35 protein-coding genes and 11 pseudogenes are annotated in these 44,166 nt (G+C 59.1%); 20 read left to right on the top strand and 26 right to left on the bottom strand.

What is annotated here, in order from left to right; all coding sequences use genetic code 11:
* Positions 1-295 precede the first annotated feature (295 nt).
* The 5 genes and pseudogenes from J6525_RS37815 to tnpB (J6525_RS37805) all read right to left on the bottom strand — a co-directional run.
* Positions 296-985: pseudogene (locus J6525_RS37815) on the bottom strand (group II intron reverse transcriptase/maturase); the annotation flags it as partial.
* Positions 986-1,199: 214 nt separating this feature from the next.
* Positions 1,200-1,334, bottom strand: coding sequence for a hypothetical protein (locus J6525_RS47080; RefSeq protein ID WP_256436599.1), 135 nt, complete (start codon positions 1,332-1,334; stop codon positions 1,200-1,202).
* Positions 1,335-1,499: 165 nt separating this feature from the next.
* A complete protein-coding gene (locus J6525_RS47655) occupies positions 1,500-1,838 on the bottom strand; it encodes an IS66 family transposase (RefSeq protein WP_376708615.1) in 339 nt (112 codons plus the stop codon).
* A 172-nt stretch (positions 1,839-2,010) separates the two neighbouring features.
* Positions 2,011-2,292 (bottom strand): annotated as a pseudogene (locus J6525_RS47650) (transposase domain-containing protein); the annotation flags it as partial.
* A 61-nt stretch (positions 2,293-2,353) separates the two neighbouring features.
* Entirely contained in the window at positions 2,354-2,569 is a 216-nt protein-coding gene (tnpB, locus tag J6525_RS37805; RefSeq protein WP_225648437.1) for an IS66 family insertion sequence element accessory protein TnpB, read from the bottom strand.
* On the opposite strand from tnpB (J6525_RS37805), the pseudogene J6525_RS47645 reads away from it, so the two are divergent.
* The 3 genes and pseudogenes from J6525_RS47645 to J6525_RS37790 form a co-directional block, all read left to right on the top strand.
* Positions 2,560-2,778, top strand: a pseudogene (locus J6525_RS47645) (DUF5372 family protein); the annotation flags it as partial. The gene tnpB (J6525_RS37805) and the pseudogene J6525_RS47645 overlap by 10 nt on opposite strands.
* 226 nt (positions 2,779-3,004) lie before the next feature.
* On the top strand, positions 3,005-3,466 hold the full coding sequence (locus J6525_RS37795) for a helix-turn-helix domain-containing protein (RefSeq protein ID WP_225648436.1): 462 nt from the start codon (positions 3,005-3,007) through the stop codon (positions 3,464-3,466).
* A gap of 285 nt (positions 3,467-3,751) precedes the next feature.
* A pseudogene (locus tag J6525_RS37790) lies at positions 3,752-4,834 on the top strand (recombinase family protein); the annotation flags it as partial.
* An 893-nt stretch (positions 4,835-5,727) separates the two neighbouring features.
* On the opposite strand, the gene tnpB (J6525_RS37785) reads toward J6525_RS37790, so the two are convergent.
* From tnpB (J6525_RS37785) to J6525_RS37770, 4 genes are all read right to left on the bottom strand, one after another.
* Positions 5,728-5,997: an IS66 family insertion sequence element accessory protein TnpB gene (tnpB, locus tag J6525_RS37785; protein ID WP_249796299.1), complete on the bottom strand. Its 270-nt coding sequence runs from the start codon at positions 5,995-5,997 to the stop codon at positions 5,728-5,730.
* A gap of 62 nt (positions 5,998-6,059) precedes the next feature.
* Positions 6,060-6,449, bottom strand: coding sequence for an IS66-like element accessory protein TnpA (gene tnpA, locus J6525_RS37780; RefSeq protein WP_038381216.1), 390 nt, complete (start codon positions 6,447-6,449; stop codon positions 6,060-6,062).
* Positions 6,450-6,565: 116 nt separating this feature from the next.
* Positions 6,566-7,603, bottom strand: coding sequence for an IS4 family transposase (locus tag J6525_RS37775; RefSeq protein WP_225648435.1), 1,038 nt, complete (start codon positions 7,601-7,603; stop codon positions 6,566-6,568).
* A gap of 34 nt (positions 7,604-7,637) precedes the next feature.
* On the bottom strand, positions 7,638-7,997 hold the full coding sequence (locus J6525_RS37770) for an IS4/Tn5 family transposase DNA-binding protein (RefSeq protein ID WP_225648434.1): 360 nt from the start codon (positions 7,995-7,997) through the stop codon (positions 7,638-7,640).
* A 139-nt stretch (positions 7,998-8,136) separates the two neighbouring features.
* On the opposite strand from J6525_RS37770, the gene J6525_RS37765 reads away from it, so the two are divergent.
* The 8 genes and pseudogenes from J6525_RS37765 to J6525_RS47640 all read left to right on the top strand — a co-directional run bounded on the left by J6525_RS37765 (position 8,137) and on the right by J6525_RS47640 (position 20,132).
* On the top strand, positions 8,137-8,613 hold the full coding sequence (locus J6525_RS37765) for a transposase (RefSeq protein WP_225648433.1): 477 nt from the start codon (positions 8,137-8,139) through the stop codon (positions 8,611-8,613).
* A 387-nt stretch (positions 8,614-9,000) separates the two neighbouring features.
* Positions 9,001-9,285, top strand: a pseudogene (locus J6525_RS37760) (transposase); the annotation flags it as partial.
* Positions 9,286-10,096: 811 nt separating this feature from the next.
* Positions 10,097-10,312 (top strand): hypothetical protein, encoded by a 216-nt coding sequence (locus J6525_RS37755; protein ID WP_225648432.1) that lies wholly within the window; start codon positions 10,097-10,099, stop codon positions 10,310-10,312.
* Positions 10,309-10,896 carry a GNAT family N-acetyltransferase gene (locus J6525_RS37750; protein ID WP_225648431.1) on the top strand — a complete coding sequence of 196 codons (588 nt, stop codon included), beginning with the start codon at positions 10,309-10,311 and terminating at the stop codon, positions 10,894-10,896. Before J6525_RS37755 ends, J6525_RS37750 begins: the two co-directional genes overlap by 4 nt.
* Before the next feature lie 1,016 nt (positions 10,897-11,912).
* Complete coding sequence (locus J6525_RS37745) at positions 11,913-13,478, top strand: amino acid adenylation domain-containing protein (protein WP_225648430.1); 1,566 nt, start codon at positions 11,913-11,915, stop codon at positions 13,476-13,478.
* A complete protein-coding gene (locus J6525_RS37740; RefSeq protein WP_225648429.1) occupies positions 13,367-18,292 on the top strand; it encodes a non-ribosomal peptide synthetase in 4,926 nt (1,641 codons plus the stop codon). The genes J6525_RS37745 and J6525_RS37740 overlap by 112 nt, the downstream gene beginning before the upstream one ends.
* Positions 18,289-19,710: an MATE family efflux transporter gene (locus J6525_RS37735; protein ID WP_225648428.1), complete on the top strand. Its 1,422-nt coding sequence runs from the start codon at positions 18,289-18,291 to the stop codon at positions 19,708-19,710. Before J6525_RS37740 ends, J6525_RS37735 begins: the two co-directional genes overlap by 4 nt.
* Before the next feature lie 125 nt (positions 19,711-19,835).
* A complete protein-coding gene (locus J6525_RS47640; RefSeq protein WP_225648427.1) occupies positions 19,836-20,132 on the top strand; it encodes a hypothetical protein in 297 nt (98 codons plus the stop codon).
* Positions 20,133-20,227: 95 nt separating this feature from the next.
* Here J6525_RS47640 and J6525_RS37725 read toward each other — a convergent pair.
* Positions 20,228-20,476 (bottom strand): annotated as a pseudogene (locus J6525_RS37725) (integrase core domain-containing protein); the annotation flags it as partial.
* Between the two features lie 117 nt (positions 20,477-20,593).
* On the bottom strand, positions 20,594-21,010 hold the full coding sequence (locus J6525_RS47075; protein ID WP_283848668.1) for an integrase core domain-containing protein: 417 nt from the start codon (positions 21,008-21,010) through the stop codon (positions 20,594-20,596).
* Positions 21,011-21,046: 36 nt separating this feature from the next.
* Between J6525_RS47075 and J6525_RS37715 the strand changes: the two genes are divergently transcribed.
* Both J6525_RS37715 and J6525_RS47635 read left to right on the top strand, forming a co-directional pair.
* Complete coding sequence (locus tag J6525_RS37715) at positions 21,047-21,283, top strand: hypothetical protein (RefSeq protein WP_225648426.1); 237 nt, start codon at positions 21,047-21,049, stop codon at positions 21,281-21,283.
* Positions 21,273-23,384 (top strand): annotated as a pseudogene (locus J6525_RS47635) (recombinase family protein). Before J6525_RS37715 ends, J6525_RS47635 begins: the two are co-directional and overlap by 11 nt.
* Here the strand turns inward: J6525_RS47635 and J6525_RS37695 are convergent.
* From J6525_RS37695 to J6525_RS37680, 4 genes and pseudogenes are all read right to left on the bottom strand, one after another.
* A pseudogene (locus tag J6525_RS37695) lies at positions 23,354-23,924 on the bottom strand (DDE-type integrase/transposase/recombinase); the annotation flags it as partial. The pseudogenes J6525_RS47635 and J6525_RS37695 overlap by 31 nt on opposite strands.
* Before the next feature lie 70 nt (positions 23,925-23,994).
* Entirely contained in the window at positions 23,995-24,633 is a 639-nt protein-coding gene (locus J6525_RS37690) for a hypothetical protein (RefSeq protein ID WP_225648439.1), read from the bottom strand.
* Positions 24,634-25,128: 495 nt separating this feature from the next.
* A pseudogene (locus J6525_RS37685) lies at positions 25,129-25,255 on the bottom strand (IS630 family transposase); the annotation flags it as partial.
* Positions 25,256-26,138: 883 nt separating this feature from the next.
* Complete coding sequence (locus J6525_RS37680) at positions 26,139-26,546, bottom strand: hypothetical protein (protein ID WP_225648422.1); 408 nt, start codon at positions 26,544-26,546, stop codon at positions 26,139-26,141.
* Positions 26,547-26,950: 404 nt separating this feature from the next.
* Between J6525_RS37680 and J6525_RS37675 the strand changes: the two genes are divergently transcribed.
* Positions 26,951-27,388 (top strand): hypothetical protein, encoded by a 438-nt coding sequence (locus J6525_RS37675; protein ID WP_225648421.1) that lies wholly within the window; start codon positions 26,951-26,953, stop codon positions 27,386-27,388.
* Positions 27,389-27,421: 33 nt separating this feature from the next.
* On the opposite strand, the gene tnpC (J6525_RS37670) is transcribed toward J6525_RS37675, so the two are convergent.
* The 4 genes and pseudogenes from tnpC (J6525_RS37670) to J6525_RS37655 all read right to left on the bottom strand — a co-directional run.
* Entirely contained in the window at positions 27,422-28,804 is a 1,383-nt protein-coding gene (tnpC, locus tag J6525_RS37670; RefSeq protein WP_376708616.1) for an IS66 family transposase, read from the bottom strand.
* A gap of 204 nt (positions 28,805-29,008) precedes the next feature.
* A complete protein-coding gene (gene tnpB / locus J6525_RS37665; RefSeq protein ID WP_376708614.1) occupies positions 29,009-29,419 on the bottom strand; it encodes an IS66 family insertion sequence element accessory protein TnpB in 411 nt (136 codons plus the stop codon).
* Positions 29,416-29,820, bottom strand: a complete 405-nt coding sequence (locus J6525_RS37660) for a transposase (RefSeq protein ID WP_225648420.1) — start codon at positions 29,818-29,820, stop codon at positions 29,416-29,418. The genes tnpB (J6525_RS37665) and J6525_RS37660 overlap by 4 nt, the downstream gene beginning before the upstream one ends.
* Before the next feature lie 69 nt (positions 29,821-29,889).
* Positions 29,890-30,374, bottom strand: a pseudogene (locus J6525_RS37655) (transposase); the annotation flags it as partial.
* Between the two features lie 497 nt (positions 30,375-30,871).
* Between J6525_RS37655 and J6525_RS37650 the strand changes: the two are divergent.
* A complete protein-coding gene (locus J6525_RS37650) occupies positions 30,872-31,453 on the top strand; it encodes a YecA/YgfB family protein (RefSeq protein WP_225648419.1) in 582 nt (193 codons plus the stop codon).
* Between the two features lie 37 nt (positions 31,454-31,490).
* Here J6525_RS37650 and J6525_RS37645 read toward each other — a convergent pair.
* The 3 genes and pseudogenes from J6525_RS37645 to J6525_RS37635 form a co-directional block, all read right to left on the bottom strand.
* Positions 31,491-32,270: pseudogene (locus tag J6525_RS37645) on the bottom strand (ABC transporter ATP-binding protein); the annotation flags it as partial.
* The gene (locus J6525_RS37640; RefSeq protein ID WP_225648441.1) at positions 32,260-32,862 is read right to left on the bottom strand and encodes a condensation domain-containing protein; all 603 of its coding nucleotides are present in this window, start codon (positions 32,860-32,862) and stop codon (positions 32,260-32,262) included. The gene J6525_RS37640 and the pseudogene J6525_RS37645, both read right to left, overlap by 11 nt.
* A gap of 631 nt (positions 32,863-33,493) precedes the next feature.
* On the bottom strand, positions 33,494-34,042 hold the full coding sequence (locus J6525_RS37635) for a VOC family protein (protein WP_225648418.1): 549 nt from the start codon (positions 34,040-34,042) through the stop codon (positions 33,494-33,496).
* Between the two features lie 1,005 nt (positions 34,043-35,047).
* On the opposite strand from J6525_RS37635, the gene J6525_RS37630 reads away from it, so the two are divergent.
* Entirely contained in the window at positions 35,048-35,278 is a 231-nt protein-coding gene (locus tag J6525_RS37630; protein WP_225648417.1) for a hypothetical protein, read from the top strand.
* Positions 35,279-35,725: 447 nt separating this feature from the next.
* Complete coding sequence (locus J6525_RS37625) at positions 35,726-36,109, top strand: hypothetical protein (RefSeq protein ID WP_225648416.1); 384 nt, start codon at positions 35,726-35,728, stop codon at positions 36,107-36,109.
* Positions 36,110-37,316: 1,207 nt separating this feature from the next.
* On the opposite strand, the gene J6525_RS37620 is transcribed toward J6525_RS37625, so the two are convergent.
* The 4 genes from J6525_RS37620 to J6525_RS37605 form a co-directional block, all read right to left on the bottom strand.
* The gene (locus J6525_RS37620; protein WP_225648415.1) at positions 37,317-37,835 is read right to left on the bottom strand and encodes a hypothetical protein; all 519 of its coding nucleotides are present in this window, start codon (positions 37,833-37,835) and stop codon (positions 37,317-37,319) included.
* Positions 37,836-38,124: 289 nt separating this feature from the next.
* Positions 38,125-38,418, bottom strand: a complete 294-nt coding sequence (locus tag J6525_RS37615; RefSeq protein ID WP_225648414.1) for a hypothetical protein — start codon at positions 38,416-38,418, stop codon at positions 38,125-38,127.
* Positions 38,419-38,728: 310 nt separating this feature from the next.
* Complete coding sequence (locus tag J6525_RS37610) at positions 38,729-39,397, bottom strand: hypothetical protein (protein WP_225648413.1); 669 nt, start codon at positions 39,395-39,397, stop codon at positions 38,729-38,731.
* Positions 39,398-39,601: 204 nt separating this feature from the next.
* On the bottom strand, positions 39,602-40,825 hold the full coding sequence (locus tag J6525_RS37605) for a hypothetical protein (RefSeq protein WP_225648412.1): 1,224 nt from the start codon (positions 40,823-40,825) through the stop codon (positions 39,602-39,604).
* A gap of 98 nt (positions 40,826-40,923) precedes the next feature.
* Here J6525_RS37605 and J6525_RS37600 point away from each other — a divergent pair, with 98 nt between their 5' ends.
* The 3 genes from J6525_RS37600 to tnpC (J6525_RS37590) form a co-directional block, all read left to right on the top strand.
* The gene (locus J6525_RS37600; RefSeq protein ID WP_225648411.1) at positions 40,924-41,610 is read left to right on the top strand and encodes a 4'-phosphopantetheinyl transferase family protein; all 687 of its coding nucleotides are present in this window, start codon (positions 40,924-40,926) and stop codon (positions 41,608-41,610) included.
* Positions 41,611-42,394: 784 nt separating this feature from the next.
* Positions 42,395-42,904, top strand: a complete 510-nt coding sequence (locus tag J6525_RS37595) for an avidin/streptavidin family protein (RefSeq protein WP_225648410.1) — start codon at positions 42,395-42,397, stop codon at positions 42,902-42,904.
* On the top strand, positions 42,840-44,166 hold a 1,327-nt coding region (tnpC, locus tag J6525_RS37590), incomplete at its 3' end, for an IS66 family transposase (protein WP_446471736.1). The genes J6525_RS37595 and tnpC (J6525_RS37590), both read left to right, overlap by 65 nt.

Here is a 44,166-nt window from a genome sequence, read left to right as displayed (position 1 = left end):
GTATCGCTCAGACTGATCCCAAGATAACGACTACCCCTTGGTTTTGACGTCTTCCCTACGCTTTCGACAGTTCATCGGTGGTTCGCTTGCGCTCGTCTCCTCGATCCTTACCTGACAGAGTCTTGCTCTGCCTTTTCCGGTCTCGCTCACCACCTCGACCATTGGGCCGAAGCAGCAGCCGGTGGTTTGAACCCTGATCCTGCAACCCGAGTTCGAGGGGCCAACCCCCATCTTCTGTGCAGCAAGGCTGCTCAAAGGTGCTCTACATCACACCTCCTTCGCGCCGTCGTGGCGCACCGTCATCCGCATACCGACACCACCTGAGATCGGGGAACATCCGTGCCATCCAGAGATCAAATGCATAGTGCATGAAGAGGTTGGCGAGGATCGGGCTCACCACGCCCCCTTGTGGGGTACCGCGGCTTCGCTCGATTATCATTCCATCCTCTTGCACCATCGGCGCTGTCAGCCATCTTTCAATGTAGAGCAGCGCCCATGCGCACGTCACATGTTTCCGGACGGCCCGCAGCAAAAGCTCGTGGTCGATATTGTCAAACAGTCCCTTGATGTCGAACTCCAGAACCCAATCGTACTTCCAGCACCGCTGTCGCGTCACGCCTACGGCATCGAGAGCCGATTTACCGGGTCTGTAGCCGTAAGAATCTGCCAGAAAGATTGCATCGAGAGCCGGCTCAATCAGTTGTTTGACAACCGTCTGTGCCACGCGGTCTGCCACAGTGGGCACCCCGAGGATCCTTTGGCCCCCACTCTTCTTTGGAATGGAGACGGCGCGAGCAGGCGGCGGGAAGTAAGCGCCTGAGCTCATTCGATTCCAAATCTTGTAGAGATTGCTCTTCAAGTCAGACTCGAACTGCTCAATCGTCACTCCGTCGACACCGGCTGCGCCACCATTGGATCGCACCTGCAGATATGCTTCGTACACTTCTCTCTTGTCGATGTTGAACGGTTTGCCCGGCTGGTTCACCGTCGTCCTCCTGTTGTCAGTTGCGACGATGGCCAGCCCACCTGATCCGATCCCTTCGCTCCGGCCCCGTTACGAGCCTTCGTCGCTAATACGGATCGGTCCGTCCCAGTGCTCCGCGTCGGTAATCTCGCCTCGCGGTCTTCTCCGCTTGTGCTTCTCCCTTTCCATAGGAGCGACTGGTTCCTGCAGTTCCGTGGCAGCGCCTGCATCCGATTCACGCCCCCTCAACGCCGGTCGCCGCCCGCCCGGTCATCAGGCTCCCGGCGGGCTCATCCCAGAGGGACGACACACCTCTGGTTTTGACGACGATTTCCACGTTACGACGGTTCATCGGCGGGTTCATTTTCATTCGTCTCTCGGACGCCTATCCGTTCGGGTATTCCCGACCGTTAGCTTCAACGCTCACGACCGCGCCTCTTAAGCGAAGCCGCTTGAAGTGATTTGAGACCTACTCCTGAAAGTCGATCCCGAGGGGCCTACCCTCATCGCTGCCACAGCTTGCGCACACAGATTTTCAGATCATCTCGATCATCCTTTCTGTGTGCTTCTGCAGCACACTGTCGTCGGCATGGATGGTCGGGCCGGCGCGAGCGTAGTCGCCGATGCGCTCAGCTACCGGCGCCATCAGCCATGCGGCCCGTCCGACCCAATCGGCCAGGGTCGATCGATCCAGGTCGACGCCCTCGCGCGCGTAGATTCCGGACTGTCGGTTCAAAGGCAGGTGGTCGCAATATTTGGAGACCAGCACATGGGCGATCAACTTTTGGCCGGGCCTGCCGCGCTCGATAGGCAGGCTTGGCATCGTCGGCTGCGTAATGGCCTCGCGGTCCCGGCAGCTCAGTTTCGGCCGCACATGCACGATGACCTTGAAGTGTGATGGTACACAGCACCTCCCGCTCATCGTCGCTGATCCTGCGCAACCGCTCGGAGCCGCAGGCCGGGCAGGCGCAAACCCCGCCGTGGGTGATGATCTCGCGCGGCAGGTGATCGGGCAGTGGCCGGCGATTGCCCACACGCCGGGGCCCGGTCAACACCGGCATCGCGCCTGGCGTCGCCGCAGTCGCATCCCGGCGGGCTTCGCTGGCGGCCTCGGCTTCCTCCAGATCGCCGATGATCAGCTCGAGCAGATCGATCTGCCGATCGAGCTTCTCAGACGACTGGCCGAAGCGCGCGCGCCGCAGCGTCGCCAACTGGGCTTTCAACTTCTCGATATGCAGCGTCTTGGCGTAGAGCTCGGCCTGCAAAGCTGCCGCGAACGCGCGCAGGGCGTCCGGATCCGACGGCAATTCCGCAGTGGCGAGAGACATGCCGGCTTATAGCAAGGTCATGACTCAGGAGCGAGAATAGATCTTCGGAATCGGGAGCTTATTAGACAGCTTCAGGACGTATGACCGGTTCAGGCGCGACCGTCCGCCGCCAATCGATGCCTTCGACGAGTAAGGCCAGCTGGGCTGGTGTCAGCTGAAGCCGACCCGCCACGATCGGCGGCCAGACGAACTTTCCTTGCTCCAACCGCTTGTACCTCAACTGAGAATGCAGACTTTTCGGATGCAGCGCGGCAGTTTGTGCGGGTGATGCATCCATTCCACCCATTGTTCGGGCGGCAGCTTCTCTGCGTCGGCAAACGATACAACCGATATGGCGAACGCCTCTTGCTGCAGGGCGACGGCGCGACCGTATGGTCGGTTCCTCCGCAATGGACGGACCTTGTGAGCCCGGACGCAGAGATCGTCATGGGTCATGGACGGGCACTTTTGCGTACTTTCGACCTGATGGAGCTGGCCAGCCTGGTGAAGCGCCTTTCCGACGGGGCAGCGTTGCGATCGCGCGCAAACCGTAAGGATGATTATGCCGCACATGTAAGGCGATTAATGCCGCATCAGCTCTCTTTTGTCCGCACCTGTCCATCAAATCTAAGTTGTAAATGCGCTATAGGCTGCTTTCGCGACCTTGACAGCGATTCATTTTGCGGCGTAAATATACTTACGTTAACGTCTTCTTGTACGCTCGGAGCCGACGGTGCCGGCGAAGCACGACAGCAAGCGCTCAAAGATCGACGCCCTCCTCGAGGAGGGCACGCTCAATCCGACGCCCGAGAAGGTGCGCGATCCAAAGTTTCAGGGAAGCGAGTTCTTCGATCCGCACGACGCCGTGCAGGTCAAGTACGAGATGCTGCGCCGTGTCTCGATCGACAACGCTTCGGTGACGGAGGCTTCCGACGAGTATGGCGTCTCGAGGCCGACCTACTACCAACCGAAGGCGAGCTTCGATGCCGCCGGGATTGCGGGACTGGTCCCAAAGAAGCCGGGCCCCCGCGGCCCCCACAAGGTCCAGGGCGAGGTCCTCGCCTTCCTGCAGGCGCGGCTGGTCCCGGGCGAGCCGGTTCGCGCTCGGGAGCTGGCGAGCTTGATCCGCGCCGAGCTCGGCATCGAGGTTCATCCCAGGACGATCGAGCGAGCATTAAAAAAAACTGCCGGATGAACACCCCACGACACCGGCGTGTTCGATCCTCTCGACCGCCATTGCGGCCCAGTATGAGGTGCTGCGTATGGCAGCTCTCGGCGAAGCGCTGCCGCCTACGGCCCGCAGTGGCCTCATGCTTTTTCTGCGCCGGGGCATGTGGGGGTGGGCGCAGACGCTGGCCGCCGCAGCCCCCGTTCAACAGTCAGTTGCCTCGTATACTCCACCAGTGCCGCGTAACGAGCACACAGCTGTCGTTTACGTGCTCGCGACAATGGCGATGAGCACACCCGAGCGGAGAACGCCATGAAGGAGTCCCTCAAAGTCCAGCCTCACCACCTCGAACGGGGTGCCTACCTCTACATTCGCCAGTCCTCGATGCGACAAGTCATCGAGAACGTCGAGAGCGCGAAGCGGCAATATGCACTTCGTGGACGCGCAATTGCCCTTGGCTGGCGCGACGAGCAAATAATCGTCATCGACAGCGATCAGGGCGAGTCCGGTGCATCGGCTGTCTGGCGCGAGGGCTTTCAGCGCCTGGTCAGCGACGTCGGCATGGGGCACGCCGGCATCGTGATGGGCCTGGAGGTCTCCCGCCTGGCGCGGAACAATGCTGACTGGCAGCGTTTGCTGGAGATCTGCGCACTAGCCGACACCCTGATCCTCGATGAGGATGGCGTCTACGATCCGTCAAGCTTCAATGACCGCCTCCTGCTCGGGCTCAAGGGCACAATGAGTGAGGCCGAGTTGCATGTGATCAAAGCAAGGCTGCGCGGCGGAATCCTCAACAAGGTCAGGCGCGGCGAGTACCGCTGCGTCTTGCCAACCGGGCTGATCTATGACCACTCCGGCAACGTGACGTTCGATCCCGACACTCAGATCAGGGAGACAATCGTCCATTTCTTCGACACGTTCTCTCGCGTGGGCTCCGCATGCCAGACCGTCAAGGCCTTTCGCAAGGAGGGCCTTCTGTTTCCCTCGCGTCTGCGCAACAGCGAGACCACGGTGTTTCGGACACTGACCGCGTCAACGGCGATACGCGTCTTGAACAATCCGCGGTATGCCGGCGCCTACGCCTATGGACGCCGGCGCTATCGACGAACCATCGACGGTAAGAAGACTCTGCAGCGGCGTGACCACGATGACTGGCTGGCTTGTATCCCGGATGCCCATCCCGGCTACATCACGTGGGAGCAGTTCCAGGAGAATCTCAAAATTCTCAAGACCAACGGTCGAGGATATGAAGTGGCGCGCGCATCGCCTCCTCGGGAGGGGACGGCACTGCTGCAAGGACGGGCGGTGTGCGGGCAATGCGGTAAACATTTTCGCATCCGCTACACTGCCCGGCGCGGACGGCTGGATGCCTGGTACGTCTGTGATCGCGCTCACGGTTATCGTGGCGAGCCAAACTGCCAGTCAATCGCCGGGCCTCAGATCGATAAAGCCATCGGCATGCTGATTGCCGAACAGATGACGCCGGCCGCCGTCGAGTTGACGCTCGACATCCGGAAGGAGATCGAAGCCAGGTATGAGGAAGCAGACCAGTTGCGCTGTCGGGCGATCGAACGGGCCAAAATCGAAGCGGATCTCGCTCAGCGCCGCTTCATGTTGGTCGACCCCAATAATCGTCTCGTCGCCGACACGCTCGAAGGCGAATGGAACGACAAGCTCCGCGTGCTCGCCAAAGCCCGCGACGATCGCGAGCGCGCGCGGGAGCAGGATCAGCTCGTCCTCGATGAAGCTGTTCGCGAGCGGCTGACTGCGATGACGGTCGACTTCAACAAGCTTTGGGCAGATCCAGACACGCCGGATCGTGAACGCAAACGGCTGCTCGCTCACATCATCGAAGATGTCACCCTCATCAAGATGCCGGCGGAACGAACCACCAAAATTCATGTTCGCTTCAAGGGCGGCAAAATCCAAACGCTCACCACCATGAGCCCAAAGTCTTCCGCGCAGCAGGTCAAGACGCAACCCGGTATCGTCGAGTTGGTCGACAAGCTCCTCGACAAACACATCTATTCCGAGATTGCCGAACTTCTCAACCAGCAAGGATATCGCCCGGGTGGATCAGCGCGCCCCGGCCGCCATGAGACCCGCTTCACGGCCTTGCGGGTCGCATATCTCGTCCATCGCTATGGCTTGCGCTCACGCTATGACCGACTGCGAGATCGCGGAATGCTGACAAAACGGGAAGCCGCGGCGCGCCTTAACATCCACGAAACGACCCTCGCAAGGTGGGCTGAACATGGACTCGTTAGCAGGCATGCCTACAATGCACACTATTGCCTATACGAGATTCCCACATCGAACCTGCCCCGCAAGCAATGCAGCCGATGGAATCGTCTTGTCGATCGAGCCGCCGCCCTCACGACGTCACTGGTGCTAAAACCCTCAACTGAAGCTGAAGGAGGTGTAAACAGGCACAGCCCACTTCCATCCCAGGCCAGGATCTTCAACATGTCGCCGCGCTTGCCGCGGAACACGAACAGCGCCCCCGAGAAGGGATCGGCGGCCAGCACGTTCTGGACCTGGGCCGCCAAACCATCCATCCCTTTGCGCATATCGCACGGCTGCGTCGCCAGATAGACTCGCACCCCAGACCCGGGCGCGATCATGCCGCCGCCTTCAGAGCAGACAGCACTCGCCGCAACACTGCCTCGCTGATCTCGGCGTCCACTCGCACGCGCACACCGCCGATCAGGACAATCTCAATCACGCCGCACCGTTCTGCCCCAGGGGCCACGGATGGTGAGGCAGCCTGCACATCGCTGATGACCTCGACCGGAATCAATTCCAGCGGCGAAGCCGCCGACGCTGGCGTGCGCATCTGCCGGCGCCACGTGAACAACAGATTCGCATTGATATCGTGCCGCCGAGCCACCAGTGATACCGACGCGCCGGGCTCACAGCTCTCAGCCACCAGTCGCTGCTTCTCTTCGAGCGTATATGACTTGCGCCGACGGGCGCGTGCCGTCGCACCACGAAAATCTTCGTCAGCCACTCCATCCCTCACGATAGTGTCCATTAAGCTCCGCTCGTGGACACTATCTTCAGCGCCCCGGAGCCAAGCTGCTATCCGATCCGAACCCCACAACGAAAGGCGGCCATAACCGGCTTTCAATTACCCATAATTTTTGCCTCGACCGCGGCTCCCAGTTCGATGTCGGTCAGCCGCGATAGTCCGCGCCAGATCACGGTATTTCCTGGAGGCGGATCGTTGGCTCGGGCCAAGTATCCTCCTAGGTGCGCGATCTTCACCACATAATGCGAGAGCGTGCTTCGTCGAGAGCAATCGCCACCCCTGTCTTTCACAAAATGATCAAGAAGCCTGATTTCGGGATCTGTCAGCGCGGCTTGCGGTAGGGCATTCGGTGAGGAGCGATTGAGCATCGTCATCCAGAAGACGCGCCAACTCACGATGCAGAAGACCGCGATCAGATTGACCAGACGCTCAGCGGTTCGCAATTTTGAGTCCTCTGCTTTGTAACCGGATTTGAGGATCTTATGGAAGACTTCGATCTTCCACCTCAACGCGTACCATTCGATCTTCTCGATGGCGTCCTTGCGCGATCGGACCGGGAGATCGGTGAGGAGCTTCCACTCGATCTTCTTTCGCCGCTTCGGCCTTCCCCGATCCTGAGCGTGGATCACGGTCAGAGTGAGTGCGGGATATTTCGTCTGTTTGCCGATCGGCGGCAGGACGCGTATCTTGCGATACCTGATCTCAAGAACGGCGTCGTCGGGATCGCCCTTGTCGTCCTTGACCTTGATCCGATGTAGACCCTTGATCGTAACCTCGTCCATTTCGTCGGCAATTGTATGATTGCCGTCCCCGGCAAGCCGATCAACACAGGTTCGCACCAGGAAATGCGTTCCGACCTTCTCGGCCAGGCAAAACAGCTCATAGATGTCGCTCTCGCGATCACCAATATGAACGCATCGTCCAGGGGCTGCGGGAAGATCGGTCGATTGCCGCAAATTCTCCAGCCAGCGGATGCTCTCCTTTGCTCGATCGGTACCCGTGTCGGATTGATCTTTCGCTTCAGCGCCGTCGTCCCCTTGAACTTCTTGCGGGTCCAGAACTTGATTGCCGACAGCCCGAGCGGAAGCCCCTCGGTCGTCACGGCGAGACTCGAATGCATCAAGATGCCGCACTGCGTGCGTCCTGCCGTCTTGCCCGTAAAGCCGATCAGATCCGGCTTCTCGCGCTTGAAGCTGAATTCCGTCGTGTCATGGAGGACGAGGATCGGTCCTCCGTCGCCGCTACGCGCCCGCGCGTCGCCTCGAAATGACCGCAAAGAATATCCGCCTCATTGACCCGCTCGTTGGAGAAGAAGCGATAGGCGGCCTTGGTATTGGCCCAGTCCTGACAAACCAACGGGATGCTTTGACCCATGTCGCTTCCGACTTGTGCGAGCAATTTGCAGAACCGGCGACCAAGCCGCTCATCCTTAAACTCGCATCCCGCAGTTTCTCGATCAACCCACGTCTCGATACCGGTCGTCAATCGCTGAGCACGCGTCTCCGCGCGTTCCTTCAACAGACCCATCGAGCACCCCACTTCCGAATCAGGTGCTCAACAATGAATCACAACAGATTCTGCCGATTCAAGATTTCGCCCGCGGCGCCTCGCTCAAATCCGACGTCAAATGTGGGTAATTGAAAGATCTCTTTGCCGCTTACCATGGTTGGCCGCTCAACAGTTGCCGGATGATGGGCGCGCGGCCATCGATCGGCACTTCCGTGAGCCTGACCGGCTGGCGAAAGACCTGGCCCTGCTCGACCGCCAGATCGCGCGGGACGCAATCGAGGATTCCGCGGTGAACAGATTGATGACGATCACCGGCGTGAATCTGGCGGTCGCCGCCGGAATCGTGGCGGCGATCGGCGACATCAGCCGGTTCGACAGCCCGCAGAAGCTGGTGAGCTATTTCGGGCTGAACCCGCGGGTGCGGCAGTCGGGACTGGGAGCCGCCCATCACGGTCGCATCAGCAAGATCGGCCGCAGTCACGCGCGCGCCATGCTGGTCGAGGCGGCCTGGGCCGCGGCCAAGGCGCCCGGTCCACTGCATGCTTTTTCGTGCGGATCCGCGCCCGGCGTGGCCATCAGGTCGCCGCGGTGGCCGTGGCTCGCAAGCTCACGGTGCTCTGCTGGCATTTGCTGACGAAGGGCGAGGATTACCTGTGGGCGCGCCCGGCGCTGGTCGCCAGCAAGACCCGCGCGATGCAACTTCAAGCTGGACATCCGCAATAGAAGGGCAGCCGGCGTGGACCAGCCTATGCCTACAACATCAAGGCGCTGCGCGACCGTGAGATGTTGATTGCCGCCCAGGCGGAGCGAAGCTACGAACAATTGGTGTCGCAATGGAAACCGCGGAGGCCAAAACCCGGCGCGCGGGCGCCTCAGTTCGGCAGGACAAAATAGGCAATTCGGTGATGCTTGCGGCCGACGCGTCACGCTTCGCCACTGTTCGCCGTCAGGGCCTGTGAGACAAACAGGGGGATTTTGCGGAGGGAGGATTTCTGGTTCATCGTAGCCACCAGGAGCGAAGATGAAACAGAAATCCGGACCGGGCAAAGCGTCGGCAGACCAAGTGCTAAAGGACATTCGGCGCCAGACCCGCCGGCAGTATTCGGCGGAAGAGAAGATCCGCATCGTGCTGGAAGGATTGCGGGGCGAGGAGAACATCTCCGAGCTTTGTCGCCGAGAAGGCATTGCCGCCTCGATGTATTACGGCTGGTCCAAGGAGTTTCTCGAGGCCGGCAAGCGCCGCCTGGCCGGCGACACGGCACGAGCTGCGACCTCCGGGCGAGAGGAGTATTTGAAGAACTTCGCAGTCTACGTTGACGGCTGCGAAGTCTATGCCGAGGCAACTGCCGATGCATTGGAGACAGCCCTGCAGCCACTGGTCGGCTGCGGACTGATTGCGCGGATAATCAAGCACAACACAATCCCGCCAACAATCCGCAGCCGCGAGTGATGAAAAATTGCCTGCCCGAAATGCAGTGCCCTCTTTGGCGCAAAGTGGGTGATGAGCCGACGTTAGCGCGCAGCCACCGAAGCGATTTGCGCAATGCGTTGGCTGGTCAACCCGACAACGTCAGCAACACGGCTCTCGCCCAATCGACCTCCTCGTGACCGCGCGAAACTGAAGGGTCAACAATGCCGCCTGCTGCTCTTCACTCTCCACAACTGGAGATTTACCTGCCTTACCCCGCCGCTGCGAATCAGTGTGAAGACGGAATCACACCCGGCATCCGTTCGCCAGCAAGATGAAAGGGCGCTGACGGCGAACAGACTGAGGGCGATAGTCTATGCGGTTTCGCAGTTGGCACGTGTTTTGAATAAGAGACCTTACGCAGAACAGCTCAATGGGAGACGAGGTGATGCCTCATAAAAATCGTTGCCAATCTCGACATCGACGCGCGACGTTTGCTAACCTGCTCGGCCGTGCCGGGTGCCCGGTTCAAGCGCAGCCATCGCACGACGTTCGTATCGATTGCGTGCCGTGACTTCTTCGTACTTGCAATCTCAAAGCGTCCTAATTTCTTTCAAGCGGGCTGCCGAACGTTGTCGAGGCCAAGAAATTCGACGCTTCCGTTAGGAAGGGCAGGATCCAGATGACGCTCCCAGGCCCGGAAGCACAGGTGCTCGCCACGAAGATCCAGATCCAAGGGTCGCCCACCGACGAGCCTTCGTCCGAAGCGGCCGTCGAAGGCGGCCTTCTGAGGCAGGAGGAGAGCCCGGAACGGAAACCAAATGCGCCCGACGAAACCTCCGTGCTGCATTTCATTCTGCTCCCGTTCAGAGGTATCGGCCCCGTGTCCACCCTTGCAACTCTGACGCCCAAAACGACATCATGACAACGGAGTCGGAAGTCACCTCTGCGAACGCAGGCATTCGGGCAAGCACCGTCTGGACAATTGTGCTCGGCTTTGCCGCCGATCCGTTGATGCGTTGGAGTTGGCCTGACCCGGGGCAATATCTTAGGAGCATGCCTCAATTCGTTAACGCCTGTGGCGGACGAGCATTCGAGCATGGCACAGCATACGTCATCGGAGAGGTTCGCGCCGCGGCCCTGTGGCTGCCTTCCGACGTGCAGCAAGATGAAGATGCGCTGGACGCAATCATGGCGCTGTCCCTGCGCCCGGAGGTCACCGAAGATATGGCACACCTCCGGCAGGGAATGGCCGAACATCATCCCCCCGAGCCACATTGGTATCTGCCTCTCATTGCCGTCGATCCGAATTGGGGCGGACAAGGGCTTGGCACATTGCTGATGAAATACGCTCTTCAACGATGTGATGAGCAGGGTATCGCTGCCTACCTCGAAAGTTCGAATCGGGAAAACATTCCCTTTTACCAGCGTCACGGCTTCAAGGTTATTGGAGAGATACAACACGGTTCTTCGCCCCCACTCACGCCAATGTTGCGAACGGCTTATTGAGCGGAAATCGAAGACGCTTCGCATGCTCCAGATGCCGGAGCTTCGCTGCGGAGATGGCGAACTGGTCTGGCCAGAGTGCGCCACCAATAAAGGCCGATGCCGGCTTTGAGTACTTCCCAACGATGTGGCGTGTGCGGCTGCTGCCTCTAAGGCGCCACAGCCGAGTGAGCTGCACTCCTCAATCGGCACGCTGCTTGCTCTATTCAAATCATATCATCACGACCCGTCCGGTGATCTGGAAGGACTCGGTACTTTGTTGCCACATGGCGTCCCGTCTGCACCGTCCTGCTCTCACCGCGAAATCGAGAGTAGGAGCGCTGTAAAACCGTACGTTCGTCCGGCGGCTGTGTCGCGAGCTGATAGCATCTGGCATTTGCAAGGACGAGGTCGAGACCGTTCGCAAGCTGTTGATGTCAGCGCGCGGCGAGATCGGCATGAGTGAACGTGGCCTCCATCCAGATGCCACCGGTGCACAGCGCCTCAGGGCAGATCGGCACATCCGATAGGTCGGAGGTCAGGAGTTTTCGAGCTCGTCGCGAGCATGGAACCAGTGACAGCTCAAAATGTATCCTCGACGCTACCGCGCTGTGTCCACACCGATAAATCCGCCGCCCAGCTTTGCCGCCTTGAAGAGGCGAGATCCAAGCGGTATGGTCGAGTGGTTGTAGCGCGGAGGCTGACTCGCGTCATCTGGCTCGGCCATATTCACCTTTGGGCGCAAATGACGAGGCGTTCATACCGGGGCCCTATCTAGTCAGGATTGATTGGCAATGACCTAACATGACCGCGTTCGGTTGAAGACGGTTATGTTCGGGGCCAGACAATGAACACACGAGGCGCCGCGCCCGGCCGACGCAAAAGCACATTAATCCTTCCTTTGGCCAAGTTGGCACGTCTAATGCTGAGAGCTGGTGAGGTTCAGTTCACCGAGAGTCGGTCACCGCCGGCGGGCAGTTCTGACTCCCAACAATTTTCTGATCTAAGGGCCGCACAAAGTGATGAATGGCGGAACGCGTATGGCTGCGGAAACTCGATCCGGCAAGAATCAGTTTGTGGAATGTCAGCCGATCGACGCGATCATGGCGATCGATCGCCTTGCAAGATCGGATCCAGAGAGGGTTGCGCTGAGGGTCGGCGCGGACGAACTCACCTACAAGGCGCTGCGATCAAGATCGGATGCGCTCGCAAAAACGTTGCGAGAGCGTGGCGCTCAGGGCGCGGTCGTCGGCTATTGGGGTGAGCGGGACCTCGACTGGGCGACTGCGGTCGTCGCAATTTTGAAGGCGGCATCAACGTACCTGCCGCTCGATCCATCGTTACCGGCTTCGCGTGCATCATTCATGATCGAGCAGAGCCGCTGCGCTCTGATTATTGGCCCACACCAGCTGGATTCGCTCGGCCTGTTCCAGGCGAATAGCAAGCGCGCCACGCAATTCATGCCTATGGAGGCGGCGTTACGACAGGGTCAGACTTCGTCTGTGGTGCCATCGTCAAGTGAGAATGGGCCCGCCTACATTCTATTTACGTCTGGTTCGACCGGTCAGCCTAAGGGCGCAATGATCGAGCGCGCAGCCCTAAACAATCATTTGGCGGCAAAGATTGATGCCTTAGCCCTCGCTCAGACCGATTGCATCGCTCAGACGGCCTCGCACTGCTTTGACATATCGCTGTGGCAGCTGCTGGCAGGGCTTTGCGTAAGAGGCTGTGTCGCGATTATTGATGATACGACGCTGAAATCGCCGGTGACCCTCCTCAAAGCGATTCAAGGTTACGGCGTGACGGTTGTTCAATTCGTTCCGTCGATGCTTGCAGTTTTTGTTGACTATCTGCAGTCGCTTGCGGTGGTCGAGCGAGCTCTGGACAGCTTGCGAATTATTTCTACGGTCGGAGAACCCTTAACACCCGGATTGGCGCGCGCCTGGCTTGCCTTGTATCCCGGGGTCCCCATTCTTAACCACTATGGGCCGACCGAATGCGCGGACGGAGTTACGCATCATCTGGTTTCCGTGCCACCTGGGCTAGCTGACTCTTATGTTCCAATCGGCGAACCGATTTCTAACCTTGAGGTTTATGTCGCCGACGGACCGCGGCTGTGCAACACGGGAGAGGTCGGCGAAATCTGTGTTAGCGGCGTTGGTGTCGCTACTGGTTACGTCAATGACGATGTCCGCACCAAGGATGCTTTTGGGCCAAACCCGTTCTCAAGCGAACTATCCTTTCAGCGCCTATACAGGACAGGTGATCTCGGGCGCGTTCGTTCCGATGGCCTTTTGGAATGTCTCGGTCGACGGGACCGTCAGGTCAAAATCCGCGGGCACAGAATTGAGTTGGGAGAAATCGAAGCCCGCCTCTCCGCTCATCATTTGGTGCGGGGCGCCGTCGTGGTCGCCTCCTGCGCAGGCGTAAAGCTTACGGCGAGAGACATAACCAGGGCCGGGGGGGAAGTGGATCGAGACGCCTCTTCGCGTATGTGTCAGCTCCGGCTGAGCTGGCGCAAAGCGAGCTTCAGGACTTTCTTGCCGAAGCGCTTCCCACCTACATGCTTCCAGAACGGATCATCCACGTCGGCGGTATTCCACTGACAAGAAACGGAAAGGTCGATTTTGGCGCATTGCCGGACCCCTACAGTGTCCGCCCTCTCTTGCCGACGCCATTTGAGGAGCCGCAAACAGAGCTCGAAGCCAAGCTGTGTCAGATCTGGTCCGCCGTTCTACGTATTGAGAACATTGGCGTGAATGACCAGTTCATAACCCTCGGCGGCGACTCGCTCCGGGCAATGCTCATATTGGGTCAGTTGCAGATCCAGCTCGGAGTGAGACCGGATTTCAGGCTGGTGCTGAATGGAACGATCCGATCTCTCGCGGCTTCGATCTCCGCCCGATCCGAATCCAAACCGTGCACAGCCCCGACGTATGGAAAGCTTACACGATCGCCTCTGACGCGAGTTCAGGAGCACCTATGGTTTCTCTCGCAGCTCGATCCGCCTGCCAGGAACTACATCATTCAGGGCGGCTTGCGAATAAGGGGAATCATCGATCTGGCCGCGTTCAATCGCGCCTGGACCGATGTCGTTCATTCCCATCAGGCACTTTCGGCCCGCTTCATCGACGAGGACGGTCCGGTTCAGCTTTTTGATGCTCCGCAACGCGCAAGTCCTGAATTTGCTGACGCGTCTCATCTCACGGCGCAGGAAGCTGAGGAGCTAATCGCAGAGTTACGTCAAACAGAGCTGAACGGAAGCTTTGATCTCAGCCAAGGCCATCTGTTTCGCGCGCGCTTAATCCGTTTTGGCCCTGACAACCATCTCATACTGATCACCGGTCACGAAATTATCATCGACGCCTGGTCGATCTCTGTTCTAATCAGGGACCTTCGACAAAGGTACGTAGATGCGGCTGCGTTTTTGCCGGAGCGCCGCCCGTCACTCTCGGCCTACGCGCTCTGGGAAAAGCAACACGTCACTCCGGAGGCGCTGGCCAACCAACGAATTTATTGGCGTCGTCAGATTGGTAATGATCCGCCGGTGCTTTCGCTTGGAACGGGAAGAGCGCGGCCGCAGAGAAATTCCCATCGCGGCGCCTCGCAAGCAGTACTACTTGGCAGTGAGCTCTCCAATCAGGTACGGGATTTTGCGCGCCGACATAGGTGCACCACCTCGACGACACTCCTCGCATGCTTCAAGCTGCTGTTGAAGATGTATAGCGGTCAGGACGATGTTATCGTTGGCATACCGCACGTCGTGCGGGATCAACCTGGCAGCACCGAAATTGTTGGCTTCTTCCTGAATATGCTGCCAATCCGCACCGCGATCGATGTCGACCAGTCCTTTGCGGTTCATGCCTTGCGCATCCAGGGGCTGGTCAGCGATGCCATCGCAAATTCAGCATATCCGTTCGGCTGGATGGTAAGGGATATCCGGCTACATCGCGAGGCCGGACGCTCACCGATCTTCCAGGTCATGTTCAACATGTATTCCGAGGCCGCGGAGCCACTTGGCCAACATGAGTTGGATCTGACATTTCGCGAATATGACACCGGCTATGTAAAATTCGATCTGACATTGTACGCACAAGATCAGAACGATGAAATTGCCCTCCAGCTGGCGTATGCCGAGGACATGTTTTCCAGCGATCTGATTGTCCGGATGGCCGACAATCTGCGCCGTCTGATTGCAGCCTGCGTCGAGAAGCCGCTTGCGCCCATTAAAGACCTGAGCTGCCTCAGCGCGTCAGACATCACTATGCTGGACTCGCTGGATGGCTCGGCGCAGCTATATGAGGCTGAACGTTCGCTTGTCGAAGCGTTCGATCAGATCAGCGTCTCTAATCGCAGCCAGGTGGCATATTTTGGTGATTTCGGTGAGATCACATTCGGCCAGTTGTGCGAGCGCGTAAGAACTATCAGGTCGTTGCTGCAGGCTTCTGACGTGGGGGCTGGCGATATGGTCGCTATACTGATCGACCGGTCGCCTGACGTGGCCGCTGTTATGCTTGCGGCGCGAGCCTTGCAGTCCATTGTTGTCCCAATATCGCCAGATTATCCGCGTCCTCGGATCGAACATATCCTGCGCGATACCCAGGCAAAGCTTTTGGTTCACGCAAATGCCGCTGACCTTGGTTTTGACATGCCGTCGATTTGTCTATTGAACCCAGAAGGGTGCGACGCGCCCGCGTACGATTTTAAGCGCAGCGACAAATCATCCGATCAGGGAATTGCGAGCCTTATATACACGTCGTCCTCAACCGCGAAGGCGAAGGGGGTTCTGATACCGGAATCGGCAATTCTCAATCGACTGAACTGGATGTGGCGAAGCTTTCGCTTCGACAGTACCGACGTGATGGTTGTCCAGAAGTCCGCATCGCTTGTTGCGTCCGCTTGGGAGTACTTTGGGGGGCTTCTGAGAGGTGTACCCGCACTGATCCTGACCCAAGAGCAGTTGCTGGATCCCGATCTATTGTTGTGCACGTTGGCGAGACATCGCGTGACACATTTGTTTGCATCACCCCCACTCCTGTCCGGCCTCATTGCTTCCCAGGAACGACACCCGCGACCGACCGCCTTGCGGCTGGTCACAAGCAGCGCCGAACCGATGCCTGCCTGGCTCCCCGTTCGCTGGCGTACGCATTTCCCGAACGTGCCGTTGTGGAACTTCTATGGTTCTACAGAATGTGCGTCCAATGCGGCAATCTACGAAACATCGGATGCCGACAACGGCTCGTCGCTCGTCCCCGTGGGACGCCCAATCGATAACGTCAAAATCTACGTGCTCGATGCCCAGTTGAGGAGAGCCCCTGTCGGAGCCGCCGGCGAACTCTGCATCGCGGGACGCTGCGTGAGTGCTGGGTACTGGCGGGATCAAGATCGAACCGACCGCTGTTTTGTGCCGAATCCGTATGGTGACGGACAATACAACGTTCTTTATCGAAGTGGCGATATCGCACGCATCTCAACCAGCGGCCTTCTCGAGATTTGCGGCCGATCTGACAACCAGATCAAAGTACGGGGCTTTCGCATCGAGCTAGAGGAGGTCGAAGCGGCCCTTGAGTCTCATCCGGCAATCGCCAAGGCCGCGGTCGTCGCGGACGGCATGGAAGATCATCGTCGCTTGACCGCTAGCGTGGTTCCGGCGCGCGACGGTTTGAACTCTGGAGCAAGTGGAAAGATAGATCGTGCCCGTCTGTCGTCCGTTCCTTACCGCGAGGTCGGGCTTGGCCCATCTGCTGAGCCCCGCACGAGGGAGGAGCATATTCTTGCTGCGATCTGGCAGGATCTATTAGGCGCCAAGTGGGTCGGAATCGATCAAAACTTCTTTGATATCGGCGGAGACTCTCTTCTGAGCGTGCGCTGCGTCACGCTAGCGCGCAAAGTCGGGTTAACTCTCACTGTCGACCAACTTTATCGAACACCGACCATCAGGGAATTGGCGGCAGACGGCGCGGCGGTTACACTCGATACCTTCTCTTCCGGGGGCAGCTCATTGCCAGTCACCCCCGCCATCTCATCTTGGAATCGTCTCGCCGGCTTCGATGAGCATTTCAACATCGGCGATCTGTTCTTCTTGCCCCGCGGACTCCTGAATGTCAGAATTCTCGAGGGTGCCCTTGCCCATGTCATGGATAGGCACGAAGGCCTCAGACTCCGCATTGCCCGAACCGACGATGGTCTACGTCTGACAATCGGACCTTCCGTGGCCGAACGCCTCGTGGAGGAGATCGATCTTGTCGGAATGACCGGCCCAGAGCAGCGTAAGGCAATCGAGAGCATCTCAGCCAGACGTCAACATATGTTTCGGTTTGACGGCCAGACGCCTCTTGCTAACGCCACGGCGTTCCGCACCTCGGAACGCGGCGATTACCATCTGCTCTTCCTTTTGCATTATTTTGTAGCGGACGGGATAGGCTATCGACTGTTCCTGGAAGCATTGGATGCGGCCTACAACGCCGCCCTTGCCTCGGGCCACGCCGTGAGTGGCCCCGAGAACATACAAATGCTCTCTCCATGGTTAAAGCGCCTTGAGCACTACGCGAACAGCGAAGCGCCAGCTGAACTCATATACTGGGAGGGGATTGACTATCATCAGTTCGATTTACATGTCAGCGACACTTCATCGGGGGCTGCGAGCTTTTCGGAAGTGACAGCGAGAGAGCTTCACTATGCAGGCCTTGAAGGTCGCTTGAATGAAGCAGCTTGCCGGCCCCTTTGGGAAGATCAGGCCAGGTATTCTCTGGAGATTGACAAGGAAGCGACAGCTGGTCTCCTCAATATTGCAGCCAGATCGGCGCATTGTCAGGACTTTGATGTGTTCCTTGCCGCCATGTCTGGCGCCTTTGGACGCGTTTTCGGCAGCTATTCGCTCTGGATTGATAGCCTCACCTCCACCCGAGGTCGGCTGTTTGATGATCTCGATCCATCTCAGATTATCGGCGTTATCAGCGAGATCGTTCCGCTTCCCTTGGCTCTCACGGGAACGGAGCCGCGGCCCGATCGTGCTCGTTCAATCTACCGCCAGCGCAATGCCTTGCCGCGCGGGGCGATAGGCTTTCGGGCCATGAAATTCCTGAACCGAGATCCCGCCGTGCGGAGCCGGATCGATCGCCTACCCTTACCTCGAATTGGATTGAGTTATCGAGTGGGTTTGCAGCGCCATTTCCCACGGCGCTTCCTAACCAAGGACCCTTCTCCACTCTGGATCGGCAAAGACATGGATGAAACAGGCGTGAACTACCTCTTCTGGTTCAGTGTCGGCCATGAAGCCGGCCATCTACAGATCGAAACGAGGTATAATCCAACCCAGGTGGGTTATGAGGTGACCCGCAATCTTTGCACGGTGTTGCGACAGGAGCTGTTGCAGACGATCAGCGAAGTCGGAAAGAGCTGGCGAAACCTTCATACATGAATGAGCCGGAAGCGGAGTTTGCCGTCGAGGGCGATCGCGATGTGATGCCAAAGGAGACGCAGCAGATCGATCTATCGGACCCCAATCTCACGAGCCTTATCCTGCGGCTCGCCATTCCGTCTATTGTTAGCTTATCGATCAACTCGTTACAGCAGGTCGTCAACGCGATCTTTGTTGGCGCACTCGGCACGCAGGCGATCGCAGCCGTCAGCATGACCTTCCCGATCCTGGTCCTGCTCACGGCAGTCGGACAAGGGATTGGTGTTGGAACAGCGTCGTTCATATCTCGTCATCTTGGCGCTGGTGAGCACCTGGAGGCGAGTCGTGGCGCCAGTACTGCACTCGCGCTCGCCGCTCCGATCGGCATCCTGTTTACCACCGCTCTGCTTCTAAATCTGCGAGGGATCTTCGTAACGCTGGGAGCGACGCTAACCATCATGCCCCTGGCGCTCGACTACGCGGCGACGATTTTGTTCGGGTATACCCTGATGCTTCTGAACATCGTCAACGGCTTCATCGTCCGAGCCGAAGGCAACACACGATTCAGCATGTGGACGATGATGACCGCCTTCATACTGAACGCCGTGCTTGATCCTGTTCTCATCTTCCTACTGGATCTCGGTGTGCGAGGCGCAGCTCTGGCAACGCTGGTATCTCAGATCGCTGCTATTTGCCTCTATATCGCGTATTTTACAAAGCGACGCGGGATGGTCCTCGTCAGGATAGCTCACATCTCGTTGCGCGCAGTTCGCATCAGACAGCTCGCGCTCATAGGGGCGCCGGCGACCATGACCAGTATTTTATCTGCCATTGCCTTTATGCTCTTATACGAAACTTCTGCGCCGTTCGGCGACGATTCGATCGCGGCCGTGGGGATCGCTGTGCGATTGCTGATGATCGGCGCACTGCCTATCGCCGGCTTCTGCATAGGCTCTCAAGCTGTACTGGGGTTCGGTTGGGGCGCACGCGACTTCGCTCGGGTATTGAAGGCTGCAAAGTTCATGCTCTCCATGACTGCCGCTCTTTCCTTTGCATACTCTGCGGCCGTTGTGATTTTTGCCCGGCCTTTGGTCACGCCGTTCAGCGATAGCGAGAAGGTCACGGAAATTGCCGTCCCGACCTGCATCGTCTTCCATCTCTTTTTTGGGCTTTTTGGTATTCAGAGCTTCGTGACGACCATGCTTCAGTCGTTCGGGAGGGCACGCCTCAGTGCGGTTGTGTCCTTGGCGAGGCAGACCTATCTCTTCATACCGGCCATACTGTTATTCCCGGTCATATGGGGTTTCAACGGACTGTTGGCCAGTCAAGCAATAGCTGAGCTGGGCGCCGGAATGATCGCGCTGTTTGTCATGTTCAACCAGTTCGCTGAGCTCGGACGACGGCCCCCGACTTCAAGAGCGATCGAGATGACGAGTTGACCTGACAATGGACATCATCGCGGCCAGAGCATTGAGCCGACATAGCCGGCAGGTGTTGCGATCCTATAAAGTGATGAGCGTAACGTGCAAAGGTCATGCAGCTATAGCAGCAGTCTTCAGCGGCGGTGCTCGCGATCAAGCCGTCAGCTGCTGCCGTCGAACGTTGTTGTGCGAACCTGTCCCGGTACTTGGAACGGGGAGCCGAACTCCTGCCCTCGGATGAAGGAGCCGTGGCCACGGCCGTCGTCGGGAGAAGGCATGAGTTTGCGGTCGGACGTGCCTGTGCAAGAGAAGCGTTGTCCGAGTTAGGCGTTCCTCCTTGCCCTATCCCCAGCGGCCTACATCGTGAACCCCTTTGGCCGCCAGCTGTGGTGATAACGTACAGAGTCTTTCGCACTTTCAGGATTGACGGCTTCTTCTAGAATGAAGGAGCTTTGAATGAACTGTCCGTCGTCAGATAATTTGAGACTGGTCAGGCTTTTTGGGAAGGGAGGCTCTGGCTCATCAGGGTTAGAGTTTAAGCGACCTGCAATTGATGCTGCAAGCGGCGGTTTGCGATGGTGTCGCGCTTGATGCGGTTTCGTTCTGCGAGGATCGCCTCAGCCCTGCCGAAGTAGACATCGGCTGGCGTGAGGTTGTCGATGCTCTCATGATAGCGGACGTGATTATAGTGTTCGACGAAGGCTCCTACTTGACGCTCGAGATCACCGGGTAGGTAATAATTGTCGAGCAGGATGCGGTTCTTCAGCGTCTGATGCCAGCGCTCCGCGCACGTGCTGCATTGACCTGCCCCTGAGTTTTCATCCAGCGGCAGTTAGAGTCTCGGGGCGTGAGCAGCGAGACCGAAGTTTGGACCACCCAGAACTAGAGTTTTGCGCCTTGGTCACGGTGGCGGGCTGGTTGCGCCGACGAGGTTTTGAAGCAAAATCGGCGGTCGATTGCCGATCGCCCCGTGGGGCCGTTCTTCGTTATACAACAACGTTTGAGAACGCCCACACCCACAGGACCGTTCTTCGCGAGGTTCTTTATCGGCATCACCCTTGGTTTGGTCGCCGAGTTTGCGTTCACGGGACTGTCGGCAAGGCTGATTATGTCGTTTTTCGCTGCACCCTGGACGGGGCGCAAGCAGATCGTTGGCTGGAAGTTCCAGCATGGATGTTCGACCGGACAGCATGCCCTGACGCTGAGCTTTTGACAGCTCAACCGTTTGCCAGCATCGATGCACTTGCGGCGCTTGCTGCGCTTCTCGATCTGGCGTTGAAGGATCGAACGCCATCAGCTGCCCTGCTTTCTGGCGCATCTAGAGACTCTCACAACCAGAATCGGGGAGAGACTCATGTCGCGCGAGACGGCAACGCCAGGGAGCGGATACCGACACAATCGACAACCGCGGCCGCAGCAGATGGATCTGTTCGGGAGCGGCCTTTCGCACGGCGCCATCGGCGCGCCCGCGTGGCCGGAGCTGCCGGCGGAAGCGCGGGCGGCCCTCACGAGCCTGATGACGCAGTTGATCCTCGACCATGCTGCGACGGCAGCGATGTCGCCCGCGAAGGAGGCCGATCATGATCTCTGACAAGGTCAGACCTCATCATCTGGAGCGCAAGGCACTTCTTTACGTGCGTCAATCCTCAGCACATCAGGTGTTGCACAATCGCGAGAGCAGCGCGTTGCAATACGCCATGCGGGACCGGCTGACGGCGCTCGGATGGTCCGAGATCGAAGTGATCGATGATGATCTCGGTCGTTCAGCCGCCGGCGCGGTTCAACGCGCCGGCTTCGAGCGAATGGTAGCGGAGGTCTGTCTCGGTAAGGTTGGTGCGGTTTGCGCCCGCGAGGTCTCGCGTTTCGCTCGCAACAGCCGGGATTGGCAGCAACTCATCGAGATGTGCCGCGTGGTGGATACCGTTCTGGTCGATCAGGAGACCATTTATGCGCCGCGGCACGGCAACGACCGCCTGCTGCTCGGGCTACGCCCTCCCTACGTCACGAGCCCGGCGAAACTCTCTCACCTTGATTGACGCGCTCTTCCATCCTGATCGCCGCGCGACAAGCGCTCGCTCTCGGCCCGCTACGAGAAGGCGCGCCGGGGCGAGTTGGTTGTGGCAGCACCCGTCGGCTTCGTGAAGGCTGGCGACCGTTATGTTATGAGAAGGATCCGGATCGGCGTGTCCAGGAAGCGATCAAGCTGGTGTTCGACAAGGTCGAGGAACTGGGAGCGCGCGACAGGCGCTCTGCTGGCTCCACGAGTACAACCTCGATCTACCGGTGAAGCAGACCAACGGCGACACCGCCTGGCGGCGACCGAGCTACTCTGCCATCCACCGGATCATTGAGAACCCGGTCTACGGCGGCGCCTATGCCTATGGTAAGACGGCTGTGGCGGCGGGATACGGCACCGCGGGCGTGAGCGTGAAGATCCGCCGCAAGGCGCGGACCGAATGGCTGACGCTGAAGCCCAACACCCACGAAGGGTATGTGAGCTGGGAGAGGTTCGAGGCGATTCGCACAATGGTCAGCAGCAACGTTCCCACCAGTCGGCATCCCGGCGCGCCCAAGCATGGTGACGCGCTGCTGGCCGGTCTGATCCGGTGCAAGCGCTGCGGCCGCAAGCTCACACTCCGGTACTCCGGCAGGAAGCACCGTATCCCGCGCTACAGCTGCAGCCGCGCCTGGATGGATAATGGCGGCCCTCACTGCATCGCCTTCGGCGGATTGCGCGTCGATGATGCGATCGAGGAAGCGCTGCTTGGCGTCGTCGGTCCGGGGGCTATCGCCGCTGCAATCGCTGCCGCCAAGGAAGCCGGAGAACGGCGCGATCAGGTGCGCGATGCTCTCAGTCGCGACCTCGAAGCGGCGCGCTATGCCGCCGACCGGGCCTTCCGGCAATACGATGCGGCTGACCCCGCGAACCGGCTGGTGGCGAGCGAGCTTGAAGCGCGCTGGAACAGGGCGCTCGTCGATGTGGCGGAGGCCGAGGGCAAACTTGCCGCGCATGATGCGAGTATACCCCTGCCGCCGTTGCTCCGGCCTCGCTCGGCGTCCTGGCGTCGAACCTGCGAACCGTCTGGTCAGCGCCGACGACCGATGCCCGTCTCAAAAAACGCATCGTACGCACCGTGATCCACGAGGTTGTGGCCGATATCGACCACGCGGCCTCCGAGATCGTTCTCGTCGTCCACTGGGTAGGCGGCGCCCACAGCGAGTTGCGCTTGCCCAAGCGCCGGCGCGGACAGCGCAACAGCACTTCTGCTGATATCATCCAAGCCGTGCGTCAGTTGGTCCTGATCGCCAGCGACGATTTGATTGCTGGCCTCCTCAACCGCAACGGCCTCAAGAGGGGCAATGGCAATCGCTGGACCCGCGAGCGCGTCACATCAACGCGCTCGAGCTATCGCATCCCGGTGTTCAAGCCCGCCGAGGACGGGATCGAGCCCTGGCTCAACCTCAGCAACGCCGCACAGATCCTGAAGATCGCGCCGAAGACGCTCCGGCTCGCCGCTGAAGCCGGCGAGATCGAAGCCATCCATCCGCTGTCGGACGGCCCGTGGATCTTCGCCCGCACCGAGCTGATAACCACTGCTGCTCAATCTATCGCCGAACGAGCTCGACAGAACCCAAGATACCCCACGGGATCGCATCCAAATCAGCAAAGTCTCTTCTCTTCAACAACATAGGCAGATGGGTGTTCTGATGCGCGATTGTAGTATCTGCGCCAATCCTCCACTTTTTGCTGGGCGTCCGCAAAGGACAGGAACCAGTGGGCGCTGAGCCATTCGGCCGGGAAGCGGCCGTTGAAGGCCTCGATGAACGCGTTGTCGGTTGGCTTGCCCGGCCGCGAGACGTCCAGCGTGACGCCGCGCTGGTAAGCCCACCGGTCAAGATCGCGCGACACGAACTCGCTGCCTTGATCGACCCGGATCGTTGCCGGGAACCCTACTTCCTTGCAGGCCCTTTCCAGCACCTCCGCGACGTCGCTGCCGCGGAAGGTGCACCGTGACGCCAGCGCCGGCGAGAAGCGGGAGAAGGTATCGATGATCGTAATCACGCGAAGCTTGTGTCCCGTCGCCAGCTGGTTATGGACGAAAGTCCATTTCCCAGGTCTCGTTCGATCGTGTGGCCGGCCTGCGGTCATCGCGCAGCTTGGCCTTGACCCGGCGCTTGGGCGTCTTGTTGCGCAATTGCAGGCCCAGTTCGCGATAGATGCGGCGTGTTTTGAGAAGCCAGACCTCCTCACTCGGCCGGCCGCTTGGGTCGTCTCGTGGGCACCTGCTCAATGTGCGTCTCTCAGGTGAGATGCGGCGCCTTTTCGGCGTCGTCACCACCCCAACCAGCGTCCGCGATCGATGTGTCGATCAGCTCGCCGCGCAACAGCGCGAGCGGCGATTTGTAGTACAGCGCGACGTTGTGGAGGGGATCCGTCAGGACTTTGAAGACCCATACAATCGCGGTCTGGCCGTCACGGGTGACGAAGAGCTGGATCATCCGAAACAGGCTGCCGCCAATGCCGATGACGAGCCATACCGTGCCGACTTGCCAGATGAAGTCAAGCCTCCCCGCAGGCGGATCGAACATGCCAAACAGCGGAAAGACGTACAGTGCGACCGGCGCCAGGCCCCAGATTATCAAAAGCACAATCTTGCGCGCCTGGTTGTAGCCGACCTTGACCGCCTCCTTGTACTCGTTGCTGACTTTGTTCACGTCATCGTAGCCGTTCGGCTCGAAGAAGAAATGTCCAGTCTGCCGCGTCAGCATCGCAAGCCAGCCGAGGATGCCGGCCATTGCCGGGTCCTTGAACAAGAGCGCATAGCAACCGAGGAAGATGAAAGCGCTGATCAAATGCAGCGTCTGGTTAGTTCTGCTCTGGTGATAGTAGCGGTAGTCATCCCACCGCAGGCTTCGCAGCATGTCTGACAAATGGCTCATGATCAACCCTCGGTCATTTGACGGCGTTGAAGCATAGGCCGAGTCCGTAACAGATGCATGAATGAATTATGATTTCGTATTGCAACTGAATGAGGTGGCAAGGCCGAGCGCCAGGCGCACGCGAAACGTAGGATGTTCGCTTTTCGGTTCGATATTGGTGACGGGGCAGGCAGCGACGAGGCCGTGTGGTCCGTTGGGGGAGTTGGTAACGTGTGACGCGCTTTAAAGACCGAGCCTACTGCCTGCTTCTCATCGAGCTCGGCGATGTCGCTACCACTGAGAAGGGACACAAACCGCTTCGCCAGATCGGACACCGTGGCGAGTTGCGGTGCTTGCACAAACAGATGGTCGAGCAACAGCCTGGCTTAAGCATCGATCTGATCCCGATCCTGGCTCAAATACCAAGCACAGCGACGACGCGTGGGAGGTTTCCAGGTCAGGTGTGCTTGCGCTGCTTCTCCCCGTCCTCATGTGCACGCCTGTGTGCGGCCTACTTCCGGCCTTCGCCAATAGAACTATCCGCGCTCGCTTCAAATCGCTGCAATGTCATCGGTGAGCGACAACACGCCTCAAGCACCTTATCTTGCCTCGAAAGGCGGACTTCTCTTAATTCGGGCATCATCCCGACTTTGAATCGCGCGCCACGTCAAGGATAGTGGGTACTAGAACGGCGGTTCGCCGATGGTTGAGGGAGAACGTTACCAGGCGACGGCAATGATCCGGTTTGGAAGGACCTGCGACACGATCAGCTCGCGCGGGCCAATCGACAAATTCGAGTCACGAACCAGCGTCACCGGGACGGCCCGGCAACATCTGGTCGCATTCCGTGCTTCGACAAGATCGGTGACTTCGCTCGCCAGAGCATCTGGCGCGGGCTGCCTTTTCGGCCATGGCAAGAACCATGGCCTTCAGCTGCTCTACGTCATTCGGGAGGCTGAGATCGGGCGGCGTCATTGACCCGACAAGAGCACATTTGCTCCGGTTCTCTTGCCCTTTCGGCTCACTGATTCACTTCGCCGCAGTGCTTTTACCCAACAAGTCGGCTTGACCGTCGCGGTCCGCCCCGCTTCCAGTCCATCCTATCGACCACCGCTGTAAAGGAAGTTCATTGTGACCGTCCCTTCTCGATAGATATCTCTGCCCTAAGAACCTGAATATTCGGACACGCCCTTGAAGCGACGGCGGTGGTCGTCCACGCCGCGGGACTCGGTCGGTCGATATGCTTGATGTTTTCGAGTTGAAATAGTGGGCCTTTGTAAGGCAGAGACGCAGCCAACTGTTCCGCAGAAAGGAGAGGGACAGTTTGCTTACTGCTCTCAGCGGCCTCGAGAACCCCCAGGGCTGCGCTGGCCCCAATCACCATCGCGGCGATCCGATGAACCCAAGCAGAAAGTAATCTGAATGGGACTTGACACTCGCTCGGTGTGCTTACACGCGCGAGATGCAATCCTATTCTGTTAGCTTTGTGAAAAGCTGAAGCCTGCCGCCCTTCAGGCTGCGCTTTTCTACGGTTCCTCGATCCGGCCGTAGGTTTCGACAATGTGGTGTGTCGTAAGGTGGTAGTCTTGTGTTCTCGCCTCAGCAATGTTGGCAAGCCGCCGACCGGATGGAAAGGTTAGGCGAGCGCTGAAATTGAAGTGAGGGTATTTGCCTCGGATTTTCGGGTGCAACTCAGCCGCAACTTCTACATCGGACGCTTCAATGTGCCTGCCACCCCAAATTTCGATGATGTTCTTTAAGGGATATGATCGACTCAACATTCTCTTGGTCAGTATTTGTGCGTCCAACCATTGATAGGCAATCCTGACACAGTCGTCGTGTTCGTCCTCAACGTTGGCGTGTCGATACTGAACGCGCTTTTTTGCGTCCGCAATTTCGGCGGCTGTGAGCTTGGTTGAAAGCGCATCCGACATCGAGAGTATCCTTTGACACCCTCGCGAGATTAGTCGTAATGGTTCATCGGGAGTACTACCAAACTTGGTAGTTTCCTCTATCATTGGAGCTAATTGGGCCAACCGACATTCGTGTAGATGCTTGAACGCCGTGCACGCTGTGAGATACCGTGATCGGTCGGGGCCATCGCACCGACCGACACCGAACTGCGTGGGTAAATAAACGGGACGCTGCGACACTTACACACCGCTTCGGCGGTGGGTCAAAGGCGACATGCCGTGTATAGACGTGAGCGTCACGGGAAGCTCACCGTGCCGGGCCTTGACTCTCGCGGAATGCTCTGGACAGCGCGGTCGGGATGATTGACGCCGCCGGGGCGCGGTGATGGGTTGATCCCGGTTCGGAGCGGGCAACGGGGATCAGAATGACCAGCGAATCGCAGCTGCGCGAGAAGCTTCGGAAGATCGAGGCGTTGTTCGTGGGTGCCGGAACTGCTGGTGAGCGCCTTGCAGCTGAAGCCGCGCTGCAGCGGGTGCGGGCCCGGGTCGAGGAACTCGCTCGCCACGATCCACCGATCGAACAGCAATTCTCACTTCCCGACCAGTGGTCTCGGCACCTGTTTCTGGCGCTTTGCCGCCGATATGGGCTGCGGCCGTTTCGTTATCGGCGGCAGCGACGTAACACGGTGATGGTCCGTGCGTCACGAGGCTTCGTCAATCGAGTCCTGCTGCCCGAGTTCACCGAGCTGGAGGGTGCGCTGCAAGTGTATCTGCACGAGGTAACGCTGCGCGTGATCCGCGAAGAGATCTACGACGACGCCAGCGATGCGCAGGAAGTTCCCGACGCCTTGCCGTCGAACTGATCAAGTGGCGAGCTTTGCCTCCGAACCGTCGCGCTAGGCTTTCCAATTCCAAGGCAGCAGCGTGTTCAGCTGATTGATCTTGGTGCGTCCGGAGACGATGCGCTCGAGAACATCAGTAAGATAGTGCCGCGGGTCGATGTCGTGAAGCTTTGCCGAGTTGATGAGCGATGCGAGAGTGGCCCAGGTTTCGGCGCCGCCCTCACTGCCTGCGAACAGATAGTTTTTCTTTCCCAGCCCGATCGGCTTGATGCTGCGTTCGACCGTATTGCTGTCGATCTCGATGCGCCCATCATCGATGAGGCGCGTCAGGCCTTCCCAATGGTTGAGGGTGTAGCGGATCGCCTTGCCAAGGCCGGATTTCTTCGAGACTTCCAGCAGTCGCGCCTCGAGCCAGGGCTTGAAGTCCTCGATCAGCGGCCTGGTGTCGGATTGTCGCACCGCAGCTCGCTGCGTCGCCGGCAAACCGCGAATGCGATCCTCAATGGCGTAGAACATCGCGATCCGCTGCAGCGCTTCCGCGGCAATCGGCGATTTCGTCGCGACGTGGACGTCCCAGAACTTCCGCCGCGCATGCGCGAAGCAGAACGCCAGTTGTACCAGACGGCCGCCGTTTTTAATCAGCCCCTTGTACCCGGCGTAGCCGTCGACCTGCAGGATGCCGTTGTAATGTCCAAACAGCTGCCTGGCGCGGATTGCCTTGCGATCCTCGGTGAACACGTAGACTACTGCCGGCGGCGCCGGGCCGCCCCACGGGCGGTCGTCGGTGGCGATCGCCCAGAACTGGCAGACTTTGGTTCTGCCACGGCCGGGATCGAGAACTGGCAGCGGCGTCTCGTCGGCAAACAGCCGCGGGTAGGACATCACTGCGCGGCGCAACAGCGCGTGAAGCGGCTTCAGCCACCAGGCGACGCGGCCCATCCATGAGGCCAGCGTTTGCCGGTCGAGCGTGATGCCTTGGGCGGCAAACATCTGTTCCTGGCGATACAGCGGCAGCTGGTAACCGTATTTCATCACCGCGACGTGGGCCAGCAAGGCTTCCGTCACCATTCCACCGTCGATCGCCTGGGCCGGCGCGGATGCCTGTACCACACCCTGGCGGCATCCCCGGCAGCCGTACCGCGGACGCACGATGCGCTTGACCCGGTACTGCATTGGAATGACGTCGAAGGCTTCCTTGACGGTCTCCCCGATCTTATGCAGCTGCTCGCCGCAGCAGGGGCAGATGTGGCTCTCGATATCGATCACGACATCGATGCGCGGCAAATGCTCCGGAAGCTTCCCGCGGTTGCGTCGCGCCGGTCGCTTTCCACGGCCCTCCGCTCCGTCAGGCAGCCCGCCTCCGGTCACGTCATCGTTGGCGGCGGCACCAGCCGCCTGCGCCGTGATGGCGAAGAGAGGCAGCTGTCTGGGATCCAGTGTCTCAGAGCGGGGACCGAAGATCGTGCGCTTGTACTGGGACAGGATTATCTGGAGCTTGTCGTTCTCCTGGACCGCAGCGTCGCGTTGGCAATCGCCGCATCACGCTCGGCCGCCAGCGTGCCGCATTCCGCCGACAACGCCGCAAGCCGTGACGACAGCGCCATTACGGCTTGTCGGAGCAATGCTGGATCAGAAGGCAAATCACTCATGCAGAGTGATTCTACAACAACTCCGCATGAGTGACGAACGACTCTTGATACGGATCAACCAGCTCGTGCTGGCTGATCCACAACCCGCATCGGCACACGCTTCCAGTCTGAGCCATCGAGCAGCACCGAGAGCTGAGCATGAGATAGCGGCATGACGCCTTCCTTGATCGGCGGCCAGGTGAACTGCCTCGATTCTCTTGTAGTAAAGAACAAGGCCGCTTCCGTCCCAGGTCAGGATCTTCACGCGATCTCGGCGCTTGGAGCGGAAGATGTAAAGTCCGCCGTCGAACGGATCGGCTCCAAACGCCTCGCTCACCAGCATCGCCAGCGAGTCCATCCCGCGACGGAAATCGACCGGCTGCGTCGCGATCCAGATCGACAACCCAGCTCGCAGCCCGATCATCGGCCAACCGTCCCGACTGCCGCCAGCACCTCGCACAGCGCCCGCCGGTCGACCGTCCCCCTGACACGGACGCGAACCGCGCCGACCTCGATCTCGATTGCCGCCTGCTCCTCGCGCGACGGCAATTCGCCCCCGCAGCCGGTGATCGCGACCGGCACAAAGCCAGGTGGCACGTCTCCGGCCCGGCGCGCCGCGACCTTCGCCCGCGTCGTCTGACGACGCCACAGAAACAACAGGCTTGGACTGATGTCGTGTCGCCGCGCCACCGCGGACACGCTTGCACCCGGCGTGCGCCGGCCGATCCCAGTGATGATCTCGACACGCTGCAGCGTGTCAGAAAAATCCTCGAGGATAGGCGTATGCCTATCCCTATCGCTATCCTTACGGCTATCCTTAGACATGGCGAGACCTCGTGATGATTCAGTCCACGAGATCTTCCTAACCGACCAGATTAGCCCTCAGCGCGTGGTCCCTGGATGACGCTCACAAATGAACAGCCGACGGTAGCCGAACCGTCGGCGCTCGTGGGCGAGGTCGCGCAGCCGAACACGAAGCTCCGTATCCGCAGCGCGGCGAGATCGGTAGCGGATCATCCTCCGATCCGCGCCGACGATCATGCAGGCCCGTCGCTCCGACAGGCCCATCACGGCCTTCAGGTGCGCCACAGCGGCGCGCTTGGCGGCGGGCCCTACCATTTTTTTGGCAGAAGCTCGCGCAGTGCCGCCGCATCGAGCATTTGCTCGGCCAGCAGCTTCTTCAGCTTCGCGTTCTCCTCCTCCAGCGAGTTCAGCCGCTTGGCTTCGGAAGCTTCCATGCCGCCGAACTTGGCCTTCCAATTGTAGATCGTCGCCTCCGAGACCCCGTGTTTGCGAGCCAGATCGGCTGTCGTCGCTCCGGCCTCATGCTCCTTCAACACTGCGATAATCTGCTCTTCCGTGAACCTTGCTCGCCTCATCTGTCCGTCCTTGCTCAGGCCGGACTCTAACTCCATCTGGAGGAAATACTCAGGGGCAGGTCAGCAACTCTAGGAAGCGGGTCTTGGTCGCATGGAGCCAATAAGGAAGGCAGGCTCCGCCTTCGCCTTGCAATAGAGCTTTCTCTGAAGGCTCCTGATCTTATCGGGCGTTTGTAGGCTCATCGCCAATCGATTCCCTCGCCATCTTCAAAAGCGCACCTGAAGTCAGGGTCCTTTTCTCCGCCGGAATTACCCGGTTTCGTCAGTATACGACCCTGTCCGACTCCCGTCTGGTCCGTCGACTGGCGATCCTGGCTTCGATCGTGAACACGGCAAAGCTCCATGAGCTCGATCCCCAGGCCTACTTGCCGACGTGCTGGAGCGCATCGTGTCCGGACGAACCAGGAGCCACCAACTGTACGAGCTGCTCGCCTGGAATCAGAAAGCGCGCCGCGCAGGCTGCCGCATGAGCCCGCGTCGCCTAAGCAGCATCGTCGATGGCGTCAGCCGCGATGCCGCTTGTGGAGCTCGAGCAATGGCTCCAGGCTCGCGTCGATCGGCATCCTGCCGCCACCAGCATTCCCATGCTCGACGGCTATGCCGCCGCGATCGTAGCCGGACCGGTGTCGATGAGCCCGCTCGACTGGATCTGCCCGCTGCTCGCGATCGATGCCGTCGCTTTCAACCATGCGGCACGCCGGAGTTGGCCGCGATATCGGCCGTCGCGCTGCGCCACAGCAACACCACTCGACCGCGCCCGGTCGGTTCGAGCCGATGCACTGGCGCAAAGTCAGTGGCAGTATCGATGCCGCGATGCGGCTCAGGCTGTCGGCGTAGGCGTCGTTGCTGGACGCCGGCAACGTCAATCACCGGCTGCTGCTGCTCATCAGTCGCGACGATCAGAGCCGTCCGCCGCTCGGACCGTGCGAAGCGGCCGCGAGGCCGAGGACTTTCTCTGTAGCTCCCTGGAAGCCGATCAGCTACGCACGTTGATGACCGCGGACGTGGGAGCTCATACCACTTACTCACGAGCCCATCGCCGCGCCTCACAAAACTGTCGAGATCCCCCGCAAAAATGAGTGAATCACGCCACATCCGACCTTTTCCGCATCGGCCTCAAACCAGCCCCTTCGCCACGCTCCAGCGCTGCCGCTCGAAAAGACGGCGGTAGATGCCGCTGTTTAGACGAATCAGCGCGGCGTGGTCGCCCTCCTCGATGATACGGCCGCGATCGAAGACGAGTAGCCGATCGAGCGCGCGCACCGTCGAGAGCCGGTGCGCGATGATCAGCGTGGTGCGCCCGACCATCAGGCGCTCCACCGCGTTCTGGATCAGCACTTCCGACTCCGTATCAAGGCTCGAGGTTGCCTCGTCCAGAATTAGAATCGGCGCGTCCGCAAGGAAGGCGCGCGCGATCGCCACCCGCTGGCGCTCGCCGCCGGAAAGCTTTACGCCACGCTCGCCGAGCAGCGTACCATAACCCTTCGGCAGGCGCGCGATGAATTCATGCGCGCTGGCGAGTTGTGCCGCCTCCTCAATCTCGGCCTGGCTGGCGCCGGGCTGGCCGTATGCTATGTTTTCGGCGAGCGTTCGATGGAACAAGAGGCATTCCTGCTGCACAATCGCAATCTGAGAGCGCAGCGAAGCCTGCGTCACCTTCGAAATGTCTTGCTCATCGATCTGGATCCGACCGCCGTTCACGTCGTAAAGCCGCTGGATGAGCTTCACAAACGTGGTCTTGCCGGAGCCGGAGGGGCCGACCAGACCGACCCGTTCGCCGGCCTCTATCGACACTGAGAAGTCCCTGAAAAGCGGCAATCCATCGTTTCCATAATGGAAATGGACTTCCTTAAAATCGATGCGGCCCTTCATGATCCGGATCTGCTTAGCCTCCGGACAAAGCCGACTCTTCAGCAGCAGAACAGCTCTCTCCGCTAACCGTAACGCCAAGGGGCCAGGGTCGCCGCGATCGCAGCGCGTCCGCATCCCGCAACGCGGGGCAGCGCGTGATAAGATCCCAGGCAAAGCTATCGTTCTCTCTCAGCTGAACGCATTCGGCCGCCACCGCTCTGCGCGCCTGCGCAAAGTCATCACTTAAATCTATAGCAATCACCATTGGCACGGCGGACGCAAGAAGGGCCTCCACAGCGCTCCCGCCCGCTCGCGATCCATTCGGCGCGGACCATCCCAATTGTAGCTCTGACTCCCCAGTAGTGCGGGCGAGATAGATCAACCAGGCGGTTAACAGATGTTCTGCACGATCACTGGGAGATAGCTCAGCCAACGCATGCGGCATGAGCCAAGCGCTCGACTGATATGTCGCCGGAGCCTTGCCTTCTAACGACGACGAAAACGGAAGCTGAACTATCTTGAACTGCTCTAGTCGCTGTCGCCAGAACTCTTCACGAAATGCCAATAACTCATGGGCAACTGTTGTGCTCCGCGCCTCAGCTTCGCTTAAGGTCGGTAGGCGGTTGCCTATATCCATGCCGGAATTCCTCGCGAGTGCCCGCGCATCCACAGGCCGACCATCTGAGCGGCCGAACCAAACATCAACATCCTCCGCACCTGTCGCCACATGCCCAGCTGGGCGCACCCTACGGCTAGCCTCCCACCAGCAGCAAAGACTCTAGAACCCATTGTTGACGTTACGGCTCGTTGCCCATCTCTCTCGCAGAGTTCGCAACTTGATGAGGCCGACACACATGTGTCGTGATGTACGTACCGCGCGCCCATGATAAACCTCCACCTGTGTAACTCGCGGAGGGCGCCGCTTTCAGCAGTCCTGCGATGGACTGCCGAACTCCACAAGATCCGCGCGAGGCCCCTCGAGATCCGCGACAATTAGCGACTTAAGTACCCGCCTGTGGCGCCCCTGAGCGCGCGACCAAGACGCGTGTCGGCGTGCAGCGGCGAAGAATATCTTCACACTCCGGCCGAGCCGACTGGCGAATCGAAACACCAAGCAAGTGTGAAGGCTGAGGAAAAGGGACGCGACATCAGGCTCAAGCACTTGATCGCTGAACTTTGCAGCCGGGCACCTATTAGACAGGCTTGAAGCGCGGCTGGGCGATGAAGATGTTGGAGCACGCGCACGACTGGAGACCCTGCCTATTCTGTCAATATTTGCCCGACTGTTCAAGCTGACCAAAAAGCTGCTGAACGTTCGATTCGAGGAGGCCACTCTCTCCATCTCGGTGAATGAATTCAAAGCTAAGCCCCGTTTCAATGGAGCGACTCGAGAAGGCCTGCGCCAGTCCAGGACAACGAACCACGGTCGCATCAAATCCCAGACCACGAGACTTTAGGGCCTGCACAGCAGCATCCACGTTGTCGACCTCAAGCGCAATGTGAGCAACTCCAACACCGTTACGCCGCACCAGCTCTGAGACCTGAGAGGTTGACTCAGTCCCCTGACACAAAACAAACCTGACGCCCCCGCTCTCGAGGTTAGCATAAAGCATGCCTGTCACCCGTCCCTTAACGTGAGAACGGCCCTTCAATTCAAAACCCAGCACGTCCTGAAAGAACAGAATTGACGCCTCAAGATCGAGCACTGCAATGGCAATGTGATCTATCCCAAGGAACTTCAAAAACGAACTTGCGGTTTTCCGATTGTCGCCCGAAGTCGCATCCAGTCCGATCTTGCTGTCGATGCTGTCCTGCATAGCGCCCTCTTCAATCACACAATGGATCATCAGACCAAATCAATGTCGTCCCGCGAGCGGCAGGTACCCCTGCAGCAGTTTAGTTCGTAGTAGCGAGCAGGTTCTTCCAACAAGTCAGCGTTATGCCTGGGCCACATCCGCTTGAGCACGGAAGAGCTTTGTTTTGCTCTCCTCCCATTTCCGCATTTTTTCTGAAATCGCCGACGGTGGTGGATGGGCTATTTGCCCATCGCGAAGCCAACATGAGGCCCCGCAAGTTCTGAGCGCATTTGGTCCGCATCGGATGCTACATTTGGATCGATTGAGAACGTCTAATCCGAACTCTTGGCAGCGCCTGCGAAGCGAGATGACCGTCACAGGGTTCTACGCATCTTAAGCAACCGACGTGCCAACGATGTTGCGCGAGAGTTGCTCAAAGAACAACGCCCCTATAGCCGCCATGGAGGAGTTTTACTGTTCGACCTGAGACATCGATGTCGTGAACCAGACGCAGCTCAAACAACAACACCAACGACAAGGCGACCATCACCAAAACAAGCGCCTGGGCGAAGATCCCTGCCGGCGACAAAACCTCTCCTATCGAAGTCTATTGTGTCCTCAAAAATATTGGGCGCTGCAGCATCACCACAACGGACGGTAGCGGGCAGAACCTTCAAACTGATCGCAGTCCGTGACGCCCCTATCCAACCTTTGCAAGATATTTCAACAGACATTGTTTCTCATCGCCTGGACCGCGACGTGTTACCCTGATCTGCGTAGCGCAGAATTTGGAAAACGAAATGGTGAGGACACAACAGGCTGCACTTAGATCAAAATAAATTGCACCCCACATATTTGCCGCCTATGGTTGCGCCAGTCATGTGGAGGCAAATATGGCAAACATCAAAGGTCCGCGCGACCATTCGCTGCGCCACAGTAGCACGGGCCTCCCGTATTAACCCGTGGCTGCAGAACCCTCGCGGTGTGGTTTATGACGTCGCCGAACACATCACGGGGAGACTCACAATGAAGAAGCTCGTTTTGACCGTCAGTCTGATGTTCGCCGCCACTTCCGCGCAGGCGCAGTGGACAAATCCGAACACGCATACCTCGTCTGGCTATACCAGGAGCAACGGGACCTGCGTGCAGCCTTACGTCGCGACCAATCCGAACGGCACCCAGCGCGACAATTTCAGCTCCACTGGCAACACGAATCCATATACGGGCGCCGCCGGACATCGGACGCCGCGATACTGACCGCCGCGTGTCATCGAGCCGCGACGCATGGCGGCACGGTATGAGGAACAAATTTTTCATTCGATTATCAATTAGGTGGAAGCAATGAAAGTGTCACCCTACCATACCGATTCGCAGGAATACCCGCCCTCACATCGCAACGTCTACCACGATCACGATAATTGCCCCGCGGGGAAGCAGATCAAACCGCAGCACAGAAAGATGGGACCGGCAGGACGCCCGCGCTGCGACGACTGCAAGAAACTCGGATAGCAAGAAGGTTGTTGAGGGGAGGCTAGATAGCGTCCCCTCGATTGCCCGCGCAACCCCTTGGTACCCCTCCCGCGGCGGCATGGTGCTGTTCGGAGTTGGCGCCCTACTCGCTCATAGATTTCGACGGTGAGCGGCCGAGCGAAGGTGACTATGGCGACGTGCGGGTTGCTCGGTAGAAAGTTGACAGCGAATACAATGGCCGACTATCGAGACATTTCGCAGCAATATGCACAGGGCGCGATCAAAGCCTGCATTCTTATAAATGCTGGTGCGGCTGCGGCTCTCCTAACCCAATCTGCAAAATTCATCGAGATGGACAAACCCGCAATAACGGCGGGCCTCACCTGCTCAATGTTTCTTTGGGCGCTTGGAACAGTAGCCGCTGCAAGCACTTGGATATTGGCTTTCCTTTCCACCCGTTATGTGGACAAGAGCGAACGGGAAAACACCCTGCAGAATCGTCACCTGCGAACGTCCGACCTGTATATGCTCGCTGGAGTAATTGCGGTTGTCGGCTCTCTCGTCTTATTCATCGCGGGGTGTCTCACCCTGGCTGTGAGCATGCGGGGCATCTCCTAGTGCCAAAGCCCTGGTTGCTAGGGTTGCTCTTCAGCGTGCCCGTCTGCCGTCATCTTCACAGACCCATCAAGACAAGGACGGTAATTCCCGCAGCGTTACTAGGGAATATCGCTGAGCCTTGGAGGGTCATTCCGCGCGAAGGCTTAACTGAAACTGATTTCCTGGCGTAGGGTTTGCCGTCGCTCAAATACCAAATCAGGTAGGTTGTCGCCGTCTATTTAACGGCAGAGAGTCGCTGGTCTAAAGCCGTAACATCGAGCAGGGCATCTAGGCCGCCCCGGCGCGCGCTAACGTTCGGTGCCCAGGGGCTCGCTGTTGCGCGTGTGGTGTGCGGACGTCCGAAGATGCTCTCATTTCAAGCGACGACCGGACTGTTACCTCAAGACGCTCTCAAAGCCACTTATCAAGTTCAGCAATTTGGATCGAGAATGATAGGCGAACTAGGTATCCTGAGTACGATTTCGGGATCAGTTCTCGCCTTGTACACACGTCGGCATAGATCGAAAGTCTTGGAGGCATGCGCTGGCGCGCTGCTAATTGTTGGCCTCATCTGCTTTGGCGCATCCCTGCCTGAGTGATTATCCGACCCCGGAAAGTTACGGAGTGAAGTTGCCCTCTTTACGATGGACAGCCGTTGGTTGCGGCAGTAGTTTGATTGCTATTTTAGAACGTGAGAGTTTCTTGGGGGCTGGGGATGGCAACTGCCGTTTCCTCGAGCGTGTTTGTGCACCTCAAAGCCCGAACGAACTTTTGGTGCGTGATGCTGCTCTACATCTTTGCACACATCATGATCGAGTCTTGGGTCGGTTTCTGGCTCACCGCAGCCCGGCGCCTCAGCCGAGGAGCTTTTTAGCCCGTGTCGAAGCTTCTTTTCTAGGTGCAATTGGAGGCCGTCTTGGAATTGGCAGCACAAAGGTTCATTGTTCGTCAGGGCACTATCGGATGGATGGTTTACGATCGAGAACGCAAGGGGCCGGCTCTTTTAAGGAACGGCACCTGGGCCGAGAAACTGTCGAAGGAAGAGGCTGAACGAATAAAGTTTGTGCTTGCGAACCACGCCTCCTGATCAGGCGTTAACCGTCGCAGAGACGCATTCGGACTACCGGAGTCACCCGAATAGCGAAGACGTGCCCCCTACTCCATACCTACGGGGGCCAGGATTTTGCCATTCCTCCTGGGGCTAGAACCAACGCCGTCCGTACGTGTTTCAAGCGGGCGGCGTTGGGCTGTTTTGTACTTTCCATGAGCCTTGCGCCTCCTCCACCTCCAAGAGGCACACGTGCAGTGTCATCGGGCGCATGTTGCCGTCCAACAGGACGCGCACCCTTGTCCTAGTCGTGCCAAGACCAACGATGAGGCCGCGCCGCCGCTTCAATTTTGAACCAGCCCAGCGCGCTACTATCACGCGAGACCCGACGGTCATTGCATCATTGGCACGCGAAAACTGGATCGGAGCAACAGGTCGGTCGGCAATTGGTAATCTCTCCGCTAGACGTGACCTGGCGCCCTCCCGCTCCAGATCATCAGTCACTCGCTTTGCGGACTTGAACCATTTCGGTGGCAGGCCCAGCAGGTAACCGCGCCGTCTGAGATCCTGACAAGTTTTGTTCAGCGCCTCCGCGATGACTTCCTCCGGAGTTTGCTTCCCTACCAAATGCCAGAAGAGTTCGTCCTGCTCGCGCGTCCATCCTTCGGAGTTTTCGCTCATCACCAGCAATCGGGTCATTGAAAGGTAGGTTTGCATAGAACGAGAGCGTCTATTGCCCCGTGTGACCGACGCCTGCGGCTGAGCATAGAAAAGCGTGCGGGCGCCTGTGATTGGCCGCCCGCACGCCGACAACCAGCTTAGCACTCACGAGGGTCATTCGATAAGCGACCAAGCCATGCATGGCTCAGCAACCTGCGTGCCAGAGAGAAAAGCTGTACACTATCAGAGCGTGCCAACTAACTGCTCGAGCGGCTCGCGGACATATATGTCGTTGACCCGACGCGGTTGAACGAGATCCGACGCCGAACTAATGGCGCTTGGGACGTGAGATGATTGGACCAACCTCTTCATCGCTTACAACTATAAACTCACCGGGCTTCACGCCCAACATTTGCAACTGCCCCTCTTCGATCGGGCAGTTGAGCATTGCGGCCTTGGCGCCACTGTCCTCTATAATCATTTTCGCGGCTTCCCCCGGGTCAGCGACGGCAACCGCATAAGTTATGTGCCTGTACTCCTCGTCGTCGCCGCCCTTCCTTGAAAGGGCGACTGTTACTATCCAACCATCCATGTTGTTGCCGCCTCGGGAAGCATCAACCAAGCCTCTGCAATTCCGGAGCCATTGGGCATATGACCGAACGCGGCTGAGCGCTAGGTCGCTCACCTCATTGCATGAATATTACGACCGCTGCGATTGCGCAGCGATGTCAGTCCCATCAAAACGACGCAAACTATGTACGGGGTGTCGCTGCGCACTCCACAACTCCAGCATTGAACGAAGCGTGCCACTCCGGGAACGCGGCAAGCCACCGACTGGCACGCTGCGTTCCCCAGCCTGACACAGCAAATCCAAGGCCGGCACCTATTCGTTTGAGTAGGCGCCGCCAACGACATTTCGGGGTTATTCGCCGCTATATGATGCTACTGGCGTCGATGATAGGCGACGGATTCTCCGTCGAATTGATGTGCTGATTGCCGATACCGGTAGGCTGGAAGAACACCTTCCCGGATGAGATTGTCCACGGGCCGCTCAGTGACGGCGCCGACATTTGCACCGTGTAATCGCCGAGGACGTCAGAGAACGCTTTGTAGACAGTGAAAATCCCAGTGCATGTTCCGTCGCCGTTTTCCACAATGATAGACGGATCGATCGCATTCGCGGCTACATGGGCACACTCGGCGCCAGAATACGTTGCTAGCAGCGGCAGATCGAATGTCACCGTCGATCCACTCTGAGCAATGGGAGTGACAATGCTGGCGGCTTGGTCGCCGCTCTTGAACACCATGTAAGGCTCGTTCAGGCTAACCGTGATGCTCGAGGTCCCGGTGTTCTGGCCTGCGGTGCCGGTCAGTGTCCCGACCTGCGTGGTGTATGGTGAGGCGATCAACGCTGCCGCTCCGAAGGCGCCGCTCGGCGACGTTGCCTCCGCGTATGCGCCATATGCTTGCGCGAGAGAGGCGTTATAGGTGTTCATGGTGACCACCCAATTGCCATTCGGGCCCCGATAAACCGAGCTGGGAACGATGCCGCCGTCCTGCCAGGTATCCGCCCCTTGCGTGAACACGTTGCCGGCCTGCACGGTCCAGCTCGAGCAATCCGCGCTCGTGGCCAGCCTCAGGCAGTCGGAACACTGTTGGCGCCACGGATCCCGAGCAGTATCTTGAACGGTGACGTATCACCCGGCACGACGTAAAGAGCAGGCCCGATGATGCCATTGCTGGCGCTTAGCGATGCAGCTGTAATGACCGACGTTGGCGAACCGAATGTCACACCGCCATCAAAGCTATCCCAATATGCGATATCGGTCCAAATCGTGCCGTTGAAGCGCATCGCGAAAACGCGGGTCCGGTCGCTGAGCTTGACCGGAGATGGCTGAGCGACGAGGGTAATGCCGCTTCCCGCATTGCTTGCCAGCGGACCTATGATGGCGTTCGATGGATTGGCAAAGCCGAACCCGTCGAAGCGCCAGATGTTGTAATTTGCGCTCGTTCCATTTCCATTCAAGAAGTAGAACGGTGAAGAATCTACGGCTTTTTTTTACGCCTTGCACAGTGTACGTACCGCCGGCCGCGAACGCGCCACTGCCGCTCCAGACCAGGCGCAACTTCACCAGCGCTGCTTGCCCGCCGAGCCAGGAGCCAACCACATTAAGCTGCAATGGATTGAGGTCCGTTCCAACCTGGTCCATCCAAGCATGAATGAGTTTGTTGCCGGTTCCAACTGGACGACTGACCTTGACGCGCAGCTGTGCCAATCGGCCCGCCGGGAAGAGATTGCTGACCGGAATGTTGGTGCCGGTGCCAGCGACGCTGTAACCGTGGTAAGTGGTGTCAGCTGTCGTGACGTAGTTGCCGGCGTAGCTATAACTGGAAGAGAGAAACGTGGATCCGTCAGTGGAAACCTGCAGGTTCAGGCCCACACCGGACACGGTGCTGCCAAAACCGTACAATCCGATTTCGATCTCGTCATAGCCCGAGGGCAACGCGATATCGAAGCTTGCCGTCTGCGGAATGTTGCCCTGGTCGATGACACGATCGACTACACCCAACGTATCGAGGGCAGCATCGGCTGCTAGCAGACTTGATGCGCGGCAGCAAGGCTGCAGGCAAAAAAAGAAGTCCCTCTGTCTCCGATCGCGATTGAGGTGGTGCGTCGGACCGGTGCGACGCGCTGGCCGGTTGTTCGATCGACGGCACTCGATCTCGAGCCGCTCGAGATCATCGACAGTTGTTTCTCGGACCACGGCTTCACCGCGGGAAAGGCAAGCTTGACAACAAACCGCAATTAAAGGACCGAATGATACGCACAACGAAATAAGTCGATACGGTAGGGTCGGAACCAGTCGTTCGGACGAGGCAACGGCGAGCGCGGCATAGATCGGCGAAACGAGGATCGCTAAAATGCCGCTCGAGGACACGATCGCGCAGCCGACCACCGATGACAGCGTGCGCGAAACCCCGTCGTGCGCATCAAGCGAAGCAGATTCATTCGCCGGGGTCCGATACAAGTCGCACCGTCCGGCCTGCGCTCGCGCACAGCCGGGCGGTCGAAGAGTCACTGGGGTCGATGCCTTCGACTGGAGCAATCGATAGGGAGAACTATCAATTGAACTCACAAGACGCCGCATCCGACGAGTTCGGCGCGCAGACGCCGGCGGACACCTGCGCCGAGCTCCTGGGAAAGCTGTTTCCGCGCCCGGTCGGTGTAGCGGCCACGAGTTTTAACGGCGCGAACTACCCGCTGTTTCCCAGCGAGGAGAATGCTGTCGCGGGTGCCGTAGAAAAGCGGCGTCGCGAATTCGCCGCGGGACGATACTGTGCACGGCGCGCGCTTTCGCAACTTGGGTTCCCGACCGTCGCGATCCCCAGCGCACCGGACAGGTCGCCCGTTTGGCCGGCGGGCGCGCTCGGCAGCGTAAGTCACGATAGCTCGCTTTGCGTTGCGGTCGCGGCCCGACGCACCGCTTTCAGATCGATCGGCGTGGACATCGAGGTTATCGGTGCAGTTGGTCCTGAATTGGCCGACGTCATCCTGCGGGCCGACGAGCGGCATCATCTCGAAGGCTGGCGGCCGGGCGATACAGATTGGCTCACCCTCCACTTTTGTCTGAAGGAAGCCGCCTATAAGGCCTTCTATCCGTTGTGCGGCCAGATCATTGATTTCCAGAAGATGCACCTCAGCCTGGCGCCGGCCGACGGGCATTTTCGCGCGTTTGTGACCGTGCCCGACCCGCTGTCTTTCGAAGGCCGCTACGCCGTCTGTGGCAGCCGGATCATAGCCGCCGCCTGGTAGGCCTATGCGCAAGCACAGCTTTCTTTGACGCCAGCAACCGCGCTCATCAGCAACAGCTCAACCTGTTCAGCGACCAGTGCGCGCTTGCAACCCCAGTGACCCTCGCCTTTTCGCCAGAGGCAGCCCTCAGGCTGCGGTTCACGGGTGAGCCCGCGCTCGGACTCTGCGAACGACGCCCAGGACATTCGAGAGAAGTTGGGACCTCGGCGAAGCCTCGGCCCTGAACGGGAGCGCGATCGGCATGTTCGCAGCGAGAGCCTCGTCCCACTCGTTCTCGACTTGAGCAATTGGAGCGCGCTTGGTTAGGCACCTAAACGCAGGAAGAATGCATCATCGCGGGGATGACGATGAAGAAATGCGCCAGAAGCGCAGAACGCCCCAGACGCAGGCAGCCATGACGCGAGATGCGCCTCACACAATGATGTTAGTCGCCCAAGCGCCGAAGCTCGTCACAATTGCAACACGACAAGGGTTTCAGACGTCGTTGCACGCACGGGATCATGGCGATCGGAAGCCTGTTTTCTGACTCTTTTTGTCGCCGACGCCTCCTCGGTCGATTTCAAGCCTGAACCCTTGAAGACTTTCGCTCCGCATGATGAAGCATACGACCGCGCACGTTCTGAAGGCAGGATCGATTGCGCTGTGAAACGTCAGCCCAATATTCGAGCCCACGTCAACCACCATTTATGGTAGTATCAAACCACGAATCTCTTATAGATTGCATGTCTAGGAAGGTCAGTTTATGGATGATCGGCTCCCCTCCCGGAGCGCTATGGAGTCGGCGATGTCTCAACCGAACTGGAAACTGATGCGATGGGTGGCGTTGGTGTGCCTTGGGCTGCTACTGGCAGCACCGGCAAAGGCGCAACCCATCTGGACCTGGACCAACCAATACGGCTCAACTCTGGCCGTTAACAGCTACGACCAGAGTACAGGTGCGATCTCCGGCACGTACACGAACAACGCAAGCAGTAGCTGCGATGATGGCGTGCCCCAGGCGATAACTGGCTGGCTCGCTCAGACCAATCAAGGTACGGCGATCGGCTTCACGGTCAACTTCGGCGGCTGCGGATCGACGACCGTATGGACGGGGCAGCTCAACGCTGCATCGGGGTTTCAAGGGCTCCGGCTGCTCTCACTCGCCGAACCGGCGGTATGGAATGGTATCAGCGCCGGAGCCGACACCTTCACGTTCAAGAGCGGCGACAGGGCAAAGCTGCTGTCCAGTGGTGGCGAAGCGACCCAGGGGGGCGCAGGCGAGAAGCTCTCGAATACGAAGAAGGGCCTCAAATGACATCAAGGCCCGCAACGCCGATGCCGATACGCGCATCGAGCGGCTGACGCAGATCCTGAAGGCCTTCGACCGCGCCCGGTTCGGCCGACGATCGGAAAAGCTCGGCACGGCGAACGGCGACGATGAACAGCAGGCCTTCGTCTTCGAGGAGATCGAGACCGGCATCGCTGCGATCAAGGCCCAGGTCAGCAAGGGCCGTGAGCAGGCCGATGGCAAGCGTGCACCGCGGCGGCGCAAGGGCTTTGCGCCCCATCTGGAGCGGATCGAAACCGTCATTGAGCCGGAAGAGCTGGCTGAGCATGCCGGCAAGCAGAAGGTGCTGATCGGCGAGGACGTGTCGGAGCGCCTGGATGTGGTGCCGGCGAAGTTCCGGGTGATCGTCACGCGCCGTCCCAGGTATGCCTTCAAGAACGCGGACGGCGTCATCCAGGCGCCGGCCCCGGCCCATATCATTGAAGGAGGCATTCCGACGGAAGCGCTTCTGGCCCAGATAGCCGTCGCCAAATATGCCGATGGCCTGCCGCTCTACCGGCAGGAAGCTATCTGCGCCCGCGATCATGTCGAGCTCGACCGCCAGCTGATGGCGCAATGGATGGGCAAGCTCGGCTTCGAGCTCGAGATCGTGGCCGACTACATCTTCAGCGAGGTCAAGAAGGCCGAACGGGTCTTTGCCGACGAAACCACCTTACCGACGCTCGCTCCCGGTTCCGGATCGACAAAGATGGCCTACTTGTGGACCTATGCCAGGGATGGCCGAACCTTTGGCCGCAGCGGTCCCCCGATGGTGGCTTATCGCTTCGAAGACAGCCGCGCCGGCGAATGCGCGGTCCGGCACCTCAATGGTTATCGCGGCATCCTGCAGGTAGATGGCTATGCCGCCTATAACAAGCTCGCGCGATCCGATCGCGGCAAGGATGGCATCACATTGGCTGGCTGCCGAGTAGGCGGGGATGTTGCCATCCCCGCACCGGGTCACCGGAGGCGGTCGCCCGCCCCCGGTTCCCACAGAACGTGGCGTGCGGATTTCCCGCACCGACGCTCTTCGACAGTTGGTTCACAGCACCGCAAGCGCCTGCAGCTCCCGATAAGGAAGGCGCAGCTTAGGCTTCAGCAACGGTGTCCGTTCTTTGATTTGGTTGAAGGCGTCCCAAGTGAGGTGGCCGCCTGCCCAGCTGCGGCTGCGCAGCATTCCGCGCCAGTAACGCTCCACGGCCCGATAAACTTTTACGAGACTCCGGAGATTTCCGGCGACGCCGTAATAG

Source organism: Bradyrhizobium australafricanum (assembly GCF_020329495.1).
Lineage (GTDB): Bacteria > Pseudomonadota > Alphaproteobacteria > Rhizobiales > Xanthobacteraceae > Bradyrhizobium > Bradyrhizobium australafricanum.
The sequence above is the reverse complement of the archived record's forward strand: the minus strand, read 5'-3'. Positions and strand labels throughout refer to the sequence as shown.

What these genes read in the sequence shown, in the direction of transcription:
- J6525_RS47080 (WP_256436599.1), bottom strand. Translation starts at nt 1,334, where the DNA reads ATGAAAATGAACCCGCCGATGAACCGTCGTAACGTGGAAATCGTCGTC.
- tnpB (WP_225648437.1), bottom strand. Translation starts at nt 2,569, where the DNA reads ATGGATGCATCACCCGCACAAACTGCCGCGCTGCATCCGAAAAGTCTG.
- tnpB (WP_249796299.1), bottom strand. Translation starts at nt 5,997, where the DNA reads ATGGATGGTTTGGCGGCCCAGGTCCAGAACGTGCTGGCCGCCGATCCC.
- J6525_RS37770 (WP_225648434.1), bottom strand. Translation starts at nt 7,997, where the DNA reads ATGGGTCTGTTGAAGGAACGCGCGGAGACGCGTGCTCAGCGATTGACG.
- J6525_RS37750 (WP_225648431.1), top strand. Translation starts at nt 10,309, where the DNA reads ATGACAACGGAGTCGGAAGTCACCTCTGCGAACGCAGGCATTCGGGCA.
- J6525_RS37745 (WP_225648430.1), top strand. Translation starts at nt 11,913, where the DNA reads ATGGCTGCGGAAACTCGATCCGGCAAGAATCAGTTTGTGGAATGTCAG.
- J6525_RS37735 (WP_225648428.1), top strand. Translation starts at nt 18,289, where the DNA reads ATGAATGAGCCGGAAGCGGAGTTTGCCGTCGAGGGCGATCGCGATGTG.
- J6525_RS47075 (WP_283848668.1), bottom strand. Translation starts at nt 21,010, where the DNA reads ATGCGCCAGAAAGCAGGGCAGCTGATGGCGTTCGATCCTTCAACGCCA.
- J6525_RS37715 (WP_225648426.1), top strand. Translation starts at nt 21,047, where the DNA reads ATGTCGCGCGAGACGGCAACGCCAGGGAGCGGATACCGACACAATCGA.
- J6525_RS37690 (WP_225648439.1), bottom strand. Translation starts at nt 24,633, where the DNA reads ATGAGCCATTTGTCAGACATGCTGCGAAGCCTGCGGTGGGATGACTAC.
- J6525_RS37680 (WP_225648422.1), bottom strand. Translation starts at nt 26,546, where the DNA reads ATGTCGGATGCGCTTTCAACCAAGCTCACAGCCGCCGAAATTGCGGAC.
- J6525_RS37675 (WP_225648421.1), top strand. Translation starts at nt 26,951, where the DNA reads ATGACCAGCGAATCGCAGCTGCGCGAGAAGCTTCGGAAGATCGAGGCG.
- tnpB (WP_376708614.1), bottom strand. Translation starts at nt 29,419, where the DNA reads ATGATCGGGCTGCGAGCTGGGTTGTCGATCTGGATCGCGACGCAGCCG.
- J6525_RS37660 (WP_225648420.1), bottom strand. Translation starts at nt 29,820, where the DNA reads ATGTCTAAGGATAGCCGTAAGGATAGCGATAGGGATAGGCATACGCCT.
- J6525_RS37650 (WP_225648419.1), top strand. Translation starts at nt 30,872, where the DNA reads ATGGCGTCAGCCGCGATGCCGCTTGTGGAGCTCGAGCAATGGCTCCAG.
- J6525_RS37640 (WP_225648441.1), bottom strand. Translation starts at nt 32,862, where the DNA reads ATGGATATAGGCAACCGCCTACCGACCTTAAGCGAAGCTGAGGCGCGG.
- J6525_RS37635 (WP_225648418.1), bottom strand. Translation starts at nt 34,042, where the DNA reads ATGCAGGACAGCATCGACAGCAAGATCGGACTGGATGCGACTTCGGGC.
- J6525_RS37630 (WP_225648417.1), top strand. Translation starts at nt 35,048, where the DNA reads ATGAAGAAGCTCGTTTTGACCGTCAGTCTGATGTTCGCCGCCACTTCC.
- J6525_RS37625 (WP_225648416.1), top strand. Translation starts at nt 35,726, where the DNA reads ATGGCCGACTATCGAGACATTTCGCAGCAATATGCACAGGGCGCGATC.
- J6525_RS37620 (WP_225648415.1), bottom strand. Translation starts at nt 37,835, where the DNA reads ATGACCCGATTGCTGGTGATGAGCGAAAACTCCGAAGGATGGACGCGC.
- J6525_RS37595 (WP_225648410.1), top strand. Translation starts at nt 42,395, where the DNA reads ATGTCTCAACCGAACTGGAAACTGATGCGATGGGTGGCGTTGGTGTGC.